This window comes from Micromonospora sp. NPDC048040 (assembly GCF_055587185.1).
Map to the genome: position 1 here is coordinate 1 of NZ_JBVJGT010000054.1, position 45,829 is coordinate 45,829.

Here is a 45,829-nt window from a genome sequence, read left to right on the forward strand (position 1 = left end):
TCGCTTCTTCCCCACGCTCTCCATGATGCTGGACATCCTCCCGGAGCCCTACCGGCTCCTGATCTCGGATGTCCGTCGAAACGGGGCAGGCCCACCGTCACGTCGGGCAGCTCAGTGCCGCAGGCGAGGCAGCGGCCAGGAAGGTCACAGTCAGCGTGACGCAGGTCGGCTGCCTCTGACGGGCGTGTGCCGGCGTAGTAGAGGCAGCCGAAGAAGGCGGTCACCCGGTCGGCCCGCTTGCCGAGCGCGGTCACAGCGTCGAGCAGGGCCGCCGCTTGGGTCGGGTTGGCTACCACGCGACGGTCGACGGCCGAGGCGACTTCAGGAGCGATCCACTGGATGCGGTCGATGGGGTTGGCGTCCAGGCGGCCGAGCTCGACGGCATACCCGAGCGCGTTGTAGAGGATCGCCCGCTTGCGGCGGATGGTGCTGGCGGCGGCCGGCTTGCCATCGAGCCTGACGCAGAGACCGTCGAGGACTCGGCGCACGGTGGCAGCGTTGTCCAGTTCGATAACCAGTAGCGATGACGCTTCCAGCCAGGCGAGGGCGGCGGCGTGCGGCGCGGGCAGTTCGTCGGCCCAGCTGCGAGGGTTCAGGGCGTAGCGGTACAGCGCCTCACGCAGCACGGTGGAGTCGGGCCGGCCCCGCTTGTTCGAAGACGTGAGCAGAAGCGTGACGTCAGTCAGCGCCTCGACGGTTCCCCGCCGTGACTTGGCAGCCAGCCGGGGTGGTGTTGTGTTCGTGCCGGCTGGGTCGACTCGGACGCTTCCTGTGATTGTCTAGTCCCACCACATGCTTGACGAATCCGTCCCAGGACCCGCTTGACGGTTGACCTAGGTTTACCGTGCCGACCTTGCGGAGTCGGTAGGTTCTGGGCGCCCGGCTGGGCGGGTTGTGCCGCGAGGGCGGGAGGGTCATGGATCACGTGGGTCAGCAAGCTGTGCATGACCATGAGTTGTGGGAGTCGGTCGTCTCGGCGGCTCGCGACAGGGCCGGGCAGCGGCAAGCAGCGATGGTCTCCGACCACGGGCTCAGTCGATGGACGACGCCACCATCGCGTGGTCGCGCGGCGGTCGGGACTTTCTGCACGGCCGGATTACGGTGATCGGCAGTGTGGACCACGTCCAGCAGACGTGGTTGTGGTCCTGGGCCAACGACTCGTTGCCGCAGGCTGTGCTCGGTGGCATCACCGCCGTGCGTGGCTACGGCGAAAAGCACGTGTTTCCCCTGTTGGTCTGGCCGAGCTTTCGCGCCGAGCAGAAGCCGGTGGCGCAGGCGAGGATCGTTGCTGCCGACGTGCTGGCCGCCGAGGGTCTGTGGTTTGAACCCGGCGATGAGGTGGGCCTTCATTTCGCCATTCACGATCTGCGCCGGGTCTGATCGGTGACCGCAGCCGGAGCGGGCAGGATCGGTGGACACGCCGCATGGACGCGGGGTCGGCTGGCTTTGATGTTGCGCACGGGCTGGTCGGTGGTGCGTCGAACGGTGCGGACACCGTCGTCGCAGGCGATGGCCAGCTCAGTGTCGGTGATGTTGATCGTGACGGTCTTGCCGGCGTGAACCCGGCCGAGGGCGACTTTCTGCCCGACGACCATGACGACGCCGCTGTTGGACGCACGGCGCTGCACCTGAACTGGTCCGGCCGAGGGTTGCGGGGGTGGTCCGGCGGGTCGGGCACCCCGCAGGCGGGCAACCTCCGCAGGAGTGAGCGGGTTGGGGCGGGTGCGCAGCAACTGCCGGGTGTCGAGGTCGAAGAAGCTCAGCGTCGCGGCCTCGATGCGGATGCCGACGCGTTGCCCGCCGAGGATCTCGGCGGCCAGGACGATGTGCTGGCCGAGGGAGACGTGGCCAGCGCGGGTGATGGTCCGGTCGACCTCGACCGCCTCAGTTGGTGGTGCCGGCGGCAGGGGTGATGCCCCAGCTGGCCGGCCGCCCTGCTTGAGCAGGGTGGCGAGGTCGGCGGCGGACAAGTGTGAGCGCACCGATTTCAGGCGGGTGCCGGCGATCAGGAGGTGGATGACGTCAGTGTCGGCCCAGAATGTCACCGTGACGCCGGATCGGACGGGGCCGAGCCAGAACTGCTTCCCGGCGACCTGAAGGTTCCCCGACGGTGGCACGACCCGTTCGAACTCCACCGCCTTCGGAACCAGCTGAATCGGCCCGAGGATCGGAACCGGGGGCGAGGAGAGGGCCTGGTCGACGGACTGGGTGAGCCGGGCAGGCAGCTTCACCGGCACCACCTGCTCCGCTGTCAGGGCGGGGGTGAACCGGTCGGCGGGGAAGGCCATGTCCAGGGACTGGTGCGGCCGGTCAGTGTTGTATTCGTGCCGGAAGGCGTCAACGGCGGCCTGGACGGTGTACAGGTCGGGCCAGACCGCAACCTCGTCAAGGAGTTCCCGGCGCAGGGTCTGGTGGAACCGTTCCACCTTCCCCGTCGTGGTCGGCGACGCCGGCTGGGTGAGCCGGTGGATGATGCCGTTCTCCCGGCAGATCCGGTCGAACATCACCTCCCCGCCCTTGCCGAACCGGTCGGTGAACTGCTTGCCGTTATCGGTCAGGACTTCCTCGGGCACCCCGAACCTTCGCAGCCCGTCGGCGAAGGCCAGGCAGACGGCCCGGCCGGTGGCCCGGTGCACGACCTGGGCGATGACACAGAACCGGGAATGGTCGTCCACCCCGGTGACGACCTTGGCTTCGGTGCCGTCGGCGAGCATGATCCCGCCGACGATGTCCATCTGCCACAACTCCATCGGCCGAGCCCGCTGCCAGCGGACATAGTCCCTGCGACCACGGCGGCGTTTCGCCGGTTCGATCAGGCCGTGGCGGACCAGGACCCGATACACCGTCATCCGCGACGGCAACGGCGAAGGACACCCGTGCCGGCCCAACTCGAGCGCGATCCGCCGCGAACCCCACCGCGGATGATGCCGGCGCAGCTCACACACCAACACCTCCACCTCCGGCGACACCTGATGAGCACACCCGTGAGGCCGCCGAGACCGGTTCTCCAACCCGACCAGACCCGCTTCGGCATAGCGGGCCAGCCAGGAGTGAATGGTCTGCCGAGACACCCCCGTCCGGGCTGCCACCTCAACCACCGGCTCTCCGGCCTGCACGGCCAGGACCGCCCGATACCGCTGCTCCACGATCGACAACTCCACCAGCGCCAATCCCGGCCTCCCCACCCGCGATGACCGCAACCACCACGCGATGAGGACGCCGAATAGTGATCATGTCAAGCATCTGGTGGGACACGAGTGTCAAGCATCTCCCGTGACGAGACATCGAGACGCAGAGGGGCTACTGCCGATTTCTTCTGTTCTGGATCAAGGCGCTGACGCGCGGCGCGGGCCGGGGCGCGGCAAGCGGCTCCTACCGGAGCCGCCGCCCCGGCGCTGATCGCGCCGGGGCGGAAAGTCAGCCGGCCCGAAAACCACGCCCCGCCCCGCGCGTCATCCCCGGGTCAGTAGTGACCCGGTGACGAGTCCCGGTGTGACCGGGGCCATGCGGACACGCCTTCACCCGTTCTCGACGTTCCAGAGGCCCGCAGAGGGCCGGAGTCACCACGGGCAGGACAAGTTGCCGAACGGCTCGTACGAAGCCGCTGAGGCCCGAGGGAGGGAAGGGGTGGAGGTGGTAGAGGGGGTGGGAGGTGAGGAAGGGGCAGGGTTAAAGCTGTGCCTCCGGCGGGGGCCAGACGACTCCAGGATGGAGTTGCCGAACGGTTGCGGTGGGTGGGTGGTTGGGGAGTGCCATCCCGTCTACCACCGACCCAGGCAAGCCGAGCAGATCAGGGCCAGGGTGTGTGGGTCGGCGGCAGACGGGATGGCTGAAGCCGGGTTGCTGCCGTGCTGGCAGGCGTCCGGGACAGGTGCCTGCCGCTGACAACGGGTAGCACCGACCGTCCCCTGCGTTTGTGGCTAATTGGCCGATGTGGTCAGATGATCTTTCCGCCACTCTGACCCGGCAAACTTGATCTTGCGGGCATGAACGACAAAGGCAGGAAGAAACTCGTGACAGCGCACAACCCCTCCGGCAATGCACCAACCGGGCCGAAGCAGCCCGCAGCCGGGAGGAAGAACCTCAAGACGATCCTGATCGTGATCGCTGTGATCGTCGCACTCTGCTGCATCGGCGGCCTCATCGTGGGAGCCACTGCGGATGACAGCGATGACAAGTCGCGTCCCGCGCCCACGGCAACCACCTCACCTAAGGCTGAGCCTGAAAAGTCCGAGGCAGCCGAGACTGATCCCAAGTACTCCACGTGCACCGAAGTCAAGGCAAAGGGCCTCGGCCCGTACCAGCGCGGCGTTGACCCCGAGTACCAGTGGTACGAGGACCGTGACAACGACGGCAAGGTCTGCGACTGAGTCCGGCTCGGTCAGAAACTCCGAAGGGGCCATCTCTCGTAGGTGGCCCCTTCGGGTCGTTTCACCCTCTTGCAAGCGAGAGGTCACAGCGGGCGGGAGTGCGGCCGTCGGGCGGATGAACGAGAACCAGGCCTAGGTGTACTGCCCAGGGAGGCTGGTCAACCTGGTGATGGGCGGTTTGCCGCCAGAAGCAAGATCATCTGTTCCCGCTATGTTCCCGCAACCAGCCACAGAGCGCCGGATCGGGCTGGACTCCGCTGGACTGAACTAGAACGGCCCCGGAGTGCGTTTCCGCAGCTCACGGGGCCGTTCGTGCACCTGGTGGCGGGTAGAGGATTCGAACCTCTGTAGCTTTCGCGACGGATTTACAGTTTGGCCCGTCCTCAAGATTGTCGATGAAAGTTTGCGCAGGTCAGGGGCGCTTTGACGTATCGGCGGGCGATCCGGACTCCCCCGCGTGCCCGTTGCGTGCCCCTTCGGAGCCGTTCCCGGACCGGCGTGCCCGATTCAGGAAGGCCGCGACCTCGGCGTCTCGGCCGTCGACCGCGCGGGCGTAGTGCCGGGTCGTGACGCTGGCGTTGGAGTGACCCAGCCGGCGAGCGGCGACCAGGACGCCATGGGAGTCAGCTACCCAGCTACCGTGCGTCGCCCTGAGGTCGTGCGGGATCAGGTCGGTCAGGCCGGCCCTCTCGACAGCACGGTCAAATCGGTACTTCCAGCCGTTGTAGCTCTGCGGCCGGCCGGCGGTCCGCTGCTGTCGGCCGGGAAAGAGGAAGGCGTCCGGGTTCTCGGGCAGCTCGGCGAGGTGCTGTCGGAGCCGGTCGACCACGAAGGCCGGCAGGGCGAGTTCCCGGCGTTGGTGACTCTTGGGGGTGTCGATCACCGGGCCGCCGGGGAGCTGGGCGACCGACTCGGCGACGGTCATGCGGCCGTCTGTCACGTCGACGTGCCGGCGCCGCAAACAGAGCGCTTCCCCGATCCGCAGCCCGCCGTAGGCGAGGACCAGGACCAGGAGGTCATCCGGCGGGGAGAGCTCAGACACGAGCTTGTCGACGTGCTCGGCGGTGAGAATGGTCGGGTTCGGCTCAGGCAGCCGGGGCAGCTTGACTCCCCGACACGGGGTCACGGGGATCAGCCCGTTGTCGACCGCCGAGGACATGATCTGCGACAGCAGCCGGTACGCCTGCCGGACCTGGGAGGCACCAACCCGGGCGGTCAGGTCGGCCACCCACCGGGCCACGGTCATCGGCAGGACAGCGGCGATCACCACGTTGCCGAAACGCGGCAGGATCATCCGGGTCAGCAGCGACCGGTAGGTGTGCCGGGTCTTCGCCTTCAGCGTCGGGGTGGAGGCGGCAAACCACTCCTCGGTCCACTCCCCCACCGTCGTCCGGCTTGCCTGCGGCGCAATCCACCGGCCCTGGGCAATGTCCGCCTCAGCCAGGGCGAGGAACCGCTCGGCGAGACGCTTGGTCTCAAAGGTGGTCGGGGCCGGGTGGTCCCTGCCGTCCGGTCCCCGGTAGCGCACCTGCCAGCGCCCGGAAGGCAGTTGCCGAACTCTTCCGAAGCGACGTTTCTTCGCGGGCGCCATCAGGCCACCACCCGCCCGTCGCGCCACGTCAATGCCCGCATCGGCTCGACCGTGCCGGCGGCGATGAAGTCCGCGAGGGCGGTTTCGGGGATGCGGACGTGGTGGCCGCCGAGTTTGACGTAGCGGATGCGCCGCTCTGCGATGAGCCGGCGGGGGAACCGCTCAGTGGTGCCGAGGCGGGCCGCGGCTTCCTTGACGGTCAGCAGTTGCTCCACTCGGTGGCCTCCTTCCTGGTCGCCTCATCAGACGTGATTGCCGAAACATCGGACGGGATGGCAGCACGTCTCGCGGCGTCGAGCTGGGCGCGCCATTGGATGCGTTCGGAGATCGCGCGCAGGACCCGGTGGCCGAGGGGTGGCACGTCGGGGTCGGTGGGTTTGGCGAGTTCCCAGGCGTGCCGGACGGTGTCGGAGCCGGCCGGCGCGGTGTCGGCGTCGGTGGTGACGCCAAGCAGTGCCTTGACCCACTCGCGCCGGTCGGCCCGGTGATCCGCGAGGGTCTTCCCCGACCACTGCCGAGAGATCAGCACGCGCCGGCCGCCGATGCCGAGGGTTTCCCGCTTGTGAACCTTGTTCTTGCAGTTCCCCGGCTTCAACCCTGGCCGAGCCTTCTTGGGTTGCACGCCGTAGAGCAGCCAGTTGGCGCACCGCTCCGAACAAGGCGTGTGCCGCAGTTCCTGCCAGAGCCGTTCCAGGTGTGCCCGCTGCCGGCCGGTGGTCACGTCGTGGCAGTCGGCGGCCTGCTTGGTCAGGTACTTGGTGATGTAGCCGACGCACCGATCGGCGTCCTTGGTGCCGGCGAGCACGCCCTTGGCGTCGACCTGCACGCCGAACCGGACGACGTGCACGGGCTGCGCGTCGGAGTCGGCGTCGACCAGGTCCAGGGCGTCATCCCACGACGGCAGCAACCGGCCGGTAGCCGGGTCGGTGTAGCCGCCCGCGTCGGCGTTCCACTGCGGGGCGTTGGCCGGTTCGTAGACCCGCACGTCGACCGAGGGCCACCACACCTGGTGATAGGTGGCGGCGGCGACCTGCCGCACCAGCGCCCGAGGGATAGTGCCCCGGATGGCGAAATGGGCGTGCGGGGCCAGCCGCCGCTGCGGCTCGACCGCGCCCGCGTACTGGACGTTCCAGCCGACCGCCCGGCGCAGGTTCTGCCAGAACCGATCCAGCAGCCGAGGGAAGTGCACGGCGTCCCAGGCAGCCCGCCGGTAGTCGTAGGCGTCCGGGTTCACCGGGGTGCCGTCGGAGTGCACGCGGCCGTAGGAGCCGAGGGTGAGGGTGAGGAACATCGAGGGCCGGAACACCTGCCCGCCGTGACCCTCGTACGTACGGCCAACGGTCCGGTTCTCGACCGGGAGGCTGGGCAGGTCGGGGGCGTCCTGCCGCCGCTTGGTCGAGCGGACCCGCCGCTTGCCATCGCCCTGGTCCTGGTCGTCATCCGTGACGTGCGGGGGCGCGGGACGGCCACGGAGTCCCTCGGTGGTGATCTGGCCTTCCAAGTCGCCGATCGCGTCGTCCAGGTCCGCGACCTGATCCCACTGCGACGCGCGGGCGGCCTCGTCGCGGGCGAACTCCAGGTGAGCGCGGACGACGATCAGGCCGCGCTGGGCGTCGGTGGCGGGTTCGGGGCCGGGGTCGGGTTCGTCGTCGCGGTGCCAGCCCTCCCGGATCTGCTGCTGCCGCAGCTTCCGCGCCCGCTTCGCGCAGGCCGGGCACTTCGCCTCCTGGGTGGCGCCGCAGGGCATGTCGATGACCTCGGTTTGCCCGCTGTCGAGGTCGGTACGGCGAAGGGAGACGGGTCGGGTGCAGACGCCGTAGTCGGCGGCGAGGTCTTTGACGACGTCGACGGAGCGGGGCATGAGCATGCGGGCGGCCCGGGAGCCCGGCCTCGGCCCCTCCACGGTGGGGGTGGTGAGGCCGGGCAGCGTCGGGGTGGTGGTCAACGGGTCACCTCCACAGGCTTGGTCGACAGGTTTCGGGTCCGCACGATCGGGCGGGGGTCGGCGGTAGGGGTGGTGTGGTCGTCGCGGCGCGGCTCGTAGGCGGCGATGCCGGTGCGGGTGGTCTTGGCCCGGTACATGGCCGCGTCGGCGTCGGCCAAGGCGGCGGCGAGGTCGCCGTTGGTGGGGGCGAGGCCGATGCTGGCGGTCACCGACACCGCCACACCGGAGGGCAGCCGGACCGGGACGGCGATCGCGGCAGCGAGCCGGCGGGCGGCGGCGGCCGGGTCGGGGCCAAGGATCAGGGCGGCGAACTCGTCCCCACCTAGCCGGGCCGCCACCCCGTGCACGGTTCCGAGCCGGGCGGCAACGGCAGTCAGGACCACGTCCCCGGCGGCGTGGCCGTGGGTGTCGTTGACGGGCTTGAAGCCGTCCAGGTCCACCACCGCAACGCAGGGGCGGGCGGGGGCGAGCTGCGTCCACGCCTGGGCGAGCCCAGCGCGGTTGGCGAGGCCGGTCAGCGGGTCCCGCAGGGCGGCGCGTTGCAGGGTGGCCAGCTCGTAGCGGACGGCGGAGAGCCGGTACTGGTCCCAGCAGAACACCGCGAGGCCGGCGACCAGGAACAGACCAGAGACGATGCCTTCGGTCATCGGGTCACCTCCCCGACCAGCGGCGTGCCGTTGCGGCGCACGAACGCGTCCGGCGAGACGGGGGCGAGCGGACCGAGGCGGGCCGGCTCGACCGGGACCAGGGCGACGGGTTCCGGCGCGGCGACGGTCGGCGCAGCGGTAGCCGGTGGTGCCTCCTGGGCGAGCGGGGTGCTCTGCTCGACCGGCCGAGCCGGCGGCGTGGCCTCGGTGACGGGTCGGGCTGGCGGGGCCGGTGCGGGGGCGGGGACGGGCTCGTCGCCGGTCGTGGGGGGTGCGGTGGTGAGGACGAGCTTGGACAGGCCCATGAACGCCAGCGCCGGCACGGCCGAGAGCAGCCACCCGGACAGGCCGGGCTTGGCGACGGCGAGTTGCGCGGCGAGGGAGAGGGCGACGGCGGCGACGAGCAGGAACATCGGGTAGCCGATCGGCCCGCCGGTCCGCCTACGGCGGCGAATGGTGAGTAGGGCGGCGACGGGGACGAGTTCGGAGATGACCGCGTTTGCCCAGCCGAACCACTCCCCGGTGCCGGCCGGGCTGTTGTCGAGGGTCCAGTCCTTGACGTGGGTGAACGACGCGGCCCCGGCGAAGCCGGCGACGGTCAGGAGGATGACGACGAGGACCAGGCCGTCGACGCGGTCCGCTCGCGTCGTCGTGGGGTGGGGTTTCATGCGGCACCGTCCAGGATCTCGCCGTCGATCACGCGCAGCCGGCCGTACGTCTGGGCCATGTCGCGGATCTCGTTATCGGTCAGGTAGGAGAAGCGGACCCGCATCGGGGTCGGGTCACCGTCGATGACCACGAACCCCACGCCCGGCAGGGACTGCGGGATGCGGTCACACAACGCGCCCCGGTCCCGCATCCCGTCACCAAGCACCAGGTCCACCTGGGCCGGCTCGGACAGGCGCAGGCCGATGCGGGTCGGAAACAGGTCCCGGAACGGCAGCACCTCCTTACGGGGGTCCTGAATCGCGGCGACCACGTGCACGCCGACCGCGCGGCCCTGGGACAGCAGGATGGACAGGGCGGCCTTGATGCGGTCCTTCAACTGCCGGTCGGTCAGGTAGGCGGTGAGGTTCGCCAGCTCGTCAATAACGAGGACGATCAGCGGTTCGTCCGGTGTCGGGGTGTGTTGGCGGGTACGACCGCGCAGCTTCCCGGCCCGTTCCCGCGCCACCGTGGCGGCTTCCTCGATCAGCTCCGCCATGGCGGCATAGTCCTTGCACGCGAACCGGGCGAACATCGGCGCACCGATCCCCAGCTCCATGCCACCCTTCGGATCGAGGCCCCAGATCTGCACCAGCCCGGAGGTGACCCCGGCGGCAAGGGACCGGACGATGGACCAGATGACCGAGCCCTTCCCGGAGCCGGTGGCGCCCACGACCAGGACCTGAGTGCCGAACAGCCGCAGCGGGTAGCCGTTGCTGTCTTCCTGCTGCCCGACCGGGAGGGCGGTGAACTCGGGCACGGCCGGCACTGGCAGGGGCCGGACGAGCTTGGCGAGGGGGTCACCGCGGAATAGGGCCAGGAGCACGAGGTCCGGGCGGGGGCCGGGGGATGCCTTGACCTGCCGGACGCCGAAGGTGTGGGCGAGGCGTTCGGCGACCTTGGCGAAGTCGTCGGGGATCTGACCGGTGACCATCCGCACCGTCACCACATCCACCCCGGCACCGCACCGAACCCGCCGCAGCACGGGTAGAACGGTGTGAGCGTCGAAGGACACAGCGAGCCGGGCGGTGACCATCGCGGCGTGCCACTTGCGGCGGTAGGCCCACCGCCGGTAGCAGGACAGCGCCGGGTACCAGCCGAACCGCAGGAACGACGGCCGGTGACCGAACCACCAGCCGGCCGCACCGGCGGTGACGGCGGTGACCAGGCCGGTCGGGCCGAGCCACCCCCACCGCAGGTAGAGCCAGCCGAAGAGAGCGGTCGGGGCGGTGACGTACCAGAAGCGGACCAGGACGAAGGCGAGGCGGGCGAGGCCCTTCACGGTCCACCAGGTCAGGGCCAGCCACATCGGGATACGGATGAACGGCGTACGCACGTTGATCGGCGCAGGGTCGACCCGGTCACCACGGATCACGTTCACCAGGGGCACGGCTCAGCCCTCCACCCGGGTGGCGGTGAACAGGGAACCCTGCCCCGGCGAGCCAGCACGACGAACCACCCGACGGCGCACCGGTCGCACCGGGCGGGCCGGGGCGAGGGCGGCCAGGTCGACGGGTCCCGTCTGCGGGGCGGGGACGTGGCGGGTCATGGTCGGCAGCCACCGGCCCCGGCCCAGCACCGCGCGCAGGTCGGTCCGGTCGGCCACGTGCGGGGCGATCAGGTCCGGATCGAGGTGACGCAGCCTCACCACCGTCCGCGCCAGGGCTGCGGCAGCGGCGGAGATCTCCACCAGCGCGGCCACCCGGACGGCGTCCGATGGAACGGTGGTGTAGACCTCGCGGGCGGCCCGGATACCGGGGCCGGCCAGGCGCATCACGGTACGGCGATGGGTCTTCACCGCGACCACCTACCAGCAGCAGTCGGCGCGCACCCGGTGCAGGCGAACACCTGGCCCATCCCCGGCAGCGCACCCACCGGGACCATCACCGTCGACTGCGCGGCGCACACGACACAGGCCAAGCCGTCAGCCTGTGCAGCGGTCAACCCGTGGGCGGTGTCGCGGCCCTTGCCGCGCGCATTGTTCGATACCGTGAGCATCAGCCCAACTCCTTCCGAGGAGATCGAGGTGAGGCGCGGGGCGGGAGTCGTCTTGGCGGGTGAAGCCCGCCCCGCGCAACTACGTCTGGTCAGGCCGCCTGCTTGATTGCGGCGGGTTCGGTCATCGCCCCGGCGCGGATCGACCACGCCTGACGCGCCCGGCACTTCCCCGAGCCCTTGCACCGCTGCGAGTCGACGTACGGCGTGAGCGTCACGTCGGAGAACTCCACCGCCGGCGGGTAACCCGGGATCTTCGACGCCGGCGGCACCGGCTGCACCGGCGCGGCGATCTTTACCTTGACCTCCTTCGACGCGCCGAACTTCCCCGCCTCCGGGTCCAGGTCCAGAACCTTGACCACCCACAGCCGCTCGCCCGTGTCCTTGTCACGCGCCTGGTCATCGCCCTGGCCGCGCTTGTCGAAGTCCGTCACCGGCTCCACACCCAGACACAGCGCCCCGTGCGGGAAGACGTACTCGAACGGAACCGGAACCTTGATCGTGTTCGGGACTGCCATGCCCTTGCCTTCCAGTTGAGTCGGCCGGACTCCCCGGCCCCTGACTTCCTGTGCCGGACTTCCGGCTGACGTCGATGATGCTCGCCATCTCGCGCACCGTCAAGCAATTGCGAGCAATTGCTCTAGGATTGTGGGTGCCAGGTTCCGCTACCCGCACCAGATCGCCCCGGTTGCCCGATCAGCAGCCGGGGCGATTGCGTGAAGATGCTTGGCAGTGCAGCATCAAGGCATCTGCGTCACGGGGCGCAGCGATGGAAGGGGGCAGGACAGTGCGGGACCTGGAGTTCCTGTGGAAGGACGTCCACTCTGGCGGCGGCGGGTGCCCGGCGCTGTACAAGACCGAGGGCGGCTACGTCGTGCAGGGCATCAAGCTGGATGACGCGACCCGCGCCCAGCTGCGCCAGCTGGCCGACGATGAAGATGGCGTGTTCGTCCCGGCCAACGTGCTCGACCGCCTGCGCGAGATCGGCTGAGCATGGGCACCCCGCTTACCGATGACGAGTTCGCCGAGCAGCTCCGAACGTTCGAGCACACCGCGTTCCGGCTGGAGCTCCAGCCGGCGTACCTGGAGCCCAGCGAGCACGACACGGTGGCGAAGTTCCTGGCCGGCGACCCGGAGCCCCCGACGGAGGTTCCCGGACTTGCTGCCTGGTTCAAGCAGATCACCGAGTTGACGCAGCAGGGCAAGCGGATCGAACGCGTGCGGGTACACGAGGACCCGCCGACCGACTACCAGCGGTGGGAACGCTGGATCGGCCGGTGGAACGTCGAAGCCGGCGAAGCGATCCACTACCTCACCCGGGCGAAGGCGCACGAGATCGGCCTGCTGCCCGCAGCCGGAAACGTCGACTGGTGGTTGCTCGACTCCAGCCGACTCATGCTGATGCGGTTTGATGATGTGGGCCACCGGATCAGCAACGAACTGGTGACCGACCCGGCGACCGTGGTGCAGGCGTGCGCGTGGCGGGACCTGGCAGTCCACTACGCCGCTCCGACCAACGCGCGGAGCGCAGCCGCCTAGCCCGAGGGAGTCATCCCGTGAACCCGATCGAAGAGTGGCTGACCCAGCCCGAAGGACTGGCCGACCGCCTGCGTGCCCTGCGCACGCAGGCCGGCCTGTCCGGCAAGCAGCTCGCCGAGGCAAACGGCTGGGCGCCGTCGAAGGTCTCCCGGTTGGAGAACGGCCGCCAGATGCCCGCCCCCGCCGACATTCACGCGTGGGCACGCGCCTGCGGAGCCGACGACACCGCCGCTCAGGAACTCCTGCGGATGCTCGGCGAGGTCCAGGCCGTGCACCGCGACTGGCGCCGCCGGATGCGCCAAGGCCAAGCCGCAGTGCAGGACAGCTACAACCAGCTTGTCGCCGAGTCGCGCCTGATCCGGCACTTCGAGACCGTGTACGTGCCTGGCCTACTCCAGACCGCCGACTACGCGCGCCGCGTCCTCACCGAGATGGTCGAGCTACACAACCTCGACATCGCCGACGTGGACGCCGCCGTAGCCACCCGAATGCAGCGCCAGCAACTCCTGTACGACACCACCAAGCGGTTCGAGTTCCTGCTCGCCGAGCCCGTGCTGCGGTGGCTGCTCACCTCGCCCGAGGTCATGCGCGGCCAGCTCGACCGGCTGCAAACCGTCGTCGGCGTTCCGAACATCCGGTTCGGCATCCTGCCGCTAGGCGTCCCGCTCGCCACCACGCCGCAGAACTCCTTCCAGATGTACGACGACGTCGCCATCGTGGAAACCTTCGTCGGCGAGACAACCCACCGAGACGACGAAGCCGCCGCCTACGCCAAGGCCATCGAACGACTCTGGACGGAAGCCGCCACCGGGGAAGATGCACGGAGACTCATCGTCCGCGCAGCCCAGGACCTCTCGAACTAGACAGGCCCAGGCGGCACAGACAGCGGGTAGCCGTGAACTCAACCAGGCAGGGCATCCTCTGATGCCGCGGCGACATGGCCGTCCGGCTGGTTCGCCCACTCGTCGAGGATCTTCCCGACCACGTGATCCACTAGGGGCTCAAAGGCACCTCTTGGAATCTCCGGATCCTCGAACACGAAGTCGAACAGCGCCCGAACCCGTGCCTCACGGTCTGAAGGCGCATCCTCACGGCCAGGTCCGGCCAGGTACGACCGCAGGCCCATCGCTTCACGCCACCGCCGAACGATCGTCGAGAAGCTGGCAGAACGGCCGGCGCCCTTCGCAAGTAGCACCGCCACCGGTGGAAGCACGCGCCGACTGTGGCCCAAGGCGTAGGTGATGAACAATTGGCTGGGCTTGTTGGCACTTTCCGCAACCGCAGCGGCCACGAGGCCGACGCAGGCGTCGGTGACCCGTACCGGCGACCGACGCGTCCACGGCATCGAGGGTCGGCCCGTACGCTTTGACCTGGCCCCCACGTGCCGAGACAGCGAGGACGCGTTGGCATGGACGAAGTAGGTCGACGTCGGGGCGTACCACCGATCGTAGAGCTCAGCCTCGATACCCCCGCCAGTAGCGATGTCGATGTCCTTCGCCATGTCTCGTACCGTCCGGCCCTGTTTCGGCTGGCCGAGAGCTCTAATCGCCTGCTCGATCAGGTCTCTTGGAAAAATGCCGGTCATCTCAACAACGGCAACCAGGCTGGTCGCCGTTGACTTGAGCTGCGCTGCCCGAAGGGTCTCGACTGCACCGGGACAGCGCAGGCACCAGACGCCGAGAATTGCCGCTTCCATCGAAGATCGGGCTAGGAGAACTGCGGCTTCGCGCTGACGGCTACGGACGGCTCGGCGGGTCTGCCGCTGAAGCCAGAGCACCCGAAGTAGAGCCAGCTCGGCGATATGCGTCCCGGTTACGAGACTGTCGGCGGGAAATGGTCCTCGGGACACCAGTCCGAACGCCACGCGGCGCACGCGCCACCGGCGCACTAGGTCTGGGTAGGGCATCAGAGCGCGGGCGATGACCCAGATCAGAGCCCTCATCACGTCGAACACCCGTAGAGGGTCACAGGTCCTTGGGCGTTTGGACACCCCTTTTGCGCCAAGGAAACCTCCGTGACCGGGAGTCGTGCCCCCGAGTCGCAACTGCCGAATTGCCCTCTTAGGGATCAAGGCGGCCCGCAAGCGGGCCGCGCCGGCCCGGCTCCGGCCTGCTGGCGACCTTCGGCCGGCATCGGCCGGGCCGGCCGGCAACGCTAAGGGACGGCAAGACCTTGAAGACCTCGGGGCTCCGCCCCGAACCCCGGCCCTCCTCAGAGATCAGCCGGGGGCGGATCACCTCGTCGGGCACCACAAGGGCTACCAGCCTCCCCGGACGGGGCCAAGGTCGTTCGTCCGGTAGGGCGCTCCACCTTGTCCCCGTCCGGGGAGGCTGGACGGTCTACGACTGCCCGACGAGGAGATCCGCTCAGGCCGCCGCCACAAATCTTGTCTACTCGTTCTCGCCGCGCAGCTCGCCAAAGAACCAGCCCGATACCTCGGAGAGGCGGCCGCGCCAGTAGTGCCCCTTGGCAGGCACCGGCTGGGGAAGGAAGGTACGGGCGTCCTTCAAGTGGATGAACTGAGGCGGTTGCCCGAGCAGCTCCCGCTCGGCCTCAGTTAACTCTGTAAGGTCCTTGTCTCTCAGCCGCAGACGCTCGTCACGCTGCTCCCTCACCATCTCGGCGAAGACACCAGCAGCCGACTCGCCCTCCGGGTCAGCTGCGGCCTGCTCCTCGAACCACTGCCAGTTCGGGATGATCCTTCCTGAAATCATGAGGCCGCTCACCGTGAGAGTCACAGCCATGCCCTCGGCTGGCTCTGCCTTGTGGTTGTAGGAGTCAACCAGGATCCCGAGGATGGCGTCCTGCTCCTGGTCGCCAGTGTTCTGCTTCTCGACTTCTTCCGCCACTCTGCATTTCTCCTTCATAAGCAACATGCATGCGATCTGGAGGGTAGCCGTCGGGTCCGACAGAGTTCGTCGTAGTTGTCGTGGGCGGGCGGGTCACCCCAACGAGCCACAAGGCGACGTCCCGGGCCCGAACGAATCGGGGCGACCAGGTCGACGGGGCGAAACGGGGCGGTTAGCCAGAAGCCGCGCGGGTAAGACCGCCGGATCGGAGCCATTGCACGATCAAAACGCTAAGGTGCACGACAGCGCGCGCCTCCTCAATAGTCGGGTTCCGCTGCTGACCGGAGGCGTGTCGATCGGGGTTCGGCCAGAGCATCTGAAGCATTGAGACGAGGCGTTCAACACTGTGGGTGTCACCCGGACCAGGCAGCACGAACCGCCAGTGCTCGCCCTGGCTTCTGAGCTGCCCCAGCGCATGGCCGAACTGGGGGTTCGCCTGAGTTGGAACCACCAGTTGTACTAGCAAGGCTTCAACAGCCTTGATGGCGTGGTCCCACGCATCTGATGGGTCCTGCTCACGCCCATAAGCCCTTGCCCAAGCCTGGCGCAGTTCGCCACTCGCGATGTCGTCAGGTTTTGCCGCCTCATCGAAGGCGGAGACGGCAGCCGGATCAACACGGGTCTCAAGGCCACAGCCATCAGCGGTCACCGTCCAGAGCGAGTTGGCCTCTCGCAGAATGTCTGCCAACTCGGCGGCACGCTCCCCGTTGGTCATCTTCAGGACCGCGTCAAGAACGTCGAGGGCCACGTCTGCATTCGCTTTGCACGCATTCAACATCGACGTAACGAGGTCCTCGGTCACTCTTGGCTTCGCCGGTACCCCAACCCGCACTGCGGTTGCCACCTTCAGCAGGAACGCCTTGTTGACTACCGTTTCGTAGTAGGTCCCGCCGCTGAAGTCCCGCCGGGGCTCCCTCATCCTGAAGGCCGCGCTTAACCACCCGTGGACCGGCGCCCAAAGGTGAGCCGGCATGCCCGGGTATGGGCCGTCGTCGTCAACTACGCCACGACGCACGGACAGTCGACGCCACTCCGTCACTAGTCCTCCCCCAAGGCATCGAGTCTCTAGCGTGCCCGTTGCGTGCCCGATGATCCGGACAACCGGGGGCAGCCAAGGTCAACATGAACCGGAGACGACGAAGGCCTCTGACCTACGTTTCCGCAGGTCAGAGGCCTTGCCGATCCCTGGTGGCGGGTAGAGGATTCGAACCTCTGTAGCTTTCGCGACGGATTTACAGTCCGCTCCCATTGGCCGCTCGGGCAACCCGCCAGGGCACCCCACCGCGTCGTGACGCGGCAGCGGTAGCAAGGATAGCGGCTCCCCCCGGCAGGAGCGCAACCGGGTACCGTCAGGGGGTCGTACCGCTGGTCAGCGGGGGACACAGGATCACAAACCGCCGGACAGCAGGAGCATGAGCATGGCAGCGAACCCGTCGTTCGACATCGTGAGCAAGGTCGACCGCCAGGAGGTCGACAACGCCCTCCGCCAGGCGGAGAAGGAGCTCGCGACGCGGTTCGACTTCCGGGGCACCGGCGCCGAGATCTCCTGGTCGGGCGAGGAGGCGATCAGCCTCCAGGCGGAGACCGAGGAGCGGGTACGGGCCGCGCTGGAGGTCTTCAAGGAGAAACTGGTCAAGCGGAACATCTCGCTGAAGTCGCTGGACGCCGGGGACCCCCGCTCGTCGGGCAAGACCTTCAAGATCGACTGCAAGGTCATCCAGGGCATCGACTCGGACAAGGCCAAGGCGATCAGCAAGAAGATCCGCGACGAGGGCCCGAAGGGCGTCCAGGCGCAGATCCAGGGCGACCAGCTCCGGGTCACCGGCAAGAAGAAGGATGACCTCCAAGCCGTCATCGCGCTGCTCAAGGGCGAGGACTTCGGCGTCGCCCTCCAGTTCACGAACTACCGGTAAGCCTCAGCCGCCTTGGCTGATCATCAGGTCGTCGACCTGCTGCAGCCTGGGCAGACGTCGTTGCCGTCGGTCGTCGTTCGGTATTTCCGTCTGACGGCCGGCGGCCCGGCGACGGCCTGACCCCCTGCGGTCGGGCTCCGTGGTGCGCCGGGTCGGAAGCAGCGGCCCGGACGGGTGTCGCTGCTCAGCTGGCAAGGACCGGGGCAATCCGGCCACCGACGACGAGTACCGCGTCCGCTGACCGCTTCAACCGTGGCGACGGCCGCGTCGGGCGGCGCCGCGATTCGGGACTTCAACATCTGACGCCGCCACCTACCACCGACGGGAATCGGCCCCGCCATGCTCACAGTCTGCCCTCGGCGGAGGTCGCCGTGGTGGACCGGCGCGGGCGGGCCAGGGTGAGGACGACGGCGAGGGAGGCGATCGCCGCACCGGTGATCACCACGGCCATCGGGACGGCGGTGCCCTCCCCACCCAGCCCGACCAGCGGCGCCGCTGCCGCCCCCACCACCGACTGGATGGCGCCCAGCAGTGCGGCGGCGGTGCCGGCGTGGGCGGCGTGCCGGTCCAGGGCGAGCGCGGTGCCGTTCGGCGTCACCATGCCGAGTGATCCGACGAAGACGAACAGGGCCACCGCCACCAGCGGCAGGGCGTCGAGCAGCGCGCCCGCGAGCACCGCGGCGGCGGCCAGCACCCCCACCCCGAGCGGCCCGATCAGCAGCCTGCGGGGCTCGAAGCGGTCCAGCAGGCGGGCGTTGGCCTGACCGACGGCGACCAGGGCGAGCGCGTTGACGCCGAAGATCAGGCTGAACGTGCCGGCCGAGACGCCGAGGACGTCCTGGAAGACGAAGGACGATCCGGAGATGTAGGCGAACAGTCCGGCGAAGGCGAGCCCCTGCGCCAGCGCGTACCCCAGGAAGATCCGGTCGGTGAAGAGCGAGCGGCCGGCGGCGGCCGTGGCGGCGAGGCCGCCGGTGCTGCGTCGGGATGCGGGCAGCGTCTCCGGCAGCCGCCACGCGACGGCGGCGGCGAGCAGGGCGCCGATCACCGCGAGGGCGACGAAGACGGTACGCCAGGAGCCGAAGCGCAGCACCAGGCTGCCGAAGGCCGGCGCGGCCATCGGGGCGATGCCGAATACCAGGGTGAGCCGGGAGAAGTACTTCGCGGCGTCCCGGCCGGCGTAGAGGTCGCGGACGACGGCGCGCGCGACGACCACGCCCATGCCGCCGGCGAAGCCCTGCGCGAACCGCGCCGCGGCCAGGGCCTCGGCCGACGGCACGGCCGCGCAGAGCAGCGACAGCAGGGTGTACGCGCCGACGCCTACGAGCACCGGCCGGCGCCGGCCCCAGCGGTCGCTGAGCGGGCCGGTGACGAGTTGGCCGAGTGCCATGCCGATCAGGCAGGTGGTGAGGGAGAGCTGGATCTGTGCCTGGCTGGCGGCCAGGTCGCGGGTCATCTCCGGGAACGCCGGCAGGTAGGTGTCCAGGGAGAGCGGCCCGAACGCGGTGATCGTGCCGAGCAGCACCAGCAGCACCGCGGCGGCCCGTCCCGTCGGCACGGCGACGCGCTCGTCCGGGCGTACGGGCGGCGCGGTGGCGTGCGGCATGGCGGTCCCTCCGTGGCGGCGGCCCGCATACGATAGCTCTGCCTACAGAGTTGTTGCAGCGGGGAGAGTGTCCTGTGACGGACGAGACGGTGGACCTGCTCAGCGGAGCCCTCGGCGACCTGCACCGGGTGCTGCGCCGGGCGGCCAGCCAGCGGGCCGGCCGCGTCGCCCTGCCGGACGCGCAGGTGGAGGTGCTGCGGCTGGTGCAGCGGCAGCCGGGCGTCGGCGTCCGCGAGGCCGCGGAGCGGCTGGGCACCGCGCCCAACACGGTCAGCACGCTGGTCGGCGAGCTGACCTCCGGCGGGCTGCTGCGCCGGGACCGGGACCCGGTCAACCGGCGGACCGTCCGCCTGGAACTGACCGACGCGGCGCGGGAGCGGATCGCCGCGTACGGCCGGCACCGGCGGGACCTGCTCGGCGCCGCGCTGGCGGGCCTGGACGACGCCGACCGGGAGGCGCTGCTCGCCGCCGCGCCGGCGCTGCGTCGCCTCGCCGACCGGATGACGCAGCAACGCTGACCCCCGCCGGTGGCCGAGACAGCCGGTGCCGGAACAGCTCGATGGCCGGGACCAGCCAGCGGCCGGCGGTGCGGGTCAGGCGGGCACGAGGTCCTCGGCGCGTACCGCGGTGGCCTCCGCGCGGGCGATGGGGCCGGTGGGCAGGGCCGCGATCCCGGCTCCGACGGCGACCGCCGCCCCGGCGAAGAGGAACGCCCACGGCACCCCGCCGGCGTGGTCGACGATGAGGCCGGCCACCGCGCCGCCGGCGGCGCTGGCACCCACCGACATGGTCACCACCCAGGTGTACGCCTCGTTGAGCATGCTGGTCGGCGAGATCCGGCCGACCAGGGTGTTCTCCAGGGTGAGCGCGGGCGCGATCGTGGCGCCGCCGATCACCAGGGCGGTGCCGAGCGCCGCCGGGGTGGGCATCACCGCGAAGACGGCGAAGCTGCCGGCCACCGCGGCGAGCAGCAGCGCGAACTGCCGGGTCATGTTCCGGGCCGGCTTGCGGACGCCGAACCAGAACCCACCCACCGCGCTGCCGACACCCCAGACGGCCAGCAGTACGCCGGCGAGGCTGTCCGGGTCGTCGGAGGTGTAGTCGGTCGCGAACGCGGGCACGGTCACGCCGGCCGCGCCGAAGGCGATGCCGAGGCTGGCCACGCAGAGCAGCAGCGCCGGGAAGCCGGGGACGCGCAGCGGCCCGAGCCCTCTGGTGTGGTGCTCGCGCGGGTGCGGCTGCCAGCCCCGCATCACCCGGCCCAGCGCCACCGCGGTGGTGCCGACGAGGGTCACCACGGCCGAACCGACCAGGGCGGCCCCGGCGTCGGCGACCAGGATGAAGCCGGCGACCAGCAGGGGGCCGAGCACGAAGACGATCTCGAAGAGGGTGGTCTCGGCGGCGAGCGCGGTGTTGCGCAGCTGCCGCCGGCCCGACGCGGGCGAGGTCAGGTCGTTCCAGGCGCCCCGGATCGCGGCGGTCAGCGGCGGGTACGTCGCCCCGGCCACGCCGGAGGCCACGAAGACCAGCGCCAGGCTGCCGGCGTCGGCGCGGGCGGACCAGAGCAGGCCGATCAGGGCGAGCGGGTGGGCGACCGCCGTGCCGAGCAGCACGGGGCTGGGGCCGATCCGGTCGGCGATCCGGCCGGCCACGGGGCTGAGCGCGGCACCGGCCAGGGCGTAGATGCCCCCGGCGACGGCGGCCAGCGAGTATCGCCCGGTGACCTGCTCGACGACCAGCAGCAGCGCCAGCGGCGTCATCCCGATCCCGAGCCGACCGATGATGCCGGTCACCAGCAGCATCGGCGCCCCGGGGATCCGCCAGACGCCCAGGTACTGGCGCAGTGCGGCCACGGTCGACCTCCAAGGGAGTGTAATGAGCGGAAAGCCCTTCCGACCCTAACGCCGGCCGGCCTTGGGACGAAACGGTTAACACGCTCACACATCGGTCCGCCCGTGCCCGGCGGCGCCGGGCACGGGCGGATAGGTGATCAACGCCTCAGCGCTGGAACTGCACCGGGCCGCTGCTCGCGGCCATCTGCTCCAGGCGCGCGACCCGCTCCTCCATCCGCGGGTGGGTGGAGAAGAGCGCGGCCACGCCGCCGCCCCGGAACGGGTTGTCGATCATCAGGTGGGCGGTGCTGGTGAGCTGCCCCTGGGCCGGCAGCGGCCGGCGCTGGGTGCCCATGTGGATCTTCCGCAGGGCGCTGGCCAGGGCCAGCGGGTCCCGGGTCAGCCGGGCGCCGGAGGCGTCCGCCTGGAACTCCCGGCTGCGGCTGATCGCGAGCTGGATGACGGTGGCCGCGATCGGGCCCAGGACGATGGTGAGCAGCAGCACGATCGGGTTCGGGGAGTCCTCGTCGTCGCCACCGCCCAGCGGGATGAACCAGGCGATGTTCGCCAGCATGGTGATGATGCCGGCCAGACCGGCCGCCACGCTGGAGATGAGGATGTCCCGGTTGTAGACGTGCGACAGCTCGTGGCCGATCACCCCGCGCAGCTCCCGGTAGTCGAGGATCTCGGTGATCCCCTGGGTCACGCAGACGGCCGCGTGCTGCGGGTTCCGCCCGGTGGCGAACGCGTTGGGCTGGGACGTCGGGCTCACGTAGAGGCGCGGCATCGGCTGCCCGGCCTCGGTGGCCAGCTCGCGGACCATCCGGTACAGCTCGGGGAACTGTGCCTCGCTGACCGGTTGCGCCCGCATCGAGCGCAGCGCGAGCTTGTCGGAGTAGAAGTAGGTGACGCCGTTCATCAGCAGCGAGACGACGACGGCGATGACCAGTCCGCCACTGCCGCCGAACCAGTAGCCCACCGCCAGGATCAGCGAGGTGAGCAGGCCGAGCAACGCGGCGGTCTTCAGACGGTTGTGGTGCACGATCACTCCTTCGGTGCGCGGATCACGCGGGACCCGCTGACCGGTTCAACAACCCGGTACCCGTCAACCATCCGCCTCATGGCTGTGAGTTGCCTGGGATGTCCGGAGTGCCCGCCCGGATTACCGCCGCGATCAGCGGGAATCCGGGCGCGGGAGCCGCCGCCTGGAGCCGCCGCCTGACGGGTCCGTCAGCGGGCGGCGAGGTCGAGCACGAGTTGCGGAGCGAAACCGATCACCACGGCCACCACGGTCGCCACGACCAGCGCCGCGCCCACCGTCCCGGCCCGCACGGCGGCGGGGGCCGGGGCGCCGGCCGGCGTGGCGTACCCACCGGCGGGGGCGGTGGGCCCGGCGATCGGGGCCGTCGGAGCCACGGGCGGGGCGGCCCAGAGGGCGGCGGTGACGCGCAGGTAGTAGGCGAGGCCGAGCACCGCGTTCACGGCCACCACCAGGGCCAGCCAACCCGCGCCGCCGTCCAGCAGCGAACGGACCACGGTCACCTTGGCGAAGAGGCCGGCCAGCCCCGGCGGCAGACCGGCGAGCCCGACCAGCGCCAACCCCAGCGCCGCCGCCCGCCACGGGTGCCGCCGGCCCGCACCGCGCAGGTCGTCGACCGTGCCGCCGTCCGCGCCCGCCGGGCGCAACGCCACCACGGCCGCGAAGGCCGCCAGCTCCAGCACCACGAAGAAGACGGCGTACGCGACGGCGGCCGCGTACGCGGCGGTGCGGGCGTCGGCGGTGCGTCCGGCGGCCAGCGCCAACGCGCCGAGCGGGGCGAGGATGTAGCCGGCCTGGGCCACCGAGGACCAGGCGAGCAGCCGGACCGTACGCCGCTGGCGCAGTGCCACCAGGTTGCCCACGGTCATCGTCAGCACCGCGAGCAGGGCGAGCACCGGCCCCGTCACGTCGGCCGGCAGCGCGTGCTGCACGACGGCGAGCAGAGCCACCACGCCACCCAGCTTCGAGGCGGTGGAGAGGTATGCCGCCACCGGCAGCGGCGCGCCGTCGTAGGTCGCCGGCGCCCACGCGTGGAAGGGCACCGCCGCCACCTTGAACGCCAGCCCCAGCACGATCAGCGCCACGGCGGCGGTGGTCAACGGCAGGTCGAGCAGATCCGGCCGGTCGGTCAGGATCGCGCCGAGCCGGCCCAGGTGCAGCCCGCCCGTGGCCGCGTAGAGCAGCGCCGCCCCCAGCAGGGTCAGCGTGGTGGCGACCACGCTGACCACGAAGAAGGTGACGGCCGCCTCGGCGCTGGCCAGGCTGCCCCGGCGCAGCCCGACGAGCACGTAGAGCGGCAGGGTGAGCGTCTCCAGCGCCACGACCAGGGTGATCAGGTCGCCGGCCGCACCGAGCACCACGCCGCCCGTCATCGAGCAGGCGAGCAGGAAGCAGTACTCCCCCGTCGGCGACTGCCCCGCCCGCAGCAGCGGCCCCGACAGTGCGAGCACCCCGAGCGTGAGCAGGGCGACGACCGCGGCGACCAGGGCGGCCCGGCCGCCGAAGACGTACGAGCAGTCGGGGCCGACGCAGAACGTCCGCCGCTCGTCCCCGCCGCCGACCAGGGCCGCGCCGAGCGCCGTGGCGACCGCGCCGACGGCGGCCGTCGCCAGCGTGACCCGGGAGCGGGCGACCAGGAGGTCGGCGAGCAGCACCAGCACGGCCGTCCCGGCGGCCAGGTACGCCGGGAGCAGCGCCACGTTGTCGACGCTCTGCACCACGCTCACGCCGACACCTCGCCGCGTCCGTTCCGACGGCCCGGCTCGCTCATCGCAGCACCTCCACCAGGGCGTCCACGGGGGCCTCGGCGACGCCGAGCACCAGGGTCGGGGCCAGACCGACCGCGAGGGCCAGCAGCACCAGCGGCGCCCACGCGGCCAGTTCCGCGCCGGCCAGTCCGGGGGTCAGCCGCCCGACCGCCGGGCTGGGCCGCCCGTGCGTCACCTGCCGCAGCAGCCGCAGGAAGTACGCCGCGGTGAGCGCCCCGCCGAGCGCGGCCAGCACGCCCAGGGTGGTCCAGAGCGGCCCGCCGACCTCGACGGCGGCCACCACCGCGAACGCCTCGCCCCAGAAGCCGGCGAGCCCGGGCAGGCCGAGCGAGGCGACGGCGGCGAAGCCGAGCAGCCCGGCGAGCCGGGGCGCGGTCTCCCGCAGCCCGGAGAGGTCGTCGAGCGCCCCGGTGTGCGTACGGTCCTTGACCGCGCCGGCGAGGAAGAACAGCAGGCCGGTGATCACCCCGTGCGCGACGTTGCCGATCAGGGCCGCCTGGATGCCGGTGGTGGTGAGCGTGGCGACCCCGAGCAGCACGAAGCCCATGTGCCCCACGCTGGAGTACGCGATCAGCCGTTTCAGCTCGCGCTGCGCGAGGCAGACCAGCGACCCGACCAGGATCGCCGCGACCGCGAGCACGCCAAGCACCGGGGCGGCCCAGCGGGCGCCCTCCGGCGCCACTCCGACCGCGATCCGGATCAGCCCGTACGTGCCCATCTTGAGCAGCACCCCGGCGAGGACGACGCTGCCGACGGTGGGCGCCTGGGTGTGCGCGTCGGGCAGCCAGGAGTGCAGCGGCCAGAGCGGGCTCTTCACCGCGAACGCCAGCGCGAGCAGGGTGAACGCGGCGAGCTGGGTGCCCCGGGACAACCCGGCTCCGCCGGTGAGCGCCACGATGTCGGCGGTGCCCGCGGCGGCCACCACCGTGTAGACGCCGACCAGCAGCAGCACCGAGCCGAACAGCGTGTAGAGGGCGAACTTGCGGGCCGCCCGCCGCCGGTCCGCGCCGCCCCAGCCGGCGATGACCGCGTACATCGGCAGGAGGACGACCTCGAAGAACACGAAGAACAGCACGAGGTCGAGGGCGAGGAAGGTGCCGAGGATGCCGACCTCGACGACCAGCAGCAGCGCCACCAGCGCCCGCCCGCTGCCGCCCTCGGGCACCCGCCACATGGTGTAGGCGCAGCAGAGCAGGGTGAGCAGGGCCGTCAGCACGACCAGCGGCCAGGAGATGCCGTCCACCCCGAGGTGGAAGCGCAGGTCCAGACCGGGTACCCAGGGCAGGTCGAGCCGGTGCCACGGGCGCACGGCGGGGACGCCGGCCGCGTAGGCGGTCCAGCCGCGCTCGCCGAGGACGAGCAGCGCGGCGGCCACCAGGGTCAGCGCGGCGACGGCCGTACCGAGCGCCCGGGCCGCCCGCTCCCGGGGCGTCGCGGCCACCGCGAGCGCGCCCAGCGCCGGCAGCGCCAGCACCGCGACCAGCAGGAACTCTCCGAGGCTCATGCCGAAACTCCGATCAGCACGGCGGCCAGCCCGATCAGCAGCGCGCCGGCGAGCACCCCGGCTGCCGCGCGTGGCAGCGCGGCCCGGTGCAGGGCCGCCAGCCCGCCGCCGAGGCCGAGCGCGGCCCGGCCGCTGCCCTCGACCGCGCCGTCCACCACCACCTCGTCGGCCGTACGCGTCGCCCGGGCCACCGCCGCCGTCGGGCGTACGACCAGGGCACGCTGGACGTCGTCGAGCCGGAACGCGGCGGCGAAGACCGGCCGCAGCGGGCCCAGCGCGGTCGCCGGGTCGGCGGCCGGGTCCCGCCGCCAGCGGAGCCAGGCCAGCCCCGCCCCGACGGCCAGCAGCGCCAGCGGCAGTAGCAGCTCCGGACCGACGTGGATCAGGGCGTGCTCCCCGGCCGGCGCGCCGGCGGTGGGCGTGAGCAGCAGCCGGCGGGCGAAGGCCCAGTCGAAGCCGGCGAGGCCGAGCAGGGCGGCCGGTACGGCGAGCAGCAGCACCGGCCAGCGCATCACGGCGGGCGGGTCGTGCGGGTGGGCCAGCGGGATCCGCGTCTCGCCGAAGAAGGTGCGCAGCAGCAGGCGGGTGGCGTACCAGGCGGTTACCGCGACGCCGACCAGCCCGGCCAGCCAGACCAGCCAGCCCACCCAGGACGGAGCCGGCCCGGTGCCGTGCAGGGCGGCGTCCCCGGCGGCGGCGAGCACGCCGTCCTTGCTCCAGAAGCCCGACAGCGGGGGCAGCCCGGCCAGGGCGCCCAGGCCGACCACCGTGCACCAGAAGGTGACCGGCATGGCGCGGCGCAGCCCACCCATCCGGGACATCAGCGTGGTGCCGACCGCGTGGATCACCGCGCCGGCGGCGAGGAAGAGCAGCGCCTTGAACGCGGCGTGGGTGAGCAGGTGGAACAGCGCGGCGGGAGTCGAGCCGACCGCGAGCGCGCCGGTCATGTAGCCGATCTGGGAGACCGTCGACCAGGCCAGCACCCGCTTGAGGTCGTCCTGGGCGGTGGCGGCGAACGCGCCGAGCAGCAGGGTGACCGAGGCCATGACCCCCAGCACGGCCAGCGCGACCGGGGTGGCCTCGAACAGCGGGTAGAGGCGGGTCACCGCGTACACGCCGGCGGCGACCATGGTGGCGGCGTGGATCAGCGCCGAGATCGGCGTCGGGCCGGCCATCGCGTCCGGCAGCCAGGTGTGCAGCGGGAACTGGGCGCTCTTGCCGGCCACCCCGGCGAGCAGCAGCAGGCAGGCGGCGGTCAGCGTGCCGGTGCCGTGGTCGTGCGCGAGCACGTCGGCGATCCGGAAGCTGCCGGCCGAGACGCCCAGCAGCGCGATGCCGAGGAGGAAGCCGACGTCGCCGACGCGGGTCACCAGGAACGCCTTCATCGCGGCGGCCGGCGCCTCGGGCAGCCGACGGTCGTGGGCGATGAGCAGGTAGGAGCAGATGCCCATCACCTCCCAGCCAACCAGCAGCAGGATCAGGTCACCGGCGACCACCACCAGCAGCATGGCGGCGGTGAAGAGGCTGATCTGCGCCGCGTACGGCGGGTAGCGGTGGTCGGCGTCGACGTCGTCGTGCGGACCCCGGCGCAGGTAGCCGATCGAGTAGACCTGCACGGCCAGGGCCACCGCGGCGACCGCGACGGCCACCAGCGCGGCGGCCGAGTCGAGCCGGACCCCGAGGGTCACGGTCAGCCCGCCCAGGTCGACCCAGGTGGTGGACGCCTCGACCGGCCGGTCGAGGGTGACCAGCAGGGCGACGGCGAGCGTCAGCGCGCCGGCCGCCCCGGCCACGCCGAGCGCGATCGCCGTCCGGCGCGCCCGGTCCCCGCCCGTCCCGGCGCCGCGCGGCGAGGGCGGCAGCAGCAGGCCGAGCAGGCCCGCGACCAGCGGTACGGCCGGCAGCAGCGCGCCGAGCGTCGTGGTCGTGCTCACCGCTCCCCCTCCGGACGGTCGGCGGATCCGGATGGGCCGCCGGTCCCGGCGGCGGATCCGGACCGGGCATCGGTCCCGGCGGTGGATCCGGACCGGGCATCGGTCCCGGCGGCGGACCCCGGCCTGGTGTCGGTCCCGGCGGCGACCCCGGCCACGGCCGGCCCGGCCGGACGAGCGGTCGGCGGGCGCTCGGTCAGCGGGACCTCGTCGACGGCGACGCTGGCCCGCAGCCGGTAGAGCTGGAGCACGATCGCCAGGCCGACCCCGATCTCGGCGGCGGCCAGCACGATCACGAAGAGCGCGAAGACCTGCCCGCCGTGCGGCAACTGCGCCCGCACGGTGGTGTCGGCGGTGACCAGGATCAGGTTGACCGCGTTGAGCATCAGCTCGACGGCCATCAGCACCAGCACCGCGTTGCGCCGACGCAGCACGCCGTAGACGCCGAGGCCGAACAGCAGCGCGGCGGTGACGTACGGGATGACCGGCCTCACCGCGACCGCCCGCCGTCGCCGCCCGGACCGCTCCCGGTGGTCGCCGTCCCCGGCCGCCCGCCGGACCGGTCCGTGCCGGACCGGTCGGTGCCGGGCCGGCCGATGTCGGGGCGGGAGAGCACGATCGCGCCGACCAGGGCGGCCAGCAGCAGCACCGAGAGCACCTCGAACGGGAGCACCCAGCTCCGGAAGATCTGGTCGCCCAGGCGTTCCGCGGTGCCCGCGTCGGGCAGGTCCACGGCCGTCCAGCGGTAGGCGTCGACCAGCAGGGCCGCCAGGCCCGACCCGGTGCCAGCGCCGATCAGCGCCGCGGGCCAGCCGGGCCGGTCCAGGTCGTCGGAGGCGCCGATCGGGGCGCGGGTGAGCATCACCGCGAACAGCAGCAGCACCACCACCGCGCCGACGTAGATGAGCACCTGCACCCAGGCCACCAGCTCGGCGGTGAGCACCAGGTACATCCCGGCCAGCGCGCCGAGGCAGACCACGAGGTAGAGACCGGCCCGCACCAGGTGCCGGGTGGCCACCACCAGCACCCCCGAACCGACCGCCACCGCGCCGAGGGCGAGCAGCAGCACGTCCGCACCGGTCATGCGCCGGCCTCGGGCTCGGGGCGTACGGGCGGGGCGGCGGGGCGGGCGGCGGGGGCCGCCGGGACCGCGGCCTTGCGCGCGGCGGTGGTCTCCTCCTTGGCCGGCTCGCCGTTCGGGTCGTGCGCGGGCGGCGGCGGCACGGTGCCCATCCACTGCCCCAGGTGGTCCTTGTCGTGGAGCAGGTCCTTGATGTCGTACTCGGCGTACTCGAACTCAGGGGACCAGTAGAGCGCGTCGAAGGGGCAGACCTCCACGCAGATGCCGCAGTACATGCAGAGCGAGAAGTCGATGTCGAACCGGTCGAGCACGTTGCGCTGGCGGGGGCGGGCGGCGCCGGGCACCGCCACCTCCTCCTTGTGCGAGTCGATGTAGATGCACCAGTCCGGGCACTCCCGCGCGCAGAGCATGCAGACCGTGCAGTTCTCCTCCAGCAGCGCGATCACCCCGCGCGAGCGGGGCGGCAGCTCGGGGGCGACGTCGGGGTACTGCTGGGTGGTCGAGCGGCGGGTCATCGTCTTCAGCGTGACCGCGAGCCCCTTGACCAGGCCCGCGCCCGGCAGGCCACGTTCTGGGCCGGCGCCGCCCGGCTCGCTGCGCTCGCTGCGGTCGGTCATGCCGACCATCCTGCCCTGTGGCCCCCGTGCGCGCGACCACCACCCGGGGTTGACCGGCGTACCGCCACCCGTCGCTACGACTCGCCGCTCAGCCGGATCACGCCCCGGTTCCTCCGACGCCGCCGGGCGGGAGCATCTCGACGCCGAGCTGCTGGAGGAGCTGGAACAGCTCGTTGCAGCTCCACACGTCGGCGATGCGGCCTGCGTCGTCGAAGCGCAGGAAACTCGCCCCCGAGTAGCTGACCACCTGTCCGGTCGGCGGCACCGGCCCGAACCGGCCGACCTGGGTGCCGGCTGCCCGCCAGTGCACCGCCACCCGGTTCCCGGCGGCCACCACGTCCACGATCTTGTAGCGCAGGTCGGGGAAGGCGGCACGGCGTTCCCGGTGCCACGCCAGCGTCGCCTCCGGGCCGGCGCCGCCCAGCCCCGGGCACTCCGGCGCGACCAGCTCGTACGCCGACTCCTCCCGCGCGGCGTTCCACACGTCGGCGATGAAGCGCCGGGCCGTCGCCTCCACATCGGTCATCGCGGCAGCGTAACCGCCGGCCGGGCCGCCCGACCCGAACGCCGGCCGCGCCGGGGAGGAGCCCGCGCGGGCGCGGCGGGCTGGCGCGCGGTGCGCCGGCGGAGGGTTGGCGCTCGGTACACCGGCGGGCGGCGGAACCCGCCATGATGGAACGAGCGACAGGCGACGGCGGAGGGGGCGGGCGTGGGCGACACCACCGAGGGCCGCGGCGGCGGCACGGCCAGCGGCGACGAGGTGCTGATGCGGACCGGCGGCAGGTACGTCGAGCCGGGCGGCGAGTTCACCCGGGACCAGCGTTACATCGCCACCCGGATCACCGCCGACGGCCGGGACGGCTGGCCGGTGCAGCCCGGCCGGTACCGGCTGGCCGTCAGCCGCGCCTGCCCGTGGGCGAACCGACTGATCATCGTCCGGCGGCTGCTCGGGCTGGAGGACGCGATCTCGATGGCGGTGGCCGGCCCGACCCACGACAAGCGGAGCTGGACGTTCGACCTGGACCCGGGCGGGCGCGACCCGGTGCTCGGCATCGAGCGGCTGGCGGAGGCGTACTTCGCGCGGTTCCCCGGCTACGAGCGGGGCATCACCGTGCCGGCGGTCGTGGACGTGCCGACCGGGCAGGTGGTCACCAACGACTTCGGGCAGATGAGCCTCGACCTGTCCACCGAGTGGACGGCGTACCACCGGGCGGGCGCGCCCGAGCTCTACCCGGAGCGGCTGCGCGACGAGATCGACGAGCTGAGCGCGATCCTGTTCCGGGACGTCAACAACGGCGTCTACCGGTGCGGCTTCGCCGGCGACCAGGGGGCGTACGAGAAGGCGTACCACCGGCTCTTCGACCGGCTGGACTGGCTGAGCGACCGGCTGGCCGGGCAGCGCTACCTGGTCGGCGACACCGTCACCGAGGCCGACGTGCGGCTGTTCACCACGCTGGTCCGCTTCGACCCGGTCTACCACGGCCACTTCAAGTGCAACCGGAGCAAGCTGACCGAGATGCCGGTGCTCTGGGCGTACGCCCGGGACCTGTTCCAGACCCCCGGCTTCGGCGACACGGTGGACTTCGACCACATCAAGCGGCACTACTACGAGGTGCACCGCGACATCAACCCGACCGGGGTGGTGCCGCTCGGCCCCGACCTGGCGAACTGGCTCACCCCGCACGGCCGGGAGGCCCTCGGCGGTCGCCCCTTCGGCAACGGCACCCCGCCCCCGCCGCCCCCGCCCGAGGAGCGGGTCGACCCCACCCACACTCCCCTGTCCTAACCGCCGGTCTTGCACCTTGCGCCCACCAGACGCACCTCTGTCCCGAAACGACCGGGCCAAGGTGCAAGATCGACGAGAAAGACGAAGGGGTTTGGAGGGAGGGGTCAGAGGGCTATGCGGACGGCGGCCGTCAGGACGAGCTGGCCCAGGGAGACGGGGACCAGGACGAGCCAGCAGAGGCGCTGGAGCTGGTCCTCGCGCAGGCGGGGGTAGGACACCCGGAGCCAGATGATCACGAAGGAGACGGCGAAGACCTTCAGCAGGGTCCACAGCCAGCCGAGCTGCGCGTCGGCGAACGGCCCCTGCCAGCCGCCGAGGAAGAGCACGGTGGTGAGCGCCGCGATCACCACGATGCCGACGTACTCGGCGAGCAGGAAGAAGGCGAACCGCAGGCCCGTGTACTCGGTCATGTAGCCGAAGACCAGCTCCGAGTCGGCGACCGGCATGTCGAACGGCGGGCGGCGGATCTCGGCGAGCCCGGCGAGGAAGAAGACGACCATGGCGGGGGCCTGCCAGAGCAGCCACCACGGCTGCCACGCCGCCACGATCCCGGAGAGGCTGAGCGTGCCGGCCGCCATCGCGACCGACGCGGCGGCCAGCACCAGCGGCAGTTCGTAGCCGAGCAGCTGGGCCGCCCCGCGCAGGCCGCCGAGCAGGCTGTACTTGTTGGCCGACGCCCATGCCGACATCAGCACCGCCAGCACGCCCACCCCGACGACGGCCAGCACGAAGAACAGGCCGATGTCGAGCGGCTGCCCGACCAGGTCGTCCGGGCCGAGCGGGATCACGAGCAGGACCAGCAGGTAGGGCACGAGCGCCACCGCCGGGGCGAGCCGGAAGACCGCCCGGTCCGCCTCCCGGGGCGTGACGTCCTCCTTCTGCACGAACTTCACGCCGTCGGCGACCAGCTGGGCCCAGCCGTGGAAGCCGCCCGCGTACATCGGGCCGAGCCGGCCCTGCATGTGCGCCATCACCTTGTGCTCGGCCTGGCCGACCAGCAGCGGCAGGGTCAGGAAGGCGACGAGCACGCCGCCCACCCGGATCACCAGCTCCAACCACAGCGGCATCAGGGCGTACCTCCGTCGTCGGCCCGCTCGGTCGCGGCCGGCCCCTGCCGGGACGGCCGGTCGGCCGGCGGTCCGGAGCGGGCGGTCCCCTCGCCACGCCCACCGGGCGCACCCGGCAGCGGACCGGCGTCGGCAGCGGTCGGGCCGGTTGCCCCCGGACCGTCGGCCGCGGTCGGGTCGGCCGGCGCGGGGCCGTCGGCGGCACCGGCGGGCCGGGCGGTACGGGCCGGACGGGCCCCCGGGGCCGGCCGGGCGGGCCGCTCCCGGGCCGGGCGGGCCGGGACGCCGCCGCGCGGGCCCTCGCCGGCACCGCCCGCGCCGGCCGGCGTCGGCGTCGTCCCCCACTCCCCCGGCGCGGGCACGCCCGGCGGGCGGACCGGTCGGCGCCCGCCCCCGGCCTCGGACTCGCCCGGTTCCTTGGCGCCCGGCCACGGCTTGGCCACCCGCGAGGCGAGCACGAACTCCTTACGCAGCGGGTGCCCCTCGAACTCGGGCGGCAGCAGCAGCGGCGCCAGCCCGGCGTGGCCGGGGAAGTCGATGCCGAACATCTCGTGCGTCTCCCGCTCGTGCCAGGCGGCTCCGGGGTAGACGTCGACCACCGAGGCGACAGCCGGCGCCTCGCGGGGCACGCGGGTGCGCAGCAGGAGGCCGTGCCGGTGGGCGGTGGACCAGAGGTGCGCCACCACGTCGAAGCCGCCGGCCAGCTCGTCGACGGCGGAGAGCCAGTCGAAGAAGTCGCAGGCCAGCTCCGCGTCGTCGCGGGCGGCGCGGAGCGCGTCCGGCCAGGCCGCCGGGGGTACGTCGACGGTGGCGCGGGCGTGCGCCTGACCGCCGGAGACCGACGGGGTGGCCTCGGCGGGCGCGAGCAGCGCGACCATCCGCTGGCCGACCTCTTCCGGAGTCATGCCGCTGATCCTAGGGCCTCTCCCGCGGGGGCCGCCGGAGCGAGCCGAGGCCCCCGGGCGGCGGACGGCCCCGGCCGGTCCCGCCGGTTCGCGGGCGATCTGGCCGCTTTGCCCGGCGGCGGGCCGGCCGGCGGGGAAAGATGAGGCCGTGCGTGCTGTGACTGTCGCCCCTGGTGTCGCCGACTCCCTGCGGCTGGTGGAGGACCATCCCGAGCCGTCGCCCGAGGAGGGCTCGATCCTGGTCGAGGCGCTGTCGGTCGGGATCTGCGGCACCGACCACGAGATCATCGCCGGCGAGTACGGCGAGGCGCCGCCCGGCACGGACCGGCTGGTGCTGGGGCACGAGTCGCTGGGCCGGGTGCTGGAGGACCCGACCGGCACCCTGCAACCCGGCGACCTGGTGGCCGGCATCGTCCGGCACCCCGACCCGGTGCCCTGCCCGAACTGCGCGGTCGGCGAGTGGGACATGTGCCGCAACGGGCAGTTCACCGAGCACGGCATCAAGGCGCTGCCCGGCTTCGCCCGGGACCGGTGGCGGGTGCAGCCCCGGTTCGCCGTCGGGCTGGACCGGGCGCTCGCCCCGGTCGGCATGCTGCTGGAGCCGACCAGCGTGGTGGCGAAGGCGTGGGACCACATCGAGCGGATCGGCGCCCGCGCCGAGTGGCAGCCGCAGACCGTGCTGGTCACCGGGGCCGGGCCGATCGGCCTGCTGGCCGCGCTGCTGGCCACGCAGCGCGGGCTCGCCGTGCACGTGCTGGACCGCAGCACGACCGGGCCGAAGCCGGAGCTGGTCCGGGCGCTCGGGGCGACCTACCACACCGTGCCGGTCAGCGAGCTGGACTTCGCACCGGACGTGGTGCTGGAGTGCACCGGGGCGCCGGTCGTCGTGCTGGACGTGATGTGCCAGGCCGGGCCGACCGGCATCGTCTGCCTGACCGGGGTGTCCAGCGGCGGGCGGACCATCGACTTCGACGCGGGGGCGCTCAACCGCGCCCTGGTGCTGGAGAACAACGTGGTGTTCGGGTCGGTGAACGCCAACCGGCGGCACTGGGACCAGGCCGCCGAGGCGCTGACCCGCGCCGACCAGTCGTGGCTCAGCTCGCTGATCACCCGCCGCGTGCCGGTGGAGGCGTACGCCGAGGCGTACACCTCCGAACCGGACGACATCAAGGTGGTGCTGGAGTTCGCCTCCTGACGCCGCTCAGAGGCCGGGCAGCCGGCCGTTGCGGAACAGGTCGACGAAGAGCTGGTGGTCCTGCCGGGCCCGCACCCCGTACGCGTGGGCGAAGTCGACGAGGTGTGCGACGAAACCCGCCTCGTCGGCGTCCACCGCCGCCACGATGGCCTCCTCGGTGGAGTAGTCCACCAGGTCGTGGCTCGACTCGTCGTCGGCGACCGAGTGCATCCGGGCGACCGCCCGGCCCAGGTCGGCCAGCACCCCGGCCAGCTCCTCCGGCTCGTTCACGTCGGCCCAGTCGAGGTCGGCCGCGTACGGGGAGACCTCGGCGACGAGCTGGCCGATCCCGTCCAGCTCGGTGAAGCCCAGCCACGGGTCGGCGTGCGCCTGGAGCGCCCGCTGCGACTCGGCGGTGCGGTGCCCCTGGTGCTGGAAGTAGCCCGCGATCGACTCGTCGGCGATGTGCCGGGCGACCGCCGGCACCTGGGCCTGCTTCATGTAGATGACGACGTCGTTCTCCAGCGCCTGGGTGTGCCCCTCCAGCAGCAGGTTGTACGACGGCAGCCCGGCCGAGCCGATGCCCACCCCCTTGCGCAGCACCACGTCCTTGATGTGTGCCGCCACCGGGCGCAGCCGGGCCGAGGAGACCGGCAGCGTGCCGAGGTAGGCCTCGAACGCGGCGCACACCTTCGCCCGGGTCTCGCCGTCGACCTCGAAGACGCCGTCGCCGAGGGAGAACCGCCGCTCGTAGTTGTCGATGGTGGTCTGCGTGGCGAGCAGGTCGACCCGGGTGTTGAGCCGGGCCTGCTGGAGCACCCGGCGCAGCACCCCGTCGGCGTTGTCCAGGGTGATCGAGCCGATCGCGTCGTCGCCGCCGGCGGCGATGGCCCGCAGCTCCGTCAGGTACGACCCGGCGAAGCCGGCGACCAGGTCGCTGATCGCCCGGTCGGAGAGCGCCTTGGCGTAGCCGAGCAGGGCCACGCTGGCCGCCAGGCGCTTCAGGTCCCAGCTGAACGGCCCGACGTACGCCTCGTCGAAGTCGTTGACGTTGAACACGAGCTGCCCGGAGGCGTTCATGTACGTGCCGAAGTTCTCCGCGTGCAGGTCGCCGTGGATCCACACCCGGCTGGTCCGCTCGTCGAGGAACCGGTCGTCGGCGAAGGCGCCGAGCTGGTCGGCGTAGAACAGCGAGGCGCTGCCCCGGTAGAAGGCGAACGGCGACGCGGCCATCTTGCGGAACTTGCGCCGGAAGGCGGCCGGGTCGAGCGCCATCGACTCGCCGAACTCCTCGGTGAGCACGTGGACGATGTGGGCGGAACGCTGGTCCGCGGACTGGCTCATGGTGCGCAGGCTAGCCCCCGCCGACCACCCGGGGTGTCGTCCGGCCGACCGGCCCTTCCCGACCCGACGGCCGGGGTCGGCGCGGGCGGGGACGCGCCTCAGCGGGCGGGCGGGCGGACCGGCGGGGCGGTCAGCGACTCCGCCGAGCGCGGGACCGCGCCGGTGGAGCCGGCGTCGGCGGGCGGGGCGTCGACCGGCGCGGCGAGCGCGTCCGGCCGGGGCACCCCGCCGATCCCGGACTGCTCGGCGGCGATCTTCTCCTGGAGGCGCAGGATGCCGTGCAGCAGCGCCTCCGGCCGGGGCGGGCAGCCCGGCACGTAGACGTCGACCGGGATGAGCTGGTCGACGCCCTTGGTCACCGAGTAGGAGTCCCAGTAGGGGCCGCCGCAGTTGGAGCACGCGCCGAACGAGATGACGTACTTCGGCTCGGGCATCTGGTCGTAGAGCCGCTTGATGGCGGGGGCCATCTTGTCGGTGACCGTCCCGGAGACCACCATCAGGTCGGCCTGCCGGGGGCCGTGCGCGAAGGGGATCACGCCCAGCCGCATGAAGTCGTGCCGGCCCATGCTGGTGGCGATGAACTCGATCGCGCAGCAGGCCAGGCCGAAGTTGAAGACCCAGAGCGAGTAGCGGCGGCCCCAGTTCAGCACGAACCGGATCGGCTCGCCGAGCACTCCCGGCACCTGCACGACCGCCCCCCTTCCCCGAGCCCGTCCCAAGTCAACCACAGCCGCCGGCGGCACCGACCGGTCGCTCCGCGCCGCCGGCCGCCGGCGCCCCGACCGCGCCACTGTCGGGTAGGCGACGTCAGTTCGTGTTCGTCCGGTCGCAACCGTTCCCGGGGGTGGCAGGTGTCTTGCCCGTAACACCGCCCGACGGCGAGGGCCGCGGGCGGAACACGGGGAACTGGAGGACACGAACATGGCACGTACCATCGCCCGTCGGCTCGCCGCCGGCATCCTGGGCGCGGGGCTCGCCCTGCTCGGCGCGGCGGCGCCCGCCGCACAGGCCGCAGCCGTGCCCGCCGACACGTCGGTGTCGGTCGGCCAGCTGGTGCTCGAACCGACCGATCGTGGGTACGCCGGCAGCCTGCCGGTGACCGTCACCTACCGGGGCGTGCAGGCCGGCACCCTCAACCTGACCGTCACCGAGCCCGTGCCGGGTGCCTTCGCCGGGCTCACCCCGGCGGATCCGTGCTTCTCCGGCAGCCCGAACCCGGTGCGCACGATCTACTGCATGGTTCCCGGCGGGGCCCTCCAGCCGGGTGAGCGCCGACGGTTCACCGTCGACTTCCGGGTGTCGACCACCCCGCGCGACCACGCCATGTCCGCCCCGGCGGGTCGGGTGACGGTGGAGACCGGGGACGCCAACCCGACCAACGACACCAGCGAGTTCAGCACGTTGTTCCGCTCCACCACCGGCTCGCTGCGCGACCCGCAGCCGTACGTCTGGGACACCCTGACGGACGCGTCGCTGGCGGTGGGGGCGGCGACCCTGACCCGGCAGGAGGACGGGAGCTGGCGGGGCCGGCTGCCGGTGACCGTGCGGGTCGCGGGCGACGCCGCACACGACGCGTACTGGCTGGAGCCGACGCTGCCGGCCGGGGTCAGCCTCGCCGGCATCGAGCCGGAGGAGACCTGCGCCGGCGCCTGCACCGTGCCCGGCGGGCGGTTCCTGCCGGGTGAGGAGCGCACCGTGTCGCTGCTGCTCCGCGCGCCCGCGGAGGTCGCCCCGGGCGACCTGGGCACGGGCTCGGTACGGCTGTACGCCGTATTCGGCTGGGACGGCGAGCGGCTCGACGTCGACCCGGCCGACAACACCGCCGCGTTCACCGTCACCGCCGTCGACTGACGACAATGACGCAGACCGATGCGCGGCCGTGGGTGACCCCACGGCCGCGCACCACCCCTCCGCCACGCGGGACGGAGCGACCGACGATCGAGGTGAGGGCCGCGGTGGTGGAGGATGCCGGTCCCGGCTTCGACGACGTCTACCGCCACCACTTCCAGCCGCTGGTGGTGCAGTTGTACGCGTTCGTCGGCGACATGGGCGAGGCCCAGGACCTGGTGCAGGAGGCGTTCAGCCGGGCGTGGCCGCGCTGGCACCGGATCGCCCGGTACGACGACCCGGTGGCCTGGGTCCGCCGGGTGGCCTGGAACGCGGGCGTCAGCCGGTGGCGCCGGCTGCGAACGGCCCGGCTGTTCCACCAGCGCCAGCGGCTGGAGGTGGTGGACGGACCGGGCCCGGACCGGGTCGCGCTCGCCACCGCACTCCGTACGCTGCCGGCCCGGCAGCGACGCGCGGTGGTGCTGTACTACCTGGCCGAACTGACTGTCGGCGAGATCGCCGAGGAGTGCGCGGTGGCCCCCGGAACGGTCAAGTCCTGGCTGCACCGCGCCCGCACGACACTCGCCGCCAGCCTCTCCGACAACGGCCCGGAGCATCCGGACGGCAGCCGCCCGGCGGCAACCCCGACCCGAAGGACGGTGGACTGAGATGGACCAGCGGGACCTGGGTCCCGACCGGCTGGCGGGCGCCTTCGCCGAACTGCGCTCCGCCGGTCTGCGTCAGGTCACCGACCCTGATCCGGACGAGCCGCGCCGTCGGGCGTACCGCCGGCTGCGCAACCGGACCGCCGTCCCGGCGGTGGCGACGGCGGTCGTCCTGCTGGCCGGCGCGGTGGGGCTGGCCGGGAGCGCAGTCCGCCTGCCGCCCGCGCCGGCGACGGCGACCGACCCCACCGACCTTCCCTCCGCCTGGCCCTCGACCGGATCGACCCCACCCGACCCGTCACCGTCCAGCCCGTCCGCGGCCCCGAGCGGCGGCACCCCCTCGGCGACGCCGAGCCGCACGGCGACGCCGGCACCGCCCACCGGCGCGCCGGCCCCGTCCGGGCCCCGCCCCAGCGGCACGCCGTCGGCGACCTCGGCCCGGTACGTCGACCTGTCGATCGACGCCCCGCGCGCCCTCACCCTGCAACCGTCCGGCGGCGCCTACACCGGCTGGCTCGACGTCACCATGGCCAACGCCGGCACCCGCGCGTACGACAGCGGGGACCTGATCGTGGTGCTGCCGGTGGAGGCGACGATCAACCTCGACGGCACCGGCATCGGCGGCTGCTTCCACCAGGGCCAGAACGACGACACGAAGACGATGTTCTGCACCGGTGACAGCCAGATCCCGGCGGGGGGCTCCCGGTCGTACCGGTTCCGGGTGCGGGTGGACGTAGCGCCGGGCGGGCCGGCCCGCACACTCACCGGCTTCGCGCTGACCGTCCGGGCGAACGTGCGGGGCGCCTTCCCCGCCGACCGCACCCCCGCCGACAACACCGCTCCGACCGACCTCAGGCTGCCCACCGCGTGACCCGTGCCGGGAGGAGGTGACCGGCGGCGGCACGGGCGCCGCCGCCGGTCACCAGGTCGGGCGTTGCAGCAGGCCGACGAACTCCACGAGCAGGCGTTCCCGCAGCGCGGGCGGCGCGGCGTTGAGCAGCGTGTTCACCACCGCCGTCCGCCCCGGCACCGGGCTCGCCGGGGCGTCCGCGCCGGTCGGGGCCGGGTCGCCCAGGCCCAGCCCCGCGGCCAGTCCGGCGACCAGGTCCGGGGTGAGCGCGTCGGGGGTCAGCGTGGTGGCGAGGGCGAGCAGCTCGCCGGGGAGTGCGACCGGCCCGGCCGCCCGGGCGGCGGCCACCGCGTCGGCCAGGGCCGGGCCGAACTCGGCCACCCGGGGCGCCACCGCGGCGGTCACGGTCAGGTGCACGCTCGGCGGCAGGTCGGCGTACGCGAGCTGGGGCTGGGTGTGCCAGCCCCGGGCGGTCAGCTCGTCGACCAGCACGAAGAGGTCCAGCCCCGGCTCGGTGGCGGTGAAGCAGACGACGGTCGACTCCGGCTCGGCCATCAGCCGCAGCCCGTCGACCGCGCGGACGGCGTCGGCCAGCCCGGCCACGGCGTCCCGCGTCGCCGCCGCGAGCCGCAGGTAGCCGTCGTCGCCGAGGTGCCGCAGGGTGGCGTACGCGGCGGCGATCGGGCCGCCGGAGCGGGTCGAGGCGATGACCGGGTTGACCATCGTGTAGCCGGGCCAGTCCGCGTACGCGAAGTACTGCGGGGCGCGCAGCGCCGGGTCGCGGTGCAGCAGCACCGACACCCCCTTCGGGGCGTACGCGTACTTGTGCAGGTCGACCGAGATCGAGGTGACCCCGGGGACGGCGAAGTCGAACGGCGGCACGGGCGCCCCGAGCCGGCGCAGGTACGGCAGGGTCCAGCCGCCGAAGCAGGCGTCGACGTGGCAGCGAACCCCGGCCTCGGCGGCCGCCCCGGCGATCTCGGTGACCGGGTCGACGACGCCGTGCGCGTACGAGGGGGCGGAGCAGGCCACGAGGACGGTCTCCGGGCCGATGGCGGCGGCCACGTCGGCGGCGGCGGGCCGGAGCGTGGCCGCCGAGACGGGCACCGGGTCCACCGCGACCCGCAGGTAGTGCGCCGCCTTGGCGAACGCGGCGTGGGCGCTGGCCGGCACCACGATCCGGGGCGTGGCGATCTCCGGGTGGGCGTCCCGGGCGGCCTTCACGGCCAGGATCAGCGACTCCGTCCCGCCGCTGGTGACGCTGCCGACGGCGTCCGGCGCGGCGCCGCCCGGGCCGCCACCGAGCAGCCGGGCCGCCGCGCCGACCAGCGCGTTCTCCATCGCCAGCAGCGACGGAAAGGCGGTCGGGTCGAGCCCGTTGACGTGCGCGCTCCCGGCGTGCGCGGCGGCGGCCAGCTCGTCCAGCCCCGGCACCGCCGGGTCGTAGACGTACGCGAAGAGCAGCCCCCCGTGCGTGGGCCGGTCGGCACTCCGCAGCGCCCGCAGCTCGGCCAGCACCCGCTCGACGGGCACCCCGCTCCCGGGCAGCGCGCTCCGGCCCGGCCTCTCGTCGATCATGGAGTCGTGGTGCCCTTTCCGTGGGGTTCAGCGGCTTTCGTCCCCGCCGCGACCGCCTCGACGGCGGGGCGGGGGGCGGCCTGGGCCTCGGCCTGGGCCTCGGCTTCGGCGAGGCGGGCGGGGGTGAGGTCGTAGGGGCGGAGGAGGAGGACGGCCAGGGCCACCAGGAGTGCGGGCAGGACGGTGAAGCCGAGCAGGATGCCGAGGCGGGCGCCGTCGGACTGGGCGGCGGCGGTGCCGGTGTCGGAGGAGACGTAGCCGCTGAGCTGGAGCACGAGGCCGAAGATGCCCGGACCGAGGGCCAGCCCGAGGGTCTCCCCCGCCGTCCAGAGGCCGGTGAACACGCCGGCCTGCCGCCGGCCGGTGCGCGCCGTGTCGTACGCGATGCAGTCCGGGAGCATGGCGAGGGCGAAGACCTGCTGGCCCGCGTACCCGACGCCGACCAGCGCGACCAGGAGGTAGACCGCCGCCCCCGGCAGCACCGGCGCGGCGACCAGGGCCAGCGCGCCCGCCGCGAAGATCAGCGACGCGGCGACCAGGGCGGTCAACTTGCCGACCCGCGCGCCGACCCGGGTCCAGACCGGCATCACCAGCAGCGCCGGCCCGACGAAGCAGGCGAACAGGACGGTCGGCCCGCCCTCGGGGTCGCGCAGGATCTGGTCGGCGAAGTAGTTGACCCCGGCGAGGATCGTGGCCACCCCGGCGGACTGCACCACGAAGCAGAGCAGCAGCGCCCGGAACGGCCGGTTACGCCCGGCGACGGCGAGTTGGGCGCGCAGCGTCGGCTCGCTCGCCCCCACCGTGCCCTCGGGAGCGGACCGGGTGCCGAGGAACGCGCCGAGCGCGCCGGCCACGATCAGCCCGGCGACGAAGAGCCCCATCCAGCGGTGCCCCGCGACGCCACCGCCGCCGGCGTCGCGCACCAGCGGGGCCACCGCGCCGGAGACGAGGATGGCCAGCGCCAGCACCGCGATCCGCCAGCTCATCAGCCGGGTACGTTCCGCGTAGTCGCCGGTCAGCTCGGCCGGCATCGCCACGTACGGCACCTGGAAGAAGGCGAAGGCGGTGGCGGTGGCGAGGAACGCGACGGCGACGTACGCGCCGGCGGCCGGCCCGGCCCCGAACGGCGCGGCGAAGATGGCGGCGAAGAACACACCGAGCGCCACCCCGGCGCCCAGCAGGTACGGCCGGCGGGCGCCCCAGCGCGACCGGGTGCGGTCGGAGACGCGGCCGGCGACCGGGTTGACCAGCACGTCCCACGCCTTCGGCAGGAGCACCAGCAGGGCGGCCGCGCCCGCCGCGACCCCGAGGGTGTCGGTCAGGTAGGGCAGCAGGAGCAGCCCGGGCACGGTGCCGAACGCGCCGGTGGCCAGCGACCCGAGCGCGTACCCCGCGTGCACCCGGCGCGGCAGCCCGGCCCCACCCGACGCGGGCGGGCCGGCGGCCGGCGGCACCGGGACGGCCGGCGCGGCCACGCCCGGGGAGCCGGCTCCACCCGGCGGCGCGTCCATGGGGCCGAATGTTACTCACGTTATGGCGTTGGTCACATCCCCTCTTCCGGGGACCAGCCCGCCGCCCGCATGTCCACCCCGTCGCCGCGCAGCGGCGTGCCCTCGGCACGCAGCCGGGCCCGCGCCTCCCGCTCGTGCCCGGGCGGCAGGCGGCCGGCCGCGTTCACCACCCGGTGCCAGGGCACCCCGCCGCCGTGCCGGGCCATGATCGAGCCGACCAGCCGGGCCGACGCCCGCCCCGAGCGCTCGGCCAGCGCGTCGGCGACCGCCCCGTACGACATCACCCGGCCGGGCGGGATCCGCTCGACCAGTTCCAGCACCGCCTCGACGTACTCGTCAGGTCTCACGAGCCGCCACGATATGAGAACGCGACGGGGCGCACCCGCACCGACCACGCAGAATAGGCGGGTGCGCGACGCAGTCACGGCGGCCCGACGGGTCGTCGTCAAGATCGGATCCTCCTCGTTGACCACCGCCGCCGGCGGGCTGGACGACGGGCGGGTCGACGCGCTCGTCGGCACCCTCGGCGCGCTCGCCGCCGACGGCCGTGAGGTCGTGCTGGTCAGCTCCGGCGCGATCGCCGCCGGCCTCGCCCCGCTCGGGCTGGCCCGGCGCCCGCGCGACCTGGCCACCCAGCAGGCCGCCGCCAGCGTCGGGCAGGGCCTGCTCATCGGCCGGTACGCGACCGCCTTCGCCCGGCACGGGCTGACCGTCGGGCAGGTGCTGCTCACCGTCGACGACGTGACCCGGCGGGCGCACTACCGCAACGCGTACCGCACCCTGCGCAAGCTGCTCGACCTGCGGGCGGTGCCGATCGTCAACGAGAACGACACGGTGGCCACCGAGGAGATCCGGTTCGGCGACAACGACCGGCTGGCCGCCCTCGTCGCCGCCCTGGTCCACGCCGACCTGCTGGTGCTCCTCTCGGACGTGGACGCCCTCTGGACCGGCGACCCCACCCGCCCGGGCTCCAGCCGGATCAGCGAGGTGCGCGACGAGCGGGACCTCAGTGGCGTCGACATCGGCGGCGCGGGGCGGGCCGGGGTGGGCACGGGCGGCATGGTGACGAAGGTGGAGGCCGCCCGGATCGCCACCGGCTTCGGCATCCCGGTGGTGCTGACCGCCGCGCCGCTGGCCGCCCCGGCGCTGGCCGGCGAGCCGGTCGGCACCCTGTTCCACCCGAGCCGCCGGCGCCCGGCGGCCCGGCTCTTCTGGCTGGCCCACGCCACCTCGCCCCGGGGGCGGCTGCACCTCGACCCGGGCGCGGTCGCCGCGGTGGTGGGCCGGCGCAAGTCGCTGCTGCCCGCCGGGATCACGGCCGTGGACGGGGCGTTCACCGCCGGCGACCCGGTCGACCTGGTGGACGTCGAGGGCGCGCCGGTCGCCCGGGGGCTGGTCAACTACGACGCGGTCGAGCTGCCCGGGCTGCTCGGCCGGTCGACCTCGGAACTCGCCGCGGCGCTCGGCCCGGCGTACGAACGGGAGGTCGTCCACCGCGACGACCTCGTGCTGTTGTGAGGAGTGCGGCGATGAGCGTGAGCGAGCAGGCCCGGCGGGCGCGTACGGCGGCGGAGGCGCTGGCCGTCGCCACGCGTACGGCCAAGGACGCCGCGCTGGTCGCGATGGCCGACGCGCTGGTGGCGCGTACGCCGGAGATCCTGGCGGCGAACGAGGCGGACCTGGCGGCCGGGCGCGCGGCCGGGCTGAGCGCGGCCGTGCTGGACCGGCTCGCCCTCGACGCGGGGCGGGTGGCGGGCATCGCCGACGCGCTGCGGCAGATGGCCGCGCTGCCGGACCCGGTGGGCGAGGTGGTCCGCGGTTCGACCCTGCCCAACGGGCTGGAGCTGCGCCAGGTCCGGGTGCCGTTCGGCGTGGTGGGCATCATCTACGAGGCCCGGCCGAACGTGACCGTCGACGCCGCCGGCATCTGCCTGAAGTCCGGCAACGCGGCGCTGCTACGCGGCTCCTCGTCGGCGGCGCACTCCAACGCCGCCCTGGTCGCGGTGCTGCGCGACGCCGTCTCCGGCGCGGGTCTGCCGGCGGACGCGGTGCAACTGCTCGACGCCAGCACCCGTGACTCGGTCAAGGAGCTGATGCGCGCCCGTGGCCTGGTCGACGTGCTGATCCCGCGCGGCGGCGCGTCCCTGATCCGCACCGTGGTGGAGGAGTCGACGGTGCCGGTCATCGAGACCGGCGTCGGCAACTGCCACGTCTACGTCGACGCCGCCGCCGACCTGGCGAAGGCGGTCGCGATCACGCTGAACGCCAAGACGCAGCGGCTGTCCACCTGCAACACGGCCGAGTCGCTGCTGGTGCACGCGGCGGTGGCCGACGCCTTCCTGCCGCCGGTGCTGGCCGCGTTCGCCGACGCGGGCGTGACCGTGCACGGCGACGACCGCGTCGCGGCCCACTCGCCGGCCGTGGTGCCGGCCACCGACGAGGACTTCGCCACCGAGTACCTCTCCGCGGACATCTCGGTCGCCGTCGTCGACTCGCTCGACGCGGCGGTCGCGCACATCCGGCGGTACGGCACGGGGCACACCGAGGCGATCGTCACGGACTCGGCCACCGCCGCCCGGGAGTTCGTGGCCCGGGTGGACGCGGCGGCCGTGATGGTCAACGCCTCGACCCGGTTCACCGACGGCGGGGAGTTCGGCTTCGGCGCCGAGATCGGCATCTCCACGCAGAAGCTGCACGCCCGCGGCCCGATGGGCCTGCCCGAGCTGACCTCCACCAAGTACGTGGTCACCGGGGACGGCCACCTGCGCGGCTGAGCCTCCGTAGTGGAGAGTTGCGCCGGATCGCTAGGCTGGGTCCGGTTGGCACGGCCGCCGCGGGGGAGGCGAGGCATGCTGGATGACGGTGCCCTGGAGCAGCAACTGACGCAGGCGCGGGCCGCGTTGCGGGACGCCTCCCGCAACGCTGTCCCCCGGGAGCGGGCGGAGTCGGTGGGAGAGGCCGCCGACGGGCGGATCAGGGTCACCCTCGGCACCGACGGGCGGATCAGCGCGATCGAGATCGACCCCCGGGTGCTCCGCGAAGGCTCGGAACACCTCGCCGGGGAGCTGCGCCGGGCGGTGAACGCCGCCCTCGACGGGCAGGAGCCGGCGGTCGACGCCGCGCCGATGCCCGACCTGGCCGCGATGACCGCCACCCTGGAGCGGATCCAGGACCAGGGCCTGCGGCAGATGCGGGAGATGAGCCTCGCGATCAGCGAGAACATGCGCAAGCTCCAGCAGCGGAGCTGAGCCGTGGAACCCCTCGACGTCGACATCGACGCGCTGCGCCGGGGCGCTGAGCAGCTCGGCGAGGCCAAGGAGAGCGTGCGCCAGACCTTCGAGTCCTTCCAGGCCGCGGTGGCCGGGTACGAGCAGGCGTTCGGCGGTGACGACATCGGCATGCTGCTCGGCGTCGCGCACCAGGCGTGCGTGGAGGCGGTCGCCGAGTGCCTGGGCACCAACATCACCGAACTGGAGTCGTACGCCGAGAGCCTGCGTGGCATGGCGGACGGCTACCAGGCCGTGGAGGACAACGTCTCCGAGGCGTTCCGCTCGATCCTCGGCAAGCTGGGCTGAGCCCGGAAGAGAGGAGTCACCGTGGGTCTGACGCTCCCGGGTGAGCTGGCGTCCCTGCTGTCGATGCTCGGATACGACTGGCCGGAGTCCGACGAGACGGCCATCTTCCAGCTCGCCGGCGAGTGGACCGGCATGGCGGACCGGGTCAACGGCTCGGTCGCCCAGTTGGAGTCGGCGGCGCGGACGGTGCTGGACACCAACCGGGGCGAGAGCTTCACCGCCTTCGCCAGCGAGTGGACCGACAAGGAGTCGGCGGCCCGCAACATCGCCGACGCCGCGAACCCGGCCACCGTCATCGGGATCGGCCTGATGGCCGCCGCGGGCGTGGTGCTCGTCCTCAAGATCAACGTGATCATCCAGCTGATCGTGCTGGCGATCCAGATCGCCCAGGCGATCGCCACGGCGGCGGTCACCTTCGGCGCGTCGCTGCTACAGATCCCGATCTTCAAGATGATCACCGGATTGATCATCGACCAGTTGATCGGCATGGCCGTGGACATGGTCCTCAATGGCTAAGAAGCGGACCACGCCGACCCGGCAGACGCAGCCGAAGGGCGCCAAGATCGTCTCGGCGTACCTGGAGAACGCCGACGTGTTCCGCACCGCCAAGGCGG

At 72.6% G+C, this 45,829-nt stretch carries 46 protein-coding genes, 1 tRNA gene and 2 pseudogenes; 17 read left to right on the forward strand and 32 right to left on the reverse strand.

Going from position 1 to position 45,829, the window contains the following annotated elements; genetic code table 11:
- A pseudogene (locus ACZ6O2_RS30320) lies at positions 1-626 on the reverse strand (tyrosine-type recombinase/integrase); the annotation flags it as partial.
- Positions 627-1,038: 412 nt separating this feature from the next.
- Here ACZ6O2_RS30320 and ACZ6O2_RS30325 point away from each other — a divergent pair.
- A complete protein-coding gene (locus tag ACZ6O2_RS30325) occupies positions 1,039-1,380 on the forward strand; it encodes a DUF6882 domain-containing protein (protein WP_466025273.1) in 342 nt (113 codons plus the stop codon).
- On the opposite strand, the gene ACZ6O2_RS30330 is transcribed toward ACZ6O2_RS30325, so the two are convergent.
- Complete coding sequence (locus tag ACZ6O2_RS30330) at positions 1,359-3,155, reverse strand: IS481 family transposase (RefSeq protein ID WP_466025306.1); 1,797 nt, start codon at positions 3,153-3,155, stop codon at positions 1,359-1,361. The genes ACZ6O2_RS30325 and ACZ6O2_RS30330 overlap by 22 nt on opposite strands.
- An 831-nt stretch (positions 3,156-3,986) precedes the next feature.
- On the opposite strand from ACZ6O2_RS30330, the gene ACZ6O2_RS30335 reads away from it, so the two are divergent.
- Positions 3,987-4,370 (forward strand): excalibur calcium-binding domain-containing protein, encoded by a 384-nt coding sequence (locus ACZ6O2_RS30335; RefSeq protein WP_466025274.1) that lies wholly within the window; start codon positions 3,987-3,989, stop codon positions 4,368-4,370.
- Positions 4,371-4,782: 412 nt separating this feature from the next.
- On the opposite strand, the gene ACZ6O2_RS30340 is transcribed toward ACZ6O2_RS30335, so the two are convergent.
- From ACZ6O2_RS30340 to ACZ6O2_RS30380, 9 genes are all read right to left on the reverse strand, one after another.
- Entirely contained in the window at positions 4,783-5,961 is a 1,179-nt protein-coding gene (locus ACZ6O2_RS30340) for a tyrosine-type recombinase/integrase (protein WP_466025275.1), read from the reverse strand.
- Complete coding sequence (locus ACZ6O2_RS30345; protein ID WP_466025276.1) at positions 5,961-6,176, reverse strand: excisionase family DNA-binding protein; 216 nt, start codon at positions 6,174-6,176, stop codon at positions 5,961-5,963. The genes ACZ6O2_RS30340 and ACZ6O2_RS30345 overlap by 1 nt, the downstream gene beginning before the upstream one ends.
- A complete protein-coding gene (locus tag ACZ6O2_RS30350) occupies positions 6,161-7,828 on the reverse strand; it encodes a replication initiator (RefSeq protein WP_466025307.1) in 1,668 nt (555 codons plus the stop codon). Before ACZ6O2_RS30350 ends, ACZ6O2_RS30345 begins: the two co-directional genes overlap by 16 nt.
- Before the next feature lie 74 nt (positions 7,829-7,902).
- Positions 7,903-8,553 (reverse strand): GGDEF domain-containing protein, encoded by a 651-nt coding sequence (locus ACZ6O2_RS30355; RefSeq protein ID WP_466025277.1) that lies wholly within the window; start codon positions 8,551-8,553, stop codon positions 7,903-7,905.
- Positions 8,550-9,221 (reverse strand): DUF2637 domain-containing protein, encoded by a 672-nt coding sequence (locus ACZ6O2_RS30360; protein ID WP_466025278.1) that lies wholly within the window; start codon positions 9,219-9,221, stop codon positions 8,550-8,552. Before ACZ6O2_RS30360 ends, ACZ6O2_RS30355 begins: the two co-directional genes overlap by 4 nt.
- On the reverse strand, positions 9,218-10,648 hold the full coding sequence (locus tag ACZ6O2_RS30365) for an FtsK/SpoIIIE domain-containing protein (protein ID WP_466025279.1): 1,431 nt from the start codon (positions 10,646-10,648) through the stop codon (positions 9,218-9,220). The genes ACZ6O2_RS30360 and ACZ6O2_RS30365 overlap by 4 nt, the downstream gene beginning before the upstream one ends.
- 3 nt (positions 10,649-10,651) lie before the next feature.
- Positions 10,652-11,056, reverse strand: a complete 405-nt coding sequence (locus ACZ6O2_RS30370) for a hypothetical protein (protein ID WP_466025280.1) — start codon at positions 11,054-11,056, stop codon at positions 10,652-10,654.
- On the reverse strand, positions 11,053-11,256 hold the full coding sequence (locus ACZ6O2_RS30375) for a hypothetical protein (protein ID WP_466025281.1): 204 nt from the start codon (positions 11,254-11,256) through the stop codon (positions 11,053-11,055). Before ACZ6O2_RS30375 ends, ACZ6O2_RS30370 begins: the two co-directional genes overlap by 4 nt.
- Before the next feature lie 89 nt (positions 11,257-11,345).
- On the reverse strand, positions 11,346-11,771 hold the full coding sequence (locus ACZ6O2_RS30380; protein ID WP_466025282.1) for a hypothetical protein: 426 nt from the start codon (positions 11,769-11,771) through the stop codon (positions 11,346-11,348).
- 269 nt (positions 11,772-12,040) lie between these two features.
- Here ACZ6O2_RS30380 and ACZ6O2_RS30385 point away from each other — a divergent pair, with 269 nt between their 5' ends.
- From ACZ6O2_RS30385 to ACZ6O2_RS30395, 3 genes are read left to right on the forward strand one after another with little or no spacing between them, the layout of a single operon-like run.
- A complete protein-coding gene (locus ACZ6O2_RS30385; protein ID WP_466025283.1) occupies positions 12,041-12,244 on the forward strand; it encodes a lipid A biosynthesis lauroyl acyltransferase in 204 nt (67 codons plus the stop codon).
- Positions 12,245-12,246: 2 nt separating this feature from the next.
- Positions 12,247-12,792 carry a DUF6879 family protein gene (locus tag ACZ6O2_RS30390; RefSeq protein ID WP_466025284.1) on the forward strand — a complete coding sequence of 182 codons (546 nt, stop codon included), beginning with the start codon at positions 12,247-12,249 and terminating at the stop codon, positions 12,790-12,792.
- Between the two features lie 17 nt (positions 12,793-12,809).
- Positions 12,810-13,655, forward strand: coding sequence for a helix-turn-helix domain-containing protein (locus ACZ6O2_RS30395; protein WP_466025285.1), 846 nt, complete (start codon positions 12,810-12,812; stop codon positions 13,653-13,655).
- 38 nt (positions 13,656-13,693) lie between these two features.
- Here the strand turns inward: ACZ6O2_RS30395 and ACZ6O2_RS30400 are convergent, their stop codons facing one another.
- From ACZ6O2_RS30400 to ACZ6O2_RS30415, 4 genes are all read right to left on the reverse strand, one after another.
- Positions 13,694-14,746, reverse strand: coding sequence for a hypothetical protein (locus tag ACZ6O2_RS30400; RefSeq protein WP_466025286.1), 1,053 nt, complete (start codon positions 14,744-14,746; stop codon positions 13,694-13,696).
- Positions 14,747-15,182: 436 nt separating this feature from the next.
- Entirely contained in the window at positions 15,183-15,641 is a 459-nt protein-coding gene (locus ACZ6O2_RS30405; protein WP_466025287.1) for a hypothetical protein, read from the reverse strand.
- 172 nt (positions 15,642-15,813) lie between these two features.
- Positions 15,814-16,443: a hypothetical protein gene (locus ACZ6O2_RS30410; protein WP_466025288.1), complete on the reverse strand. Its 630-nt coding sequence runs from the start codon at positions 16,441-16,443 to the stop codon at positions 15,814-15,816.
- 384 nt (positions 16,444-16,827) lie between these two features.
- Positions 16,828-16,911: transfer RNA gene (locus ACZ6O2_RS30415), tRNA-Tyr, on the reverse strand.
- Positions 16,912-17,059: 148 nt separating this feature from the next.
- On the opposite strand from ACZ6O2_RS30415, the gene ACZ6O2_RS30420 reads away from it, so the two are divergent.
- Positions 17,060-17,554 carry a YajQ family cyclic di-GMP-binding protein gene (locus ACZ6O2_RS30420; protein ID WP_350681660.1) on the forward strand — a complete coding sequence of 165 codons (495 nt, stop codon included), beginning with the start codon at positions 17,060-17,062 and terminating at the stop codon, positions 17,552-17,554.
- A 343-nt stretch (positions 17,555-17,897) separates the two neighbouring features.
- Here ACZ6O2_RS30420 and ACZ6O2_RS30425 read toward each other — a convergent pair whose 3' ends face one another.
- The gene (locus ACZ6O2_RS30425) at positions 17,898-19,160 is read right to left on the reverse strand and encodes a multidrug effflux MFS transporter (protein WP_466025289.1); all 1,263 of its coding nucleotides are present in this window, start codon (positions 19,158-19,160) and stop codon (positions 17,898-17,900) included.
- 74 nt (positions 19,161-19,234) lie between these two features.
- Between ACZ6O2_RS30425 and ACZ6O2_RS30430 the strand changes: the two genes are divergently transcribed.
- Positions 19,235-19,678 carry a MarR family winged helix-turn-helix transcriptional regulator gene (locus tag ACZ6O2_RS30430; protein WP_466025290.1) on the forward strand — a complete coding sequence of 148 codons (444 nt, stop codon included), beginning with the start codon at positions 19,235-19,237 and terminating at the stop codon, positions 19,676-19,678.
- Between the two features lie 75 nt (positions 19,679-19,753).
- On the opposite strand, the gene ACZ6O2_RS30435 is transcribed toward ACZ6O2_RS30430, so the two are convergent.
- The 9 genes from ACZ6O2_RS30435 to ACZ6O2_RS30475 all read right to left on the reverse strand — a co-directional run bounded on the left by ACZ6O2_RS30435 (position 19,754) and on the right by ACZ6O2_RS30475 (position 29,459).
- On the reverse strand, positions 19,754-21,013 hold the full coding sequence (locus ACZ6O2_RS30435; protein ID WP_357460159.1) for an MFS transporter: 1,260 nt from the start codon (positions 21,011-21,013) through the stop codon (positions 19,754-19,756).
- Between the two features lie 145 nt (positions 21,014-21,158).
- A complete protein-coding gene (gene htpX, locus ACZ6O2_RS30440) occupies positions 21,159-22,034 on the reverse strand; it encodes a zinc metalloprotease HtpX (RefSeq protein ID WP_350711578.1) in 876 nt (291 codons plus the stop codon).
- Between the two features lie 188 nt (positions 22,035-22,222).
- Complete coding sequence (locus tag ACZ6O2_RS30445) at positions 22,223-23,758, reverse strand: NADH-quinone oxidoreductase subunit N (protein WP_466025291.1); 1,536 nt, start codon at positions 23,756-23,758, stop codon at positions 22,223-22,225.
- 40 nt (positions 23,759-23,798) lie between these two features.
- Positions 23,799-25,304 carry a complex I subunit 4 family protein gene (locus tag ACZ6O2_RS30450; RefSeq protein ID WP_466025292.1) on the reverse strand — a complete coding sequence of 502 codons (1,506 nt, stop codon included), beginning with the start codon at positions 25,302-25,304 and terminating at the stop codon, positions 23,799-23,801.
- The gene (locus ACZ6O2_RS30455) at positions 25,301-27,238 is read right to left on the reverse strand and encodes an NADH-quinone oxidoreductase subunit 5 family protein (protein ID WP_466025293.1); all 1,938 of its coding nucleotides are present in this window, start codon (positions 27,236-27,238) and stop codon (positions 25,301-25,303) included. The genes ACZ6O2_RS30450 and ACZ6O2_RS30455 overlap by 4 nt, the downstream gene beginning before the upstream one ends.
- Entirely contained in the window at positions 27,235-27,729 is a 495-nt protein-coding gene (nuoK, locus tag ACZ6O2_RS30460; protein ID WP_466025294.1) for an NADH-quinone oxidoreductase subunit NuoK, read from the reverse strand. Before nuoK ends, ACZ6O2_RS30455 begins: the two co-directional genes overlap by 4 nt.
- A complete protein-coding gene (locus ACZ6O2_RS30465) occupies positions 27,726-28,319 on the reverse strand; it encodes an NADH-quinone oxidoreductase subunit J family protein (protein ID WP_466025295.1) in 594 nt (197 codons plus the stop codon). Before ACZ6O2_RS30465 ends, nuoK begins: the two co-directional genes overlap by 4 nt.
- Entirely contained in the window at positions 28,316-28,942 is a 627-nt protein-coding gene (locus ACZ6O2_RS30470; RefSeq protein WP_357460145.1) for a NuoI/complex I 23 kDa subunit family protein, read from the reverse strand. The genes ACZ6O2_RS30465 and ACZ6O2_RS30470 overlap by 4 nt, the downstream gene beginning before the upstream one ends.
- Before the next feature lie 88 nt (positions 28,943-29,030).
- Entirely contained in the window at positions 29,031-29,459 is a 429-nt protein-coding gene (locus tag ACZ6O2_RS30475; protein WP_466025296.1) for an ester cyclase, read from the reverse strand.
- 240 nt (positions 29,460-29,699) lie between these two features.
- On the opposite strand from ACZ6O2_RS30475, the gene ACZ6O2_RS30480 reads away from it, so the two are divergent.
- Entirely contained in the window at positions 29,700-30,719 is a 1,020-nt protein-coding gene (locus ACZ6O2_RS30480; protein WP_466025308.1) for a glutathione S-transferase family protein, read from the forward strand.
- A 104-nt stretch (positions 30,720-30,823) separates the two neighbouring features.
- On the opposite strand, the gene ACZ6O2_RS30485 is transcribed toward ACZ6O2_RS30480, so the two are convergent.
- Together ACZ6O2_RS30485 and ACZ6O2_RS30490 are read right to left on the reverse strand one after the other, a co-directional pair.
- Entirely contained in the window at positions 30,824-31,786 is a 963-nt protein-coding gene (locus ACZ6O2_RS30485) for a complex I subunit 1/NuoH family protein (RefSeq protein WP_350711593.1), read from the reverse strand.
- A 305-nt stretch (positions 31,787-32,091) separates the two neighbouring features.
- Positions 32,092-32,691: pseudogene (locus ACZ6O2_RS30490) on the reverse strand (NADH-quinone oxidoreductase subunit C); the annotation flags it as partial.
- Between the two features lie 148 nt (positions 32,692-32,839).
- On the opposite strand from ACZ6O2_RS30490, the gene ACZ6O2_RS30495 reads away from it, so the two are divergent.
- Positions 32,840-33,886 carry a glucose 1-dehydrogenase gene (locus tag ACZ6O2_RS30495; protein ID WP_357460141.1) on the forward strand — a complete coding sequence of 349 codons (1,047 nt, stop codon included), beginning with the start codon at positions 32,840-32,842 and terminating at the stop codon, positions 33,884-33,886.
- A 6-nt stretch (positions 33,887-33,892) separates the two neighbouring features.
- Here ACZ6O2_RS30495 and ACZ6O2_RS30500 read toward each other — a convergent pair whose 3' ends face one another.
- Positions 33,893-35,209, reverse strand: coding sequence for a DUF2252 domain-containing protein (locus ACZ6O2_RS30500; protein WP_466025297.1), 1,317 nt, complete (start codon positions 35,207-35,209; stop codon positions 33,893-33,895).
- 98 nt (positions 35,210-35,307) lie between these two features.
- Positions 35,308-35,898 (reverse strand): NADH-quinone oxidoreductase subunit B, encoded by a 591-nt coding sequence (locus tag ACZ6O2_RS30505; protein WP_363708215.1) that lies wholly within the window; start codon positions 35,896-35,898, stop codon positions 35,308-35,310.
- 232 nt (positions 35,899-36,130) lie between these two features.
- On the opposite strand from ACZ6O2_RS30505, the gene ACZ6O2_RS30510 reads away from it, so the two are divergent.
- From ACZ6O2_RS30510 to ACZ6O2_RS30520, 3 genes are read left to right on the forward strand one after another with little or no spacing between them, the layout of a single operon-like run.
- The gene (locus ACZ6O2_RS30510; protein ID WP_466025298.1) at positions 36,131-37,060 is read left to right on the forward strand and encodes a hypothetical protein; all 930 of its coding nucleotides are present in this window, start codon (positions 36,131-36,133) and stop codon (positions 37,058-37,060) included.
- A 5-nt stretch (positions 37,061-37,065) separates the two neighbouring features.
- Positions 37,066-37,704, forward strand: coding sequence for a SigE family RNA polymerase sigma factor (locus ACZ6O2_RS30515; RefSeq protein WP_466025299.1), 639 nt, complete (start codon positions 37,066-37,068; stop codon positions 37,702-37,704).
- 1 nt (position 37,705) lies between these two features.
- Positions 37,706-38,572, forward strand: a complete 867-nt coding sequence (locus ACZ6O2_RS30520; RefSeq protein WP_466025300.1) for a hypothetical protein — start codon at positions 37,706-37,708, stop codon at positions 38,570-38,572.
- 48 nt (positions 38,573-38,620) lie between these two features.
- Here the strand turns inward: ACZ6O2_RS30520 and ACZ6O2_RS30525 are convergent, their stop codons facing one another.
- Genes ACZ6O2_RS30525 through ACZ6O2_RS30535 form a run of 3 tightly spaced genes read right to left on the reverse strand, consistent with a single transcriptional unit; the run spans position 38,621 to position 41,987 of the window.
- Positions 38,621-40,129 carry a pyridoxal phosphate-dependent decarboxylase family protein gene (locus ACZ6O2_RS30525; RefSeq protein WP_466025301.1) on the reverse strand — a complete coding sequence of 503 codons (1,509 nt, stop codon included), beginning with the start codon at positions 40,127-40,129 and terminating at the stop codon, positions 38,621-38,623.
- Entirely contained in the window at positions 40,126-41,640 is a 1,515-nt protein-coding gene (locus ACZ6O2_RS30530; protein ID WP_466025302.1) for an MFS transporter, read from the reverse strand. The genes ACZ6O2_RS30525 and ACZ6O2_RS30530 overlap by 4 nt, the downstream gene beginning before the upstream one ends.
- A 32-nt stretch (positions 41,641-41,672) precedes the next feature.
- Positions 41,673-41,987, reverse strand: coding sequence for an MGMT family protein (locus tag ACZ6O2_RS30535; RefSeq protein ID WP_350711609.1), 315 nt, complete (start codon positions 41,985-41,987; stop codon positions 41,673-41,675).
- 13 nt (positions 41,988-42,000) lie between these two features.
- Between ACZ6O2_RS30535 and proB the strand changes: the two genes are divergently transcribed.
- From proB to ACZ6O2_RS30560, 5 genes are all read left to right on the forward strand, one after another.
- Positions 42,001-43,158, forward strand: a complete 1,158-nt coding sequence (proB, locus tag ACZ6O2_RS30540) for a glutamate 5-kinase (RefSeq protein ID WP_466025303.1) — start codon at positions 42,001-42,003, stop codon at positions 43,156-43,158.
- An 11-nt stretch (positions 43,159-43,169) separates the two neighbouring features.
- Entirely contained in the window at positions 43,170-44,414 is a 1,245-nt protein-coding gene (locus ACZ6O2_RS30545; RefSeq protein WP_466025304.1) for a glutamate-5-semialdehyde dehydrogenase, read from the forward strand.
- A 75-nt stretch (positions 44,415-44,489) separates the two neighbouring features.
- Positions 44,490-44,888, forward strand: a complete 399-nt coding sequence (locus tag ACZ6O2_RS30550; RefSeq protein ID WP_466025305.1) for a YbaB/EbfC family nucleoid-associated protein — start codon at positions 44,490-44,492, stop codon at positions 44,886-44,888.
- 3 nt (positions 44,889-44,891) lie between these two features.
- Complete coding sequence (locus tag ACZ6O2_RS30555) at positions 44,892-45,215, forward strand: WXG100 family type VII secretion target (protein WP_350711616.1); 324 nt, start codon at positions 44,892-44,894, stop codon at positions 45,213-45,215.
- A gap of 21 nt (positions 45,216-45,236) precedes the next feature.
- Positions 45,237-45,731 carry a WXG100 family type VII secretion target gene (locus ACZ6O2_RS30560; protein WP_350711618.1) on the forward strand — a complete coding sequence of 165 codons (495 nt, stop codon included), beginning with the start codon at positions 45,237-45,239 and terminating at the stop codon, positions 45,729-45,731.
- Positions 45,732-45,829 lie beyond the last annotated feature (98 nt).

What these genes read in the sequence shown, in the direction of transcription:
- ACZ6O2_RS30325 (WP_466025273.1), top strand. Translation starts at nt 1,039, where the DNA reads ATGGACGACGCCACCATCGCGTGGTCGCGCGGCGGTCGGGACTTTCTG.
- ACZ6O2_RS30355 (WP_466025277.1), bottom strand. Translation starts at nt 8,553, where the DNA reads ATGACCGAAGGCATCGTCTCTGGTCTGTTCCTGGTCGCCGGCCTCGCG.
- ACZ6O2_RS30465 (WP_466025295.1), bottom strand. Translation starts at nt 28,319, where the DNA reads ATGACCGGTGCGGACGTGCTGCTGCTCGCCCTCGGCGCGGTGGCGGTC.
- ACZ6O2_RS30545 (WP_466025304.1), top strand. Translation starts at nt 43,170, where the DNA reads ATGAGCGTGAGCGAGCAGGCCCGGCGGGCGCGTACGGCGGCGGAGGCG.
- ACZ6O2_RS30550 (WP_466025305.1), top strand. Translation starts at nt 44,490, where the DNA reads ATGCTGGATGACGGTGCCCTGGAGCAGCAACTGACGCAGGCGCGGGCC.
- ACZ6O2_RS30380 (WP_466025282.1), bottom strand. Translation starts at nt 11,771, where the DNA reads ATGGCAGTCCCGAACACGATCAAGGTTCCGGTTCCGTTCGAGTACGTC.
- ACZ6O2_RS30335 (WP_466025274.1), top strand. Translation starts at nt 3,987, where the DNA reads ATGAACGACAAAGGCAGGAAGAAACTCGTGACAGCGCACAACCCCTCC.
- ACZ6O2_RS30475 (WP_466025296.1), bottom strand. Translation starts at nt 29,459, where the DNA reads ATGACCGATGTGGAGGCGACGGCCCGGCGCTTCATCGCCGACGTGTGG.
- proB (WP_466025303.1), top strand. Translation starts at nt 42,001, where the DNA reads ATGAGAACGCGACGGGGCGCACCCGCACCGACCACGCAGAATAGGCGG.
- ACZ6O2_RS30350 (WP_466025307.1), bottom strand. Translation starts at nt 7,828, where the DNA reads ATGCTCATGCCCCGCTCCGTCGACGTCGTCAAAGACCTCGCCGCCGAC.
- ACZ6O2_RS30425 (WP_466025289.1), bottom strand. Translation starts at nt 19,160, where the DNA reads ATGCCGCACGCCACCGCGCCGCCCGTACGCCCGGACGAGCGCGTCGCC.
- ACZ6O2_RS30480 (WP_466025308.1), top strand. Translation starts at nt 29,700, where the DNA reads ATGCGGACCGGCGGCAGGTACGTCGAGCCGGGCGGCGAGTTCACCCGG.
- ACZ6O2_RS30520 (WP_466025300.1), top strand. Translation starts at nt 37,706, where the DNA reads ATGGACCAGCGGGACCTGGGTCCCGACCGGCTGGCGGGCGCCTTCGCC.
- ACZ6O2_RS30420 (WP_350681660.1), top strand. Translation starts at nt 17,060, where the DNA reads ATGGCAGCGAACCCGTCGTTCGACATCGTGAGCAAGGTCGACCGCCAG.
- ACZ6O2_RS30470 (WP_357460145.1), bottom strand. Translation starts at nt 28,942, where the DNA reads ATGGTCGGCATGACCGACCGCAGCGAGCGCAGCGAGCCGGGCGGCGCC.
- ACZ6O2_RS30340 (WP_466025275.1), bottom strand. Translation starts at nt 5,961, where the DNA reads ATGGCGCCCGCGAAGAAACGTCGCTTCGGAAGAGTTCGGCAACTGCCT.
- ACZ6O2_RS30525 (WP_466025301.1), bottom strand. Translation starts at nt 40,129, where the DNA reads ATGATCGACGAGAGGCCGGGCCGGAGCGCGCTGCCCGGGAGCGGGGTG.
- ACZ6O2_RS30510 (WP_466025298.1), top strand. Translation starts at nt 36,131, where the DNA reads ATGGCACGTACCATCGCCCGTCGGCTCGCCGCCGGCATCCTGGGCGCG.
- ACZ6O2_RS30375 (WP_466025281.1), bottom strand. Translation starts at nt 11,256, where the DNA reads ATGCTCACGGTATCGAACAATGCGCGCGGCAAGGGCCGCGACACCGCC.
- ACZ6O2_RS30390 (WP_466025284.1), top strand. Translation starts at nt 12,247, where the DNA reads ATGGGCACCCCGCTTACCGATGACGAGTTCGCCGAGCAGCTCCGAACG.
- ACZ6O2_RS30530 (WP_466025302.1), bottom strand. Translation starts at nt 41,640, where the DNA reads ATGGACGCGCCGCCGGGTGGAGCCGGCTCCCCGGGCGTGGCCGCGCCG.
- ACZ6O2_RS30485 (WP_350711593.1), bottom strand. Translation starts at nt 31,786, where the DNA reads ATGCCGCTGTGGTTGGAGCTGGTGATCCGGGTGGGCGGCGTGCTCGTC.
- ACZ6O2_RS30450 (WP_466025292.1), bottom strand. Translation starts at nt 25,304, where the DNA reads ATGAGCCTCGGAGAGTTCCTGCTGGTCGCGGTGCTGGCGCTGCCGGCG.
- ACZ6O2_RS30515 (WP_466025299.1), top strand. Translation starts at nt 37,066, where the DNA reads ATGACGCAGACCGATGCGCGGCCGTGGGTGACCCCACGGCCGCGCACC.
- ACZ6O2_RS30500 (WP_466025297.1), bottom strand. Translation starts at nt 35,209, where the DNA reads ATGAGCCAGTCCGCGGACCAGCGTTCCGCCCACATCGTCCACGTGCTC.
- ACZ6O2_RS30360 (WP_466025278.1), bottom strand. Translation starts at nt 9,221, where the DNA reads ATGAAACCCCACCCCACGACGACGCGAGCGGACCGCGTCGACGGCCTG.